Genomic DNA, 55,593 nt, shown 5'->3' on the forward strand with positions numbered 1-55,593 from the left:
GTTTAACCTCAAGGTGGATTACCTGTCGGATCAACTGGAGGATGTCTACACCGTGCTCGACGAGCTGTCGGAAGAGGTGTTCGACAGCGACAAGCTGGACGAGGTGTTCAAGCAGATCACCCTGCAGGAGGATGGCAATGGCAAGATCCGCCTGGCTCTGCTGGACACCCAGAGGGGGTTGCGCTTCATGCAGCGCTACTACCGTCGTCACCTGCATGAGGAGGAGATCAAGGACGTCAAGGAGATGCTCTCCGACATCGAATCCCTGCTGCCCCATACCCAGTTCCTGTTCGACAAGATCAACTTCCTGTTGGACGCCGCCATGGGGTTCACCAGCTTGCAGCAGAATAAAATCATCAAGATCTTTTCGGTTGCGGCGGTGGTGTTCCTGCCACCCACCCTGATCGCCTCCATCTATGGAATGAACTTCATCTCCATGCCTGAGCTGCGCTGGGAGATCGGTTACCCCCTGGCTCTGGGGCTGATGCTCTCCAGCGCCGTGGGTACCTACTGGTTCTTTAAGCGCAAGGGCTGGCTGTAGTGGCCGGCCTGAGCTACAATGCCGGCCCATTTTTCAGACGGAGCGCACCATGGCCCGAGCCTCGGCACGACACATCCTGGTCAAGACTGAACAGGAAGCCCTGAAACTGAAGCAGATGATCGCCAAGGGGGCGGATTTCGGCCAGTTGGCCAAGAAGCACTCCCTGTGTCCCTCCAAGCGCCGTCAGGGAGATCTGGGCGAGTTCGGCCCGGGACAGATGGTCAAGGCGTTCGACAACGTGGTGTTCAGGAAGCCGGTCCTGGAGGTTCACGGCCCGGTGAAGACCAAGTTTGGTTACCACCTGATCCAGACCCTCTACCGCAGCTGACTCCGCCGCATGGCACCAGGCCCGCCTCGATGGCGGGCCTGGTCGTTTCGGCCCCCTGTGATTGCCCGGAATAAAGATCAGAACTGTGAACCCGGATCTGGATTTCGGCGAACAGTTGTACACATAATGCGGTCCTCATGATGGCGAAGAGGTAGGGGAAACCGCATGAAAGTGAGTTGTGGCCAGTGTGGTCAGAGAGTACAGCTGTCCGATGTGATGTGCAGTGAGTGTCGTGCGGCTCTGCACCTGGAGGCCCTGGCGGGAGTGGATCCGCTGCTCAGCTCCAAGAGCCGTCGCCTGGCCGCCTGGCTGAGCCTGCTCCTGGGTGGCCTGGGAGTCCACAAGTTCTACCTGGGTCAGCCCCTTAAGGGCGGCCTCTACCTGGCGTTCAGTTGGACCCTGGTGCCCACCGCCCTCGGTGTCATGGAGGCGATGCGCACCTTCCGGATGAATACCCAGCAGTTCCAGTTCCGCCTGCGTCAGGCCGCCGGCTGACTCGCCGCCTCCCGGGGACAGAGTTCGATGGTGCCGCTGCCGGGCAGCCGCTCCACCAACTGCCATCCCATCAGGGTTGAGGGGGTGTGATAGCCGGATACCTGCGGCCGGGACAGCAGGTATTCGGCGACCGCCAGGGCGCCGCTGACGGTGACATCATAGCCGTTGGCGGTGTGGACGCGTCCCTCCACATACTCCCCTCTGGCGTTGCGGACCTCGCCCCACACCCAGGTGGTGTGCCGCTGCCGCTGCCCATCGTCGGGTCCTTTGAGGGTGCGTCCGATGCGCTGCTTGAGCAGCCTTTGCACCCATGACCATCCCAATATGCCCCGGAACCAGTTGATCCGCTTGAGCTGGGTGATCTTGCGTGGCGACATGGGAATATACACCTCGATGTTGGCGATGCCGGTACTGTGCCAGGCGGTGGATACATCTCCCCAAGGGATGGCCACCGCCATCTTGGGCTCCTGGCCAAAGGCGATGGTACGGGTGTAGGCGGCCAGCGGGGTCGGGGTCAGCTTACCATTGCGTCGAACCATGCTCCCCTGGGGCAACGCTTCCACCGAGGTCTTGGCGGTACCGGGAGAGAAACCGGAGCGGCTGTCGAATCCCAGGGCCAGGTGGTTGGCATCGGGCAGGGCGGCCTTGAGACGGGCGGCCAGACAGTCGGTGGGAATCACATCAAACCCCACACCGGGGATCAGCACCACCCCGGCCTCACGAGCCCGGGCATCCAGAGCCGCGGCCCGCTCGAACACCCCAATTTCGCCGGTGATGTCCAGGTAGTGGCAGCCACAGCGGAGGCAGGCCTGCATCATCGGCTCCGCGGTGGCGGAGAAGGGTCCGGCGCAGTGCAGCACCAGGCACATCCCGCTCAGGTCGTCGGAGCGGATCTGATCCAGCGAAAAGCTGCGGTACTCCAGTCCCAGCTCCTGGGCCAGCGGGCGCACCCGGTCGTCACTGCGGCCCGCCAGTATCGGTGTCAGGCCCCGTTTCACCGCCTCCCGGGCGACAAGCTCACCGGTGTAGCCATAGGCTCCGTAGATCATCCATTGAGAAGTGCTCATCTAGGCTCCCTGCGCCTGGCGCAATATCAGGTTGAAGAAGTGCTCCGGCAGCCAGCGCTTAAGCCGCCAGGCCTGGCGGGACTTGCGATGGGGCAGGATCAGGAACTCGCCTCGGCGGGCCCGCTGGACAATGTAGTCAGCCACGTTTGCGGCGCTGAGTTCGGAGCGCGCCATCAGTTTGCCCGCCACCTTGGCCATATTCACCCCCTGGGGGTTGAGGGAGTCCAGCAGCGGACTGGGGAAGAAGGCGGGGCAGGCCACGTGGACGCCGATGTTGCGGCTGTGCCACTCCAGCCTCAGGGTTTCGCTGAGGCTGACCAGGGCGGCCTTGGAGACGTTGTAGGTGGCCATGGAGGGCGCGTTGGCCAGCGCCGCCATGGAGGCGATGTTCACCAGGTGGCCGCCCGGAACCATGGCGCCACTGACGGTGCGGCACAGGCGCACGGCCGCCATCAGGTTGATTTCCAGACAGCGCTGCCACTCGCTGTCCGGAAGCGACTCGAACCGGCCGCCGGAGGCGATGCCGGCATTGTTGAACACCCAGTCGAACCCGGGATGGTGCTCCTCCATCAGCGCCTGCAGGGCGTGAAAATAGCCGGTATCGGTCAGGTCCCCGGCCAGGGTGAGGTGGTGCTCTCCCAGCCCCTCTTTCAGGGAGGCCAGGGCGGCGGCGTCCCTGTCCAGCAGCCACAGCCGGGCGCCCTGATCCTGACCCAGCCTCGCCAATTCACGTCCCAAACCGCCGGTGGCACCGGTGATCAGCCACTCCTTGTTCATCAGAGACCTCCTGGTAAAAAACGAACGTTCGTTCGTTATTGACGATAAACTAAACAGCTTGTAGGGTGAAAACAAGTCTCATCATGGAAACTTCTCATGGATCTCTACCTGTTACGTCATGGCCAGGCGATGTTCGGCAGCCCGGATTATGACCAGCTGAGCGACCTGGGACAGCGGCAGGCGCTCTGCCTGGGACGGGAGCTGGCGGGGTGGAACCTGGCCGATGCCACCCTGGTGAGCGGCAGCCTGAGACGCCAGCGCCAGACCCTGGACGGCCTGTGTCAGGGCGGCGGTTTCCGACCGACCGACCGGCAGGACCCCGGCTTCAACGAGCTGGAGATCATGGAGCTGCTCCCCCGCTACTGGCCGGCAGCCTGCGACAGGCTGGGCCTGTCGATGACGCCGCGGCAAGCCACTCAGGATATGCGCTACTTCCTGCCCCTGATGAGCGAAGCCCTGAGGATCTGGATCGCCGACTCCGGCCAGTGTCAGGGAGAGAACTTCAGCCAGTTCCGCCACCGGGTCCTGGAGGCCATCGCCGAGCACCATCAGGGCAACAAGCCCACCCTGGCGGTGACCAGTGGCGGTGTCATCAGCCTGGTGGCCGGGGAGGCGCTGGGTGCCCAAGCCTCTCATATGGCTGAGCTTATTCACCAGGTTAATAACTGTAGTATAACCCACCTGCGCTATGCCCGCGGCCAATGGCAACTGCAGGCGTTCAACGTCAATGGCCATCTGCGCCGTCAGGATATGCTGACTTGGAGGTAATATGGATTTTGCCCTCTCCCCTGGCCTGAAGGCCGCCTGTGATGAAACCTCCTGCCTGATCCGGGAGCAATTGCTCCCCCTGGAGCCGCTGCTGCTGGGCCACGACTACGCCACCCTGATGGGGGAGCTGGAGGAGGTGCGCCAGAGCGTTCGTGAACTGGGGCTGTGGGCGCCCCACCTGCCCACCGAGCTGGGAGGGATGGGGCTGTCGCTGCTGGAGTTTGCCCAGATGGCGGAGATCCTCGGCTACTCCCCCCTGGGCCACTTCGCCTTCGGCTGCCAGGCACCGGATGCGGGCAACGCCGAGCTGCTGCTGCACTGCGGCACCCTGGAGCAGCGGCAGAGGTACCTGCAACCCCTGGCCAAGGGGGAGATCCGCAGCTGCTTCGCCATGACCGAACGTCAGCTGGCCGGCTCCAACCCGCTGATGATGAACAGCGAGGCGGAGTTTGACGGCGAGCAGTGGCACCTGAATGCCCACAAGTGGTTTACCACCGCCGCCGAGGGCGCCGATTTTGCCATCGTCATGGCCAAGACCAACCCGGACGCGGCGCCCCACCAGCAGGCGTCCATGCTGCTGGTGCCCATGGACGCCCCCGGGGTCAGCCGCCTGCGCAACATCTCGGTGATGGGCGGGGAGGGGCACGGCCCCTTCAGCCATGCCGAGATGCTGTTCGATGACGTCAAGCTGCCCGCCGATGCCCTGCTGGGCCGTCCCGGCCAGGGGTTTGCCCTGGCCCAGGCCAGGCTTGGGCCCGGCAGGATCCACCACTGCATGCGCTGGCTGGGGCTGGCGCAGCGGGCGCTGGATGAAACCATCGGCTACCTCAACCAGAGAGCGATCACCGGCCAGAAGACCCTGGGTGAGCAGCCCCTGGCCCAGGGGATGTTGGCGGAAGCCGCCGCCGCCCATCGCGCCGCCCGCTGGTTTGTGCTGCACACTGCCTGGGAGGTGGACCGGGAGGATTTCGCCACGGTGCGGGCGGAGATCGCCATGATCAAGTTCCACACCGCCCGGATGCTGCAGCAGGTGGTGGACACCGCGGTTCAGCTCCACGGGGGCCTGGGGGTGACCGACGACACCATCCTCGCCTTCCTCTACCGGGAGGAGCGGGCGGCACGGATCTACGATGGCCCCGACGAAGTGCATAAACTGGCGGCGGCCAAGCAACTGCTCAGGGCACACCGATGAGTGAGATGGCCGCATCCCTGTCACAGTTCCAACTGCAACTGGGGTGGCAGCCAGATCGCCTCTGGCACAGCTTCCGGGAGCATTGCCTGCCCCACCTGGCGCAGAAGAATCCCATACGTACCGAGGCCAGGCTGGAAGCGATCATCGGGGCCACCTTTGAGCTGGCCAATCTCAAAGGTTTTCACGCCATGACCCTGCGCCAACTCAGCGACGCCAGCGGCCTCAGCCTGGGGGGACTCTACGGCTATTTTCCCAGCAAGGAGGCACTGGCCGCCTCCATTCACCGCTTTATCCGGGTGCAGTTCGAGCAGGTGCTGATGCCGATGATCAAGGACCTGGCCGATGGCCAGCAGCTGCAGGCCATCTGCCGTTATCACCTCTACCTGAGCGAGCTGATGCAGCCCTGGTTCTACTTCACCTTTATGGAAGCCCGCCACCAGAGTGAGGCGCTGCGCCGGGAGGCCCTGGCGCTGAGTGAACAGGTGGACCGAGAGCTGCAGCGAGGCCTGTCGCTGCAGGGCCAGGTGGATCAGCCGGTGATCGCCGTGGGCCTCCTCAAGCACCTGTTGCAGGGGTGGTACCTGAGGCGCAGCCATTTTCGCAAGGCGGGGATCGGGGTGGACGCCTACACCGACTACCTGCTCGACCGCATCCAGATCTTGTGTCACGGAGAGACCAGCAATGACCCAACCTCTCGAGCTTGAAGCCCTGCGCCACTACCTGGCGCGGAATCTGCCCCAGCTGGGCGAACTGGCCTCTGTCACCCCGTTTGAGGGGGGGGCGTCCAACCTCAGCTTTAAGCTGGAGTGCGCCGAGCGGACCCTGGTGCTGAGGATGCCCCCGCCTGGGACCAAGGCGGCCACCGCCCACGACATGGCCAGGGAGGCGCGGATGCTGACCGCGGTGGCCAAGGCGTTCCCCCTGGTGCCCGAGGTGCTGCACTGCTGCACCGACGAACAGGTGCTGGGCTGTCCCTTCTTCCTGATGAGTTACGAGCCCGGCCTGATCCTCAGGCGCAGCCTGCCGGACACCCTGGGCCTGGCCCGCAGCCAGGCCGATGCCCTGTGCCGCAACCTGGTGGATACCCTGGTGAAGCTGCACAGCCTGGCGGTGGACACGCCGCCGTTGTCGGAACTGGGCAGGCCGCTGGGTTATGTGGAGCGTCAGGTGTCCGGGTGGAGCCAGCGCTACCGTCAGGCGATCACCCCGGGGGCCCGCAGCGGGGAGCGGGTGATGAGGTGGTTGGCCGAGAACCAGCCGCTGGAATCCGGCCAGGCGGTGATCCACAACGACTTCAAATTCGATAACCTGGTGCTCAACCCGGCCGACCCCACCGAGATCCGCGCCGTGCTGGACTGGGAGATGGCCACCCTGGGTGACCCGCTGATGGACCTGGGGTGCGCCATGGCCTACTGGGTGGAGGCGGGGGACCCGCCCCAGATGAAGATGCTGCGGCAGATGCCCACCCACCTGCCGGGGATGTGGACCCGCCGCCAACTGGTGGCCTACTACGGTGAGAGGAGTGGGCTGGATGTCAGCGGCTTTGCCTACTACTACGTCTTTGGCCTGTTCCGCCTGGCGGTGATCGTTCAGCAGATCTGGTATCGCTACGTGGAGGGCAGTCGCAAACATCCCGCCTTCGCCCGTTTCGGCGAGATGGCGGCAATACTGATGGACCGGGCAGCGGCGGAGATCGACGAGGTGGAGCAGGTGGCCGGCCGGCCGGCGCTGCTGCAGAAGCTGGAGGGCAGTGGCCTGCTCTCCCTCGACGGACGGGTGGCCCTGATCACCGGCGCCAGCCGGGGGATCGGCGAGGCGGTCGCCCGGCTCTATGCCGCCCACGGGGCGCGGGTGATCCTCTCCAGCCGGGACGCCGACGCCCTGGAACGGGTGGCGGCGGAGATTCGCGACCGGGGCGGGGACGCCTGTGCCATCGCCTGCCATGGCGGCGATCCCGAACAGATGCAGCGGCTGTTTGAGCGCATCGACACCGACTATGGCCGGCTGGATATTCTGGTGAACAACGCCGCTGCCAACCCCTACTTCGGCCACATCCTGGATACTCCCGCCGAGGCGGTGGCCAAGACGGTGCAGGTGAACCTGGCCGGCTACTTCCTGTTCGCCCAGATGGCGGGGCAGCGGATGCGGGAGCAGGGGGGGGGGGTGATCCTCAACACCGCCTCGGTCAATGGCCGCTCCCCGGCGCCGGGCCAGGGGATCTACTCCATCACCAAGGCGGCGGTCAACAGCATGACCGCGGCGTTTGCCAAGGAGTGCGCCTGCTACAACATCCGGGTCAACGCGGTGCTGCCCGGGCTGACGAAAACCAAGTTCGCTTCGGCTCTTACCGACAACCCGGCCCTGCTCAAGCAGATCCTGGGGCTGATTCCCCAGGGCCGGGTGGCCCAACCGGTGGAGATCGCCCCCGCCTTCCTGTTCCTGGCGTCGGACGCGGCGGCGTACATCACCGGCATCGAGTTGCCGGTGGACGGCGGTTACCTGGCGTGATCGGAACGACGGTCCGGGGCGTGATCGATAGTTTAGAAGGGAGAGAGTGATGACGCGGATAATCCTGATGGCACTGCTGCTGGTCACCGGCTGCACCTCTGCACCCGAGGGGGTCGAGCCGGTTCGGTCGTTCGAACTGGAGCGCTACCTGGGGACCTGGTACGAGGTGGCCCGGCTGGATCACAGCTTCGAGCGTGGTCTTAGAGACGTGACCGCAGACTACTCGATGCGCGAGGATGGCGGCATCCATGTGATTAACCGCGGGGTTCGTGAAGACACCGGTGAGGTCAGTGAAGCCATCGGTCGGGCCTATCCCGTGGGCCAACCCAGTGTGGCCCACCTGAAGGTCTCCTTCTTTGGCCCTTTCTTCGGCGCCTATGTGGTGTTCGAGCTGGATGCGGAGTACCGATATGCCTTTGTCAGTGGCCCGAACCGAGACTACCTGTGGCTGCTGGCGCGCACCCCCCAGGTTTCCGAGGCGGTGATGACGCGGTTCCGGCAGCGGGCCACCGAACTGGGGTTTCGGCTCGACGGGCTGATCGTCAACAGCGACGGACACTGAGAGCCTGCGACCGTGGAAAAAGCCAACCCTACCGGGGTCGGTGCGGTGGGGTTGGCTTGTGCTTCTGATGTGGGCCGGAGGGCTACTTGCCCCGACTGCCCTTGCCACCGCTGTTGGGGTGACCGGACTTACTTGGCCAACTGCCGCCGGGTCCATGGCCCGGGTGGTTGGCGTACTCTTTGGGCCCGCCCTTGGGACCACTCTCTTTCGGGCGACCGCTTTTTGTCATGGTAACCTCCCATGCTGGGCAGGTGTGCACCCACCTGCGACTCCAGTTAAGTGTAGCCGAGGGGCGCCGAGCCGGTGCTACCGGGGTTCAGGTGCGCCATTTGATGGAGCAGCCCATACTGGGGTGCTGCTCCCTGGGGCCCCGGCCGGTCTCGGCGATCATCCGCATCGCATTGAGCAGCTCCGGGGTACGCTCCGCCTCCCCGCCCTGGCAGGCGTCATCCAGGCGTCCCCGGTATTGCAGCTCGCCCCGGGCATTGAAGCCGAAGAAGTCTGGGGTACACACGGCGCCGAAGGCCTTGCCAACGGACTGATCCTCGTCCACCAGGTAGAGGAAGGGAAAATCGTGCTGCCTAGCAAATGCCACCATCCTATCCGGGGCATCTTCCGGGTACTCCCGGTAGTCGTTAGACATCACCGCCACCACGCTGATCCCCTCGCCCATCAACTGATGGGCATCCTGGGCCAGCCGGCTGGCGATACGCTGTACATAGGGGCAGTGGTTGCAGAGAAAGATCACCAGCAGCCCCTTGCAGCCCAGCTGTTCGCTCAGGGTAAAGGGGATGCCGTGGGGGTCGCTCAGGGTAAAGTCCGGTGCAATCCAGCCGAAGTCGCAGATGGGGGTATCCAGTAACATGCCAGGCTCCCGGGGCGGCAGGGGCTCGCCCATTCATGGTGCAGACCATGGGTCCAGCTTAGCCTATTCGGGCCCTCTTTTGGGCGAGAAAGGCTCTGGGATCCCGGCGGTGGCGATTTAGCGACGTCCTGTGATGCTGGGAGTTCATCGGCTGGCATCAACTCGTGATCTTCTGCTGCCGTCGCGCTTCAATCTATGGCAAGAATCTGAGAGTGGACTCGATGGTGACACACCTGACCCTGCGAACCCCGCGCCTTAGAGGTCATCGACCTGAGGAACAACCTGTCCCTGGAGAGGGGCGAGGGTTGGAATGACAGGTTTGCGCTGAACCTCTCCGGTTTGCAGCAGCTGCCCGCTTACGAAAACGAGATTGAGCGGTTGAGCCTGGCCAGCAACCCGGAGCTTAGGTTTGTCAATCTGAGGCACAACCGGATTCAGGAGTTCGATGTGTCTCACAATGGTGCGCTGGAAACGCTGCTGCTGTAGGGCAGTCCCCTGAGTGAGGAAACCCTGGCGTACCTGGGGCAGGTCAACTGGATTGAGGAGCCGAAGTGTTAGTGAGCGGACCGGCTCATTGCTGAGCCGGTCGCTGCGATTGCCTTACTTGCTGCGGGTGGATTCCACCTCGTGAATCCAGTCGCAGGCGATGCCGGCCTTGGCGTGGTGCTTATGGATCGCTTCGGCATTGGGGGCTTCCAGCACGCAGTAGATCAGGTTGTCCTTCTTGCTGAACAGGATGTCGTGATGGCTGACCCCAAACTCGTCCGCCGGGGCATTTTGCAGATCCCTTAACTGCTGTTCGGTAAAGGGTTCCATGGGGTGAGTATCGATAAACTTGGGCATACGCTGCCTCCTTCCTTCGGGGATGGATGCCGCCAGATCACCCCTGGTGGGGCCGTTCCGGTGGCTGGGCGCCGGGGGCGCCGGTAACGAGACTCAACCAGTCAAAGGATAGGCCAGATGGCTGGCGGCGGCGGACTATTCTGCTCCGATCACCGCTCTTTCTGCGGTAGTCAGGCTCTTCGTTTGGCCCAGTCGACGACCCCCTGCATCGCCCGCTGAAACAGCCCCGGGAACAGCCGGGCCAGGTGATAGGTCAGCCTGGCCCGGAGACCGGGGATGATCAGGAAACGTTGCCGGCGCAGCCCCCTGAGGGTGGCCCGGGTCACGGTGTCGACCCGAAGGGTGCCCCCGAGATCCTTGATGAGCCTGGCCACCGGGCTGATGTCGCGGCGCTCCCGGGCGATCATGGGGGTGTCCACTTCGGGGGGACAGAGCACCGAGATGCCGATGCCCTGGGAATGAAGCTCCTGCCTGAGTGCGCCGGCCATCCCCAGCAGGGCGAACTTACTGGCGCTGTAGCCGGAGTAACCATAGGGGGCAATCAGCCCGGCCAGGGAACTGACGAAGCAGATCTGACCCCGGCCACGCTCCAGCATCATCGGTAGCCAGGCCCTGGCCAGGCGGCGGCTGCCCAGCAGGTTGGTGTTCATGATGGCGTCAAACTCTTCGTCACTCTGCTCCATGAAGGGGAGGCTCTGGACGATGCCGGCACTGAGGATCAGCAGCTCAGGCACCCCCTGTCGGTTATACACCTCGGCCACATGGCGGCGTATCGCCTCGGGGTCATCGACATCCACCGGGTAGGCTTCGATGCTCTGCCGGTCGCCCCCGGCCCGTCGACACAGCGCCGCGGCCTGCGCCAGCCGTTGCGGGTCTCTGGCCAGCAGGGCGACACTCCAGCCTCGGGCGGCGTAGGCCTTGGCCAGGTCCAGGCCGATGCCGCTGGAGGCGCCGGTGATCAGCACCAGATGTGGCTTTGCATCACTCATGCTTGGCCTCCTTGAGGCTGACCTGCGGGGATAAAGCGGCCAAAGCCGGGCGACAGCCCCAGCTCCGGCTGAATCTGACCCTTGTCCACGGCCAGCCTGCCGTTGATCAGCACCTGGCGGACGATGCCCGGGTTGCGGTTGACCAGGCGTTGCAGATCGAAGTTCTCCATCTCATCCCAGCAGACCGCCTCCAGATCCTGCTCCAGAGCCTGCGGATCGAGCACCACCAGGTCGGCCCTGTCCCCCTCTTTGATGCTGCCGGCGTCCACTCCCAGCCACTGAGCCTGTTCGCCGGTGAGCCGCCAGACCGCCCGCTCCAGGGACATCACTGGCGCACCATTGTCGATGGACTCCTTCACCAGCTTCAGCAGCCTGAGCGGCAGGTTGTAGAAGGCCATGTTGCGGATGTGGGCGCCGGCGTCGCTGAAGCTGATCAGGGTGTGGGGGTCGCTGACCAGCCGGTTCAGCACCCGCGGCCGGTGGTTGGCCACCGTGGTGTACCAGCGCAATTTGGTGCCGTACTCCACCACCAGGTCCAGGAACAGATCCACCACGTGTACCCCCCGCTCGTTGGCGATCTCTTCGAAGTTGCGGCCCGACAGCGAGGGGTCCGGACAGTCGATGATGATGGCGTCGCCCAGATCCCGTTGCCATACCCTGGGGCTGAGTTTCTCGCCATAAAATTTGCGAAAGTCACGGCGGTAGGCCTCGTCCTTGAGCAGGGCGTTGCGCGCCAGCTGATCCTTGAGATCCAGGGCCATCTCGCCAGCACCGAACTCCTCGAAGAACACCACGTCGATGCCGTCTGCGTAGACGGTAAAGGGGGTGGGCAGCACCTGCCAGCGAAAGTTGCCGTTCATCAGGTTGGTGAAGCGGGAGGTGAGCTTGGTGAGGTTGGTCAGGTAGCGGCTACCCTTGAGATCCATCTGGCTGATCAGGGTGGTCTTAAGGGGGGGGCGCCACCAGCCGATGCTCTCCCTGACGTAATCGACGATGCGCAGCGGGGTGGCCGCGTCCGGTGCGCCCTGGTGCACCCGGCCATAGCGGCGCACCAACTTGTTCAGCCTGGCGATCTCGCTCCAGCGGGCATAGGTGCTCGGCAGGCTGCGGGACCAGGCGCGTTCGCCATCGATCTTGTCCCACTTCAGCCTCATGGTGGACAGCCCGAGGAACCCCAGTTGCAACGCCTCCTCCAGCTGGGTCTCCATCGCCTGCATCTCCGCCTCTGTGGGCCGCACGCGGTGATCGCTGGCCCGTTCCAGCCCCATGACGCCGGCACGCAGGTCGCTGTGCCCCAGGAAACTGATCAGGTTCGGTCCCAATGGCAGGATGTCGATGTGAGCCAGCCACTGCCCGGGGGTGCGCCAGTGCTTGTGCCGGCGCAGTATGGGCAGTACCTTCTCCCGTGGCACGGTTTCCACCCGGGTAAAGAGATCGGAGGCGTCCTCGGTGTCGCTGCAGATCATGCTCAGGGAGCAGCTGCCTACCAGCACCGTGGTGACCCCATGGCGCACCGACTCCGACAGGCCGGGGCTGACCAGCAGCTCGGCGTCGTAGTGGGTGTGGGTGTCGATAAACCCCGGGGTGACCCAGAGTCCCCTGGCCTGGATCACCCGCCGCGCCGAGGTGGGTGGCAGGGGAGAGGTGCTGACCCTGGCGATGCGCCCGTCGCTGATGGCGATGTCGGCGATGAAGGAGGGGGCGCCGGTGCCATCGAAATAACGGCCCCGCTGTATGAGTAGGTCGTAGGTCACCATGGTTGCCTGTTCCTTAAGCAAACTCCCTGTACAGATGCATCCTACTCCCATTCTCACCGCCGCGCTTGCCCTTTGGTGACGGCCCGGGGAGATGGCGCGGCTGCAAGCTGGTGGTGGCAAGGTGATCCCGCTCCAGCTGAACATCATCAAGCCCGGCGAGCCCAGGCCGCTGGTGATCCCCAACCTGGAGGTCACCGCCCACAACATGTGGCCGGACATCTTCCAGCCCGGGGTGATCACCAAGATGGACATCTTCCTCTCCGCCGCCGATGCCTGCCTGGATGTGGCTTCAACTACTGGCCGTCGCTCTCCACCGGCACCCGGCTGGAGCACTTCGCCCTGTTCAGGATGGATGGCATCGCTTCCCTGGTGGGGCGGGGCTGGGCCAGGATCTATGGCGACCTGGCGGTCAATGGCGACGTCAAGCCGAACTCGGTGTGCGATTAGGGGGAGCAGATCAGGAGCAACGACAAGATCTATAATGATCCCAACGAGCTCAACGCCCTGCCCAGGGACGGCAGCGGCAACTACCAGCCCTATGAGGCGGGGTGGAGCTCGGTCAACTCCGACTGGGACATGAGCCGGGTATTCCCGGATCCCTACGCCTGCATGACCTGCCATCCTAACCCGAGTTAGGCCAGAGGCCTGCGGCTGAGATGTCGCGGGTCACTATCAGATCTGCCAGTATTGTCGGACAGTGACTCGGATATAATACCCCGCAACGGCGTCAAGGAGAGAAAACCCCAAGATGAGCAGTGTCCATACCCAGCCCTGTGACCTCGCTCCCCAGATGGTGGCGCACGCCAGGGCATACTTGGCTCGCTTCGGAATCACCGAGTTTTTCTATGGCATCACCACCAAGGTGATGATCCCCAGCCTTCACCAGTTCAAGAAACTGCGACGGCGGCTTCCCCAGGAGATGATCAAGGCCAGATGCGCCGTCTACTCCAGCGAGGCGATCCTGCGGTTTCGTCACCAGTATCTGCATCATTTTGCCAGCGGCGACGAAGCCTACTTCAACAAGCACCCCATGGGGATGAGTGTCTGGCCGGAGCCGGATCTCAGTAGCGCCAAGGGGGAGCAGTTCAAGCGGTTACTGGAGGAGCATGGCATCCGCAGCCGCGGTGTCTGGCATCTGCCGGTTCCTTTCCATCCGGACTGGATGGCGGTGTTCGTCTTCTTCTCCAACCTGCCCAGGGAGGAGCTACTGGCGAACCTGCGCTGGCACGAGGCGGAGATCGAGCATCAACTGACCCTGTACGCCAGCCACTTTAACGAGCGCTGCATCGCTCAGCTGAACCCCATCGCCAACTTCAACTGCTTGTCGGAGAGGGCCTTGCAGGTTCTCAAGCTGACCGCCGAGGGGGGCTCCAGCGAGGAGGTGGCTGAAGCGTTATCTCTCACCGAGAGCGGGGTCAACTATCACCTGGATCGACTCAAGGATCTGCTTAATGCCCGCAACCGGGCGCAACTGATCAGCATGGCCCATACCTTGGGGTTGCTGAATTGACCAGGGCCAGTTCAGGTCATGGTTTAGGGCGTAAGATGGCGCGGACAGGAGATGCCCGAGTCGATTAGGTGTGATGCCAGGTGCGTAGATATTCCTTTTCTCCCGCTCTTGTCATCACGTTTCCGTGTGTGAGCCGGTGGGCGTTCAAGTGATTTCGAACCTCCATCGGCCTCACACCACAACCACCATCCCAAAATCACTAATACTTCCATTATTGTCGAATCATTACAGTTCCAATATTCTCTCTCTGGCCCGCTCCCCGGGTGACCCATAAATTGAACAAGAGATGATGATGAAGAAACTGCTGACAAGCGTACTGTTGATCGGCTTGGTAACAGGCTGTGACAGTGACTCCGGCTCCACCCCTGAGAAACCTGTAGTTCCGGAATCCGGGAAATCCAAATACCTGACCATGGACATCAAACCAGCGGCCAAGTTTACCGGTGAGTTCTATGTCAAATTGGGGCGCTATGATGATCCTGTGACACATTGGATCCATGACAACAGCGATCTGGACAATAAGGATCGGCCTAAAGCGGATGGCCCGGATGTGGACTTCAACAACGATGGCTGGATCGATGAGCGTGATGCCCATGCCGCCGGGGTCTATAACCCTGAAGAGGTCACGATCAAGATAGACGCGGCCCAAATGCATCAGCTGCTGATGACCAACCCCGATGGCCTGGGGGCAGGCACCGCGCGGCCGGACATCTTCGTGCCCGGTCACTACTCGGTGTTCGATGCGTTGCGCTACCTTGCCTTGACACGCGATGATCTGAAACTGGACGCCATTACCAGCCCGGAAGAGAGTGGCCGCGATACCTACGAGTTTGTGCTCTCTTGGGATAGCAATGGCGATGGAGTGTTCGATGAGCAGGACAACGATGTCTATGCCAATTTCCAGGGCAAGGATTGGCACTTCAGATCCAAATACGATGGTGGGGAGTTCAGAAAAATCGACAGCACCATCAGCGGCATCGGTCCCCAGGGGGAGCTCACCTATTCCCGAATGGATCAGTTTTGGATCCAGCCTGGCATGACCATACGTTTCCAGCCATTTTCGCCGGAGATGACCGCCAGGCGCCGTTGGGCCCAGGATCGGGAGATGGCTCGGTTTGAGGAGGCGGGCGGCAAGGTGATTGTGCCAACGCTGATGTTCAACAATTTCAAAGAGAATGAGCAGCCTAAGGTGATAAGCAACCTTGAGGTGACGGCCCACAACATGCGTCCCGATATATTTCAGCCGGGAGTTATCACCAAGATGGATGTCTTTCTCTCTGCCGCCGATGCCGGGCAGGATATCCTTTTCAACTATTGGCCGACACTGTCCACCGGTGCCAAGATTGAGCACTTTGCCCTGTTCAGAGTGAATGGCGTGGCGTCAGATGTGGGTCGTGGTTGGACTACGGGGTATGGTGAAAAGGCGATAATCAAGGACTTCACCAGAAATTCAAGATGCGACTTCTCCTCCCCAGAGGGTGGAAATATGGACCTTGTCGTGGATCCCGAGCATTGCCGCATCGACTGGCGCACCAACTTTGGCGGCTGGGCCGTGCATGTGATGTCCGATGTCTGGGTGATGAATCAACCGGTCGAGTATGTCTATGCCGAAATCAAGTCCCACTACAAGGTGTGGGGTATGCCGGAGTACTCGGGCAAAGAGATCATGGAGCGTGATTTCAGCAAGGCGGAGGATGGCTCCGACATCATGACCCTGCAGGTGTTTGAGCTCCCCTCAGAGCAGGACGGTACGCCGTTGCTCAGGGAGACGCACTTCGGTTGGGGCATCGCCGATTGCACCGAGTGTCACAACGAGCAGAAGCAGCCGCAGGGCCATGGTGGCCACAACTGGCCGGTCAACAGCAGTGATGGCTTCGATGAGACTCAGCCCTACTACTGCGCCACCTGCCATGGCAGCAATGGTGCACCGGCGGGCCATGGAGAGACTGCTCGCTGCTTCTGGTGTCATGACACCAAGGAGAATCGGCCTTTGCACCATGGAGATGCCTCGACCCAGCGCCGTTATCAGGCCAGTAAAGGGGAGGTGAAGAGCAATCCCTATATTTACAACACCAATAGCCCTAAGAAGGAGCTAAACGCCCTGCCTAGAGACAGCATGGGCAACTACGAGGAGTACACCGATCTGATGAGCTCGGTGAACTCCGACTGGGATATGAGCCGGGTGTTCCCCGATCCCTACTCCTGTATGACCTGCCATCCAAGCCAAGGCTAACGCCTTGGCCAGCCTGTGGCGCGACGGCGCCACAGGCATAGTTTTGCGACCGAATGAAGATGGTTAGCGTTGCCAGCAAGCGGGCCAACAGGAGTACGAGTCTCTGATGCTTGCGAATGTATTGTCACTTATATGTTGATGCTGAAGTGTGTTGTATGAGTAATGTAATCCCCAAAGCCTGCGACATTGACCCCGACTATATCCGAAGAGCCAGTGATTACCTGGCGAGCTATGGGATCAGTGACTTTTTTACGGAATCACCACCAAGGTGATGACGCCCTCCCTGCATCAATTTAAGAAGCTGCGCCGACGGCTGCCCAAGGAGATGCTCAAGGCCAGGTACAGCATCCACTCCAGTGCCTCTATCCTGGAGTACCGACGGCGCTATCTGGAGCACTTTGCCGCGGTGGATGAGGACTATTTCAGAAAGCAGGTGGTGGGATTAAACCTGTTTCGAGGGCCGAACCTGGATACCCCAAAGGGGCAGCAGATGCAGCGCTTAATGGACGAATATGGCCTGCGCAGTTGGGGCGTCTGGCGAGTGCCGGTGAAGTATCATCCGGACTGGTACGTGGTGTTTGTGATCTTCTCCAAGCTTGAGCGGGAGTTGCTCAACGAAAGGCTGATGCCCAACCTGGATGAGATAGATCACCAGCTGTTGCTCTATACCAGCCTGTTTAACGATCACTGCATCGCCCAGATTAATCCTATTACCAACTTCAGTTGCTTGTCCGACAAGGCATTGAGGGTGTTGAAAATGACGGCGGCAGGCCGGTCCAGTGATGAGATCGGTGCCGAGTTGCAGATGTCGGAAAACGGTGTGAACTACCACCTAGACAGGTTCAAGGAGCTGTTTCATGCCAGGAATCGGGCCCAGTTGATCAGTCTGTCCCATACGCTGGGTTTGCTCAACTAGACCCGGTCGTTACCTAATTTGTAGAACCATCTGAAAACCTGTCTTTTCTTGCTTAATATTTAGAGAGTACTGTTGTCAGGGAGAGGACCCATGGGGCGGATGGCTAACTGGAGTGTTGTGGCATTGGTGTTGGCCTTGGCCGGGTGTACCTCCGTCCTGCATGGCACCTTTGTTGCCAGCAGTTACCATCGCGGTGGCGACGGTGCCGCGCCGCTGGGAGCGGTGGAGGGACGCAGCTGCCAGACCCAGGCGCTCTATCTCTTTCCCATGGGGGAGCCCCCCACCACCCAACAGGCCCTGGACGCGGCAAAACGGGTTCACCGGGGAACCCGCTTCCTGGCCGACATCAGCATCGATGACGAGACCCTGTGGCATGTGGGTTATGCCCGTCAGTGCATCGTGGTGCGGGCCACCGCCTGGGGCACCCCGCACTCCTGATTCCCTTTTCCCCTTTTTTCTGTTCCACTTAGGCCAGTTTTGCTCAGGGAGAGGGCCGCAGGGAAGAGCCTATGAAACTCGACGTCATTCAATCGCCCAGCGACGAGCTGGTGCAGTCACTGAGATCGCGCATCCGCGCGCTGAACCGGGACAACTGGCCCGACGTACGGCGACAGCCTCTGGCGGTGGCCCTGCATGATGACCGGGGTGAGCTGGTGGCCGGGGCCAGTGGCAGCAGTTTCGGACACTGGCTGCAGCTGGACTGGCTGTGGGTCGACGACCGCCTGCGGGGGGAGGGGTGGGGCAGCCGGCTGTTGCACGAGTTCGAGGGCCAGGGGCGAGAGCGGGGCTGCCGCTGGTGCCTGCTGGATACCCTGGAGTTCCAGGCTCGTCCCTTCTATGAGCGCCGCGGCTACCGGGCGGTGTGGGAGCAGCGGGACTACCCCCTCAGTGGTTGCCGCAGCTACATGGTCAAGGCGTTGCCGGCCGCTGAGGCGAAGGCTGACCCAGCACCTCAAACAGGTAGTCGATAAACACCCGGGTTTTGGCGGGCAACTGCCTGCGGGTCGCGTAATAGATCATCATGGGGGGGCGCTGGGTACTGAACGTTGTCAGGATGGGCACCAGATCGCCGCGATCCAGGAACTCCCTGGAGTAGAATTTGGCGCCCATCGCAATTCCCACCCCCTTGGCCGCCAGCTCCATCCCCAGCTCGGGGCTGGTGACCGAGATATTGGATTTCAGGTTGTCCCTGGAGAACTCCGAGCCATCTGCAGCCCGGAAGTACCAAGGCATCAGTCGCATGGTGGAGGGGGAGCGGTAACGAACGCAGTTGAAGCGCTCCAGGTCGTCCGGGTGCTCCGGGGTGCCATGGGTCGCCAGAAACTGCGGCGAGGCCAGAATCTGCAGCTCGATGGCCGCCAGGGGGCGGGCGATCACGTTGGCATCTTCACTGACCTGGTTGCCGATGGCGACGTCGATCCCCTCCTCGGCCAGGTCGACCACCCTGTCTTCGAACCTCATATCCAATTCGATCTCCGGGTAGGTGGTCAGGAATCGGTTCAGCAGGGGGATCAGGTACTGCCGACCGTATTGGTAGGGCAGGCTCACCCTGAGCTTTCCTGCCGGGGAACCACTGAGATCCCGGGTCGTGCCCAGGACCTCTGTCAGTTCGCTGACCAGGGGGCAGACCCGGTTGTAGAACGCCGCGCCCTCGTCGGTGAGCGACAGGGAATGGGTAGTTCGGTGAAACAGGCGCACCCCCAGCCCCTGCTCCAGGGTGCGGATATTCTTGCTGATGGCCGCTGGGGTTACCCCCAACTGGCGGGCGGCGGCGGAGAAGTTTCGGGTCCGTGCCGCGGCGATAAAGGCGGGGAGGTGCCTGGTCAGCTCGATCTCCATGCTGTTTATACCTCTAGTTAAAGCTGTTTCTACTCTGTTTATACTACAGGTTTTCCTGAATACCCTTAGAATTTGTTTCCATTAGTTTGGAACCATAAGTGAAGGCCACCATGAATCCAGTTGTTGAGCAGATGAATCGGCGCCGCTCCGTGCGCAATTTTAGTGGCAAGCCCGTCGATGAGGTTCATCTTGGGCGGATACTGCTGGCGGCGCAGCAGGCGCCCACCTCCATCAATGGCCAGCAGATCTCCCTGGTGGTTACCCGCAACAAAGAGACCATCGCCCGCATCGCTGAGATTGCCGGAGGCCAGCCTCAGGTCGCCGGTGCCGAGGTGTTCGTCACCGTGGTGATCGACTATCACCGCACCCGCGAAGCGTTGAAGTCGGTGGGTGCCGAGCAGGTCATCGCTCAGTCTGCCGAAGGGCTGATGGTGGGGGCCACCGACGCCGGTATCATGCTGAACGCCCTGCAGACCGCCGCAGAGTCCTTTGGCTATGGCACCACCGCCATTGGCGGCATTCGCAACGACCCCCAGGCGATGATTGAGCTGCTGGGGTTGCCGGCGGAGACCTTCCCCCTGGTGGGCACCACCATCGGCGTGGCCGATGACGCTTCCCTGGCCCAGGTCAAGCCCAGAGTGCCCCTGGCCACTTTTGCCCACATGGAGCGTTACGACGCCGAGGCGGTGCGCCGAGGGGTGGCCGAATATGATCGGCAACTGCGCTTGTGGTGGGATGAGCAGGGGCTGACGCAGATGCCCAGCTACAGTGAATCGACCGCCCAGTACTACAGCCGGGTCTACTTTCCCAAGGTCGCAGAATCCCTCGAGTCTCAGGGGTTCGAGTTCAGGGACGATTGACGATGATGGAGTCGCTGAGCAAATTTCTGATACACCTTTTTGCGCCTATCGTGGTGATTGACCACGACGAGGAGAGTGTCGAACAGTAATCGCTTTCATCAACCTTTGTAGGCAGGACGCCCCCGAATACAGCTTATTGACCGGTTTACCCCCTTACCCGCGGCGGTGCTATGGACAGCGCCGCTTTTTTATGGGCGCCCTACAAGGGCTCCAGGCAGTGTTCCGGCAAGGCTTGCCGGATTAGTACCGCCTCCTTTTGCGCCCGGGTCAGCTGTTTGACCCGATACTCCACCCTGGATGCCTGGGCGCGATCCCCGATGGGGGTGTGGAACTCCAGGGTCAGTGGTCCCTTGCCCCTCAGTGCCTTGGCGCCTCGTCCCTTACTGTGCTGCCGGAACCGGCGCTCCACGTCGGTGGTGATGCCGGTATAGAGGCGATCACAGGCGGTACGCACCAGGTAGAGGGACCACATCAGAAGTGCACCACGTGACCATGATTGTGCCACAGGTGCGGGCTGCAGAAGGCGTACTGATAGGGGGGATGCATCAGTACCAGGATGGCGGCAAAGATCAGGATGAACTCCCCGAGGTGAAGAAGATCCGGGTTTTGATAGAGGAGCACCACGCTCATCAGCAGGATAAACGCAAAGCAGAGGATCACCAGGCCGGCATTGAGCCGTGCCAACCACAGGCTGCCGATGGGCACCTGATAGGCGTAGCCGAAGCTGGGGTGGATCATCAGGACGGTCAGGCTGAGCAGGGTCCACAGGGCGAAGCTGGGGGCCGGAGTCAGGATCACCGCCATCATGGCGCCGATGGCGACGGCGAGGTCAACCCAAAACAACCATTGCCAACGAGACATTCCCTCCCCCCGGGTTCACTCTGTTCTGGCTCTTTATAGGATAAGGTTTTCATTCATTTCTGTAAATTGTCTGGTTGCTGGCTCTGTTCCAGCAGCAGGGTGTGAATGTCCGTCAGCAGCAGGTCCCGGTGAAGAAAGCCGGTGGAGTAGATATTGCGTATGCGCCCCCTGGTGTCGATCAGGTAGACCCTGAGAAGGTGAGACAGGGCACCGGTGGCCCGCCCCCGGCTGTCTCGCTCCCGCATCACCCACTGGTTGTAGGCGGCCAGGATGGGGGAGAGGGCGGCCTCGTCCTCTGTGGTCAGAAACTGCCAGTGGCCCAGGGGGGAGCGGTAGCGTTTGCCGTAGGCGGCCATGTTGTGGGGGAGGTCATTGATCGGATCGAAGCTGAGGCTCAACAGCTGTACCCTGCTGCTCAGCCCCGGGGTCTGCAAGATAGCCCGTTCAAGACGGGCCAGCACATGACTGGCCAGGGGACAGCCGTTGGGGTCGGGGCAACGGGTATAGATGAAGCTCAGCACCACGACCTTATCGTCAAACAGGGTATGCAGGTTGGTGCGTCCGCCGGTGTCCAGCAGCACCTGGCCATCGGCTGCCTCCCCCAGGGGAGGCAACCGGTAACTCCCAGGCTCGGGGGCGGGAAAGGCCAGGGCAAAGTAGCCGGGTGCCGTGGGCTGAGCCTGGCGGTGGACCCGGTGGGGATCGGAGCCCCAGGTGCACGGCAGCACCAGCAGCAGCACCCAGAGCCAGTGCTTCATTCAATCACCACTGGGCCAGCTTCTCCCCGGGGAGTGCCATAGAGTGCGTAGGCGGACAGCCTCATCTGGTGGGGGCTGCCCAGCTGCTGCTTATGGAAATCGATGGTGAACAGAGGCTCCAGGGCGGTACCGCTCCAGCGGTAGGCCTTGAAGTACTGGAGATCGCCTTCGCCCTCGGCCTTGTCCCAGTTGGCCAGCAGCGACGACGTGTAGTAGAGGCGTTCTCCGTCCCAGCTCTGGGACACCATGTTGACCTGCTCACCCACTTTGAGTCGGTAGACCTCCCTGGGTGCCTTCGGGTTAGTGATGTCGAAACGGCGGGTGGTGCCGTCATTCCAGGTGTTGACCCAAAGTACCTTGTCGTCGCTGCCGATGGAGATGTCCACCGGTAGCGGCATCGCCTCGGCCTCGCCGATCTCCGCCACCGCAGAGGCGCTCCAGTGGCCGGCGTCGTCCCGGGCGACCAGCCACAGCCTGGAGGTGAGGGCGGTGGTGGTGAAGCAGTAGTTGTGGTCGGGATCCCAGGCGCAGCGGATCTCCAGCGGGGCACCGGGGACCTCCAGCACCTGCTGGGGTTGGCGGGTGTGCAGGTTCCACACCACCATGGAGTTGCCGAATCGGGCCATCCGTTCCGGAGAGCCGACCACCTCCGCCAGTGGGGCCATGTAGTTGTCATGGCCGGTGAACGAGCTGGAGATCATGGCATTAACCCTGGGCAGGGCGCGGACATCATAGCCATAACCGTCGGCAAAGGCGGCGCCCTCCACGTCGGCCTTGGGATCGTCCGGCAGCCAGTGGGTGGCCACGTAGTCACCCTGGTTGGTGTACTCCACCAGGGCGGTTTTGCCACCGTGATCCCGGTCGTTTGAGAGGCCGGTGAGCAGCATACGGCCGGGCAGGGCATAGTGGGTGTGGGGGCCGATCACTCCGCCCGAGGCACTGACAAAATCGGTGATCACCTTGTGAAGCCGAGGTTTGGCCGGGTTGGAGTGGATGTCAAAGACGAAGATCTGCGAGCTGTCCAGCCCACCGGCCCAAAGGAAGCGTCTGTCGTCGGTGAATCCGCTGTGGTGCGCTTCGTGGCGCCCGCCGACGGAGAGGCTGTGGATCACCTGACCATAGCTGGAAGAGTCGGGGTTGACGTCAATGGTGACCAGCTTGTCCTGGCCATCGCCCACCCCGTCGACGCCAACCGTCCAAACATAGACCAGGTCCTCCTGACCGGTGATCTTGGCCATATAGGGGGACATGCAGGTTTCATCGGCGCTGATGGGCGCGGCAAGCAGGAGTGCTGCCAGGGGCATAAGCCGTTTCATGTCGGCCTCCAAATCTCCGTTGAACGGAGTAAGTGTAGTCGCTGACGCCGGGCTCGCCCTTGGTGCTGCGGGAGGGCATGGGTTAGACTGACGGCCCATGGCCGTTCCCCTTTTTTCAGCGATATGTTCCAGACCCTTCCTATCGACCCCCTAAAACCCAGATTCCTGAAACTGCTGGATCATCGCCACCTGGTGGTGGAGTCCCAGACCGGCTCGGGGAAATCGACTCGGCTGCCACTGTGGGCGGCGGAAACGGGCAGGGTGCTGGTGGTGGAGCCTCGTCGGGTGGCCTGCCTGGCGTTGTCCGATTATCTCTCCAGCCAGGGCGGCCCCGGTGTGGGGCACGCCATCCGTTTTGAGTCCACCGTCGATGACACCACCCGGGTCGCCTTCGTTACCCCCGGGGTGGCGCTGCGCTGGCTCAGTGACGATGGTCTGGCCGGGTACGATACGGTGATCATCGATGAGTTTCATGAGCGGCGATGGGACACAGACCTGTTGCTGGCCCTGCTCAAGCGGCGTAACCAGCACCGCTTGGTGCTCACCTCCGCCACCATCGACGGTGAGCGCCTGGCCCGTTACCTGGAGGGGGAGCGCCTGAGCGCCGACGGGCGCCAGTTCCAGGTGAGCATCCACCACCTGGCCAGGGAGAGTCGTCAGCTGCCGGATGAGCGGGGGCTGGAGGGCCGGGTCAAAGAGGCGGTGGTGCGTGGCCTGGAGGAGAGCCCGGGCGATGTCCTGGTGTTTCTGCCCGGCAAGCGGGAGATCATCCACTGCGCGGCTCAGCTCAAGGAGATCGACGTGCAGACGGTGCCTCTGCACGGGGGGGCCAGCAACACCGAACAGCGGGCCGCGCTGCGCAGCGGCGAGCATCGGCGGGTGATCCTGGCCACCAATGTGGCCGAGACTTCCCTGACCATTCCCGGCATCACCTGCGTAGTGGACTCGGGCCTGGAGCGTCGCACCCACCAGAGAAACGGCCGCACCGTGCTGGGGTTGCACCGCATCTCCCTGGCCAGTGCCGCCCAGCGCGCCGGCCGGGCCGGAAGGGTGCAGGCGGGGATCTGCTATCGGCTGTGGGGCCAGCATGCCCCCATGGAAGCACTGACTCCGCCGGAGCTCAAGCGGGAGGAACTGGTGGAGCCGATGCTGGCTGCCGCCTGCGCCGGCGAGCGGCTCGATGAGCTGGAGTTCGTCGACAGCCTGCCGGAGAAATCTCTGGGGATTGCCCGCGACAAGCTGCTGCAGATGCGGGCCATCGACGAACAGGGCCGCGCCACCGACCACGGACGCCGTCTCTACCCTCTGCCTATCGATACCCAGTTCGCCCATCTGATCACCGCCATGGAGGAGAAGGGGTGTCGCGAGGCGATGGTGGATCTCTCCGCCGCCCTCAGCCTGGGAGCCAGGTTGTGGCAACCGCCCGGCGGTGAGGCCGGCATCAAGGCCTTAAAGGCCTGGCAGCCGTTGGAGTGCGATGCCATGACCCTGCTGTCACTGCTCAGAGAGCCCCTTCCCGAGGAACTCAGCTGCGACAGGCAGATGCTGGCGGAAGCGAAGATGCTGGCCAATCAGATCCGCGCCGCCCTGGAGCTGCCCCAGTTGTCGGTGGCGACGCCAGTCAGCCGCACTGCCTGGCTGGCGGCGGTGATGGGGGCCCAGCCGGACCTGGTGTATGTGCGCCGCCTCAAGCGGCCCCAGGCCCTGGGTAACGGCTTTGCCGAAGTGCAGCAGGGCAGGGACAGCCGCCTGTCCGAGCAGGCCCTGGGGGCGGTGGTGTTCGACCAGTTTTCCCTGCCGGGGCGCGGGGTCAAGCAGACCCTGAACCTGGCCACCTGTATGGCACCGGTGACCTTCAAACAGATCCTGGACGCCGGCCTGGGGGAGCTGCAGACCGGAGAGTTGCAGGAGGATGGCCATACCCTGATTTCCAGGGTCGTCTATGCCGGGCGGGAGTTGGGGGAGGTCAGTCACCTGGGCAGCGGCGAGCAGGTGGTGGCCACCCTGGTCAGGGAGATCCTCGCTGGTCAGCGACTGCCCGGAGTGGGCCTGCGCCTGGAGCAGGACCTGGCGGCCTGGGCCCTGTGGTGCGCCCTGGGGGAGGGGGAGGGCGAGGTGCCCGGGCCCGACGCCTGGCTGTCCCGGCGGCTGACTGAGCTGGGAGTAGAGTCTTTCGAGGATATGGAGCTTATTGAGGCGCAGGAACTGGCTTTCGACGGGATTCCGGACTGGCAGCGCGAGGAGTTCGATGAGCGCTTTCCCCTGCAGCTGACCCTGGCCGAGCTCAAGGTGACGGTGGAGTACGACATCCGCCGGAAGAGCATCGATGTGGTGTATCAATCCGGCACCCGCAAAGGGGGGCCGAAACGCTGGGAGCTGCCCCGTTGGAGCGGCTGGAGGGTGTTCTACCGTAAGGCCAGTAAGCGGGTAACCTTGAGCTAAGTTATTGATATGTATGTGGCACTACTTTTTAGATGGTTCCTGATCTAAGTTTTTGATAAACGAGGGTAAAAATTTTCGCAGAACCATCAAAATAAGGCCAAAAAGTTGATCTGACATAAGTTTTGTTGGGAATACCACCAAAGGGGTATGCCTGTCGTTTCATCAACTCTCTATGATTTGCCTTGAGAGATAAAAAAAAGCCTCGGAGAGGATGAGATGAAACAATTGAATAAACTGGCTGTAGCCGTTGCCATCGCTGCCATCAGTGGTTCTGCATTTGCTAAAAACAGCCCCGAAGACGCCAACAACATCACTTGGAAAGAGAAGTATCCCGATCAGTACGCCTCCTGGGCGACCACTGCCGAGTCAGACGCCCTGGATGACATCCTGGCCGAAGACCCCATGGTCGTGCTGATGTTTGGCGGCTACGGTTTTGCCAAGGACTACAACAAGCCCCGTGGCCACCACTTCGCAGTTATCGACAACATCCGCAGCCTGCGTACCGGCGGACCCATGACCGCCACCGAAGGCCCCATGGCCGCTTCCTGCTGGGGCTGCAAGACCCCTGACCTGAAGCGCATGTACGACCAGGTCGGCGAAGGCAACTTCTCCGAGAAGAAGTGGGGTGCCTGGGGTCACGAGATGGCCAACTCCATCGGCTGTGCCGACTGTCACGACGCCGAAACTGGTAAGCCTACTCCCGCCCGTCCTTTCGCCCTGCGCGCTTTCGCTGCCAGCGGTCAGAAGTTCGAAGAGCAGGAGCCCAACATCCAGGCGGCCATGACCTGTGGTCAGTGCCACGTTGAGTACTACTTCAACGGCAAGGATCACAAGAACGTCAAGTTCCCCTGGGACGGCGGCATGGACGTTGACTCGATCCTGGCCTACTACGACGCCCTGGGCTTCAAGGACTGGACTCACAAGATCTCCAAGGCGCCCATGCTGAAAGCCCAGCACCCCGAGTGGGAAACCTGGCAGCAGAGCACTCACTACGAGATGGACGTGACCTGTATCGATTGTCACATGCCTAAGACCGAAAACGCGTCTGGCAAAGAGTTCACCAACCACAACGTAGCGAACGCCATCGACGCCTTCGACCAGACCTGCTCCAACTGCCACGACACCAAGGCTGAGCTGGTTGACGCCCTGGCATCTGCCAAGCAAGAGATCCACAAGGCCCAGATCGCTGCCGAAGAGGTTATCGTGAAAGCGCACTTCGACGCCGGAGCTGCCTGGGAAGCCGGGGCCACCGAAGCCGAGATGAAGGACGCCCTGAAGCTTATCCGCCACGCTCAGTGGCGTTGGGACTACGCGATTGCTTCCCACGGAATCTACGCCCACAACCCGCAACTGGGTCTGGAGCAACTGGCCAAGGCCAAAGAGACCGGTGCCGAAGCTCGCGCTGCACTGAAGAAGGTTCTGGCCAAGCACGGTGTAAGCAAGGTGACCTACCCTGATTACTCCACCAAGGCCAAGGCGCAAGCCATCGTAGGTCTGGACAAGACCAAGCTGGACGCCCAGAAGAAGACCTTCCTGGAAGAGCGCGTACAGAAAGAGTGGCCTACCAAGGTACAGTTCTAATCTCGACCCCTCACACGCACGAGATTGACTGAATCCAGGTCCGAAACGCCCCCGCAAGGGGGCGTTTTTTTGTGTCTGGCTCATGATAGGGGGAGAGGGCAACATGGCCTGGCGACAGACGCGGGTTGCCACGGCAATCTTGGGCCGGCTGTCCCCAACAAAGGCGTGATGCTGTTGGGGGGGGGGCGATGGTCACCGGGTGAGAGTGCGAACCGGGGAGGGACGATGAGGCGCTAGCGCAGGCGCCCGTGCGGACCGGAGCAGATGTCGGCGGGGGCGATCAGCGGTTTTGCCGGCCCACCAGGAACGCCAGCTCGGCGGCGTTCTTTACCCCCATCTTTTTCAGCAGGTTGGCGCGGTGGATCTCGACGGTGCGCTGGGCGATAAACAGCCTATCGCAGATCTCCTTGTTGGTTTTGCCCTCCACCACCAGCTGCATCAGCTGAGTTTCCCGCTCGGTGAGCTGGGCCAGCTTTGCCTGCCAGTCGCCGGCCTGGCTGTCCTCCTGCTGCCGCTCTCGGGAGGCCCTGAGTCCGCGCTCGATCAGCGGCAGCAGCCTCGCTCCGTCCACCGGCTTCTCCAGGAAGTCCAGGGCGCCGGACTTAAGGGCGCTGACCGCCCTGGGCACGTTGGCATGGCCGGTGAGGATGATCACCGACAGCAGGCTGCCACGGCGGTTGAGCTCCTGCTGCAGGGCCAGACCATCCATGCCCGGCATCTCGATATCCAGGATGGCGACCCCGGTCTGGTCCCGGTCGACCGCATCGAGGAAGGCGGCGGCGCTGTCGAAGCCGGTGGTCTGCAGCCCTTTGGCCTCCAGCATCCATTGCAGGGACTCCCTGACGTCGTTGTCGTCATCAACCAGAAAGATGGCGCTCATGATCTACTCCTCTGGGGAAAGTGGCAGAGGAGGGCCAGGCCGGGCTGCCGTCGCTGGGCTTCGATGCGGCCCTGGTGCTCCTCAACGATTCGTTTGCAGATGGTCATGCCCAGCCCCAGCCCCTCGGGCTTGTCGCTCTCGAAGGGGAGAAACAGCCGGGCAAGTTTGCTGTCACTGAGACCGGGCCCCTGATCCCTCACCATCAGGGACAGCCAGCCATCGTGACTGGAAAGGGCGATCTGCAGTACCCGCTGCTCCTCCGGCAGAGACAGCATCGCTTCCATGCCGTTGCGCATCAGATTGACCAGCACCTGTTGCAGCAGGGTGGGATCCGCGGTGATCCAGCCGTGGGCCACTTCCAGTTCAGGCTCTATCCGGCAGCGGTTGTGGCGGCAGTCGGGCGCCATCAGGGTCAGGGTTTCCCGTACCAGGGCGGGCAGGTCCACCGGCTGCTGGCGGCTGGGACGGGCGCAGAACTCCCTCAGCCGGCGAATGATCTCCCTGGCGCGGTCGGTCTGGTCGGCGATGCGCTCCAGCCCCAGGTTGAGGGCGTCTTTGTCCATGGGGCTGGCGTCCAGGCGGTACTGGCACCCCTGTGTCAGGTAACGGATGCTGGCCAGCGGCTGGTTCAACTCGTGGGCGATGCCGGAGGCCATCTCGCCGGTGAGCAGTACACGCTGGGCCTTGTAGAAGCCCCTCTGCTGCTGCTCCAGCTCCTCCTGGGTGCGGCGGTGATCGGCGATCTCACGGCTTAGCTCCGCCGTCCTGCGGGTCACCATGTCCCGGACCCTCAGGTGGTGGATGTAGCCCAGCAACAGCAGGGCCGCCAGCCCCGCCAGGAAGGGGTAGGCCTGGTGCCACAGTTCGCTCCAGTCGGCGTCGAAGGGCCAGAGCCTCAGCTCCCGCAACAGGGCGTAGACATGGCTGTCGTCCACTGGCACGGTCCACCCCTGATAGTGGCCGGCACGGGCGGCCTGGCTGGTCGGCTCCAGGTCCAACAGCAACCGGGTGATCTGGCTGGCCAGGTGGTTGCTGGTGTGGCCCATTTTCGACAGCGAGGAGTAGGGGTAGAGGCGGGTGCTGGTGACGCAGGACCCGGGCCTCTCCTGGCGCAGGGTCACCACCAACTCCCCCTCGGGGAGCTGACCTCGGCTCTCCATCGACTCCAGCAGGCAGGTGGGAACGATGGCCGCATCGGCGCTGCCATCGAGCACCTGGTGCAGCAACTTGGATTGGGGAAAGCCGACAAATTTCAGGTAGGGAAAATCACTCAGCGGCGACAGGCCCTGCTGGTCCAGTTCGCGCCAGAAGGCGATAAAACCGCCAAACGCCTGCTGGCTGACCGATACCACCCGTTTCGACCTCAGGGCCTCCAGGCTCGACACCGTTTGACCGCGGCGGGTGACCACGGCCGACCCCACCGCGTGCGCCGGATCCCTCCCCCCCAGGGGTTTGAGGCTCAGCAACTGGCTGGAGCCGTGACGCTGTTTAAGCTGCAGCGACTTGACCGCATTGCCGATGAAGAAGTCAAACGACTGGTGCTGAACCAGCCGGTCCACCTGGTGGGGACGAAGGGCTAGCAGCACCAGCTGGTGCTGATCCAGGTGGGCATTGAGGTAGTCCACCGTGGGCTGCCACCTCTGGCGCACCCTGTCCGGGGCGTCGAACGCCAGCACCGCCAGGCGCACCTGGTCCCTGGCCAACGACACCGGGGCAGTCAGTACAAGGGTAAAACACAGCAGGGTCAGCAATCGGTAAGTCACGGCAACTCGCAGTAATTTTGGGACAGGCAAATTGTAGTTGGGCCCGCCGGGGGGGAGTGTGAGTTGGCTCACTGAACCGGCCGACATACGGAAAACCACTATATCGACGCTGGAGGCGCTTTGTTGAACTGTTTGCAGGCGAAGGAGACCGGCCTGGGGCGCCGATTCTCAGGCAGTGGCCGCACCGGGTAGGGACGCCGGGAAGCCGTATTTTCAGTCAATTTTGCAATTAAACCAATAACGACCCAAATCCCGGGCCCAGGGGCCCGCTGAGGAACAATGATGAAACTAACACCCGTTGCACTAGGTTTGTTGGCCGGTCTGGCCAGCGTTGGCGTTCAGGCAGATGAGCTGCAGTTCTACGGCCGCATCGACTACTCGGTGACTCACAGTGACTCCGGTTCGGCCACCCACGACGGTGGCTCCGGCACCATCCTCGAGAACAACTTTACCCGGGTGGGGATCCGCGGCGAGGTGCCCATCAACACCGAGCTGGCGTTCTTCTACCGTGTCGAACTGGGTCTGAACGGCGAAGACCAGACCGGCAAGACCGTCTCCTCCCGCCCCACCTATGCCGGCCTGAAGCACAGCACCCTGGGTTCCCTGGCCTTCGGTCGCATCGACCCGGTATTCAAGATGTCCAAGGGCTTCGCGGATGCCTTCGACAACTACAGCATGAAGCATGACCGGCTGTTTGCCGGTGACAAGCGTCATGGCGACTCCCTGGAGTACCGCTCCGCCAACTTTGGCGGCTTGCAGTTTGGCCTGAGCTACCTGCTGGAGGATGACTATTTCAGCGAAGGGGATCCCCGCAAGGAGAACGGCAACTACCAGCTGGCACTGACCTACGGCGATAAGAAGTTCAAGCAGGGCAACCTGTATCTGGCGGTGGCCTACAGCGATGGCGTCGAGGATGTCGAGGCCACCCGTTTCGTGGCCCACTACAAGCTGGATGACTGGACCTTCGCCACCATGATGCAGCAGTCTGAACTGGCGAACCCCAGTGCCGCCGGATACCAGGACCGTGATGGCTTCGGCTACATCATCAGCACCACCTACCGGATGGGCGGCTGGAAACTGAAAGCCCAGTACGGTGAAGATGACTCCGGCACCGGCAAGATCGCCGGGCGCGTCTATGGCCAGCTGGGCGATCAGGCTGGCGTGGTGCCCACCGTCAGTCAGTGGGCCCTGGGAGCCGAGTACTTCCTCTCCAAGCAGTTGAGACTGCACACCGAACTGGGCCAGTTTAACGTGGATGAGTACGGCGACTTCGACGATACCATCACCAGCGTCGGCCTGCGTTACGACTTCTGATTTTGAGAAAGTTCACCCCTGAAGGCCCCCGCCGACACTAGTGGCGGGGGCCTTTTTTTGTCGAACGGCAGAGCATGTGCCGGCCGTAAAACGCAGGTTCTCCCTGCGCCCAATCCCGGGTGCCCCCCTGGGGCGGTGGTTCAGGGCTGATGCGGCGTTGCAGACTCGGGCAGCGGTACCTCATGCACCGAGGCGATACCGTCGGGCAGGGCGCTTTGAGAGATGTCGATGATCTGGGAACGGTTCATGGTGATCTTATAGCGGGCGAAACTCGGCGGCCGGCGGTTCTCCCGCATCATCAGCACCAGGTTGATCTGATAACGTCGCTCTACGGAGTCGCTGCTGATCTTGCCGTCGGACTCCTTGTAGATCTTCGCTTTTCCTCGATCAAGGTAACGGGCAAAGGGCACCAGGCTGAAGTTGATCTGCTCCTGAATGGTCGTGTAACCGGTCAGGAACGCCTTTTGCGAGATCCTGGAGCTGATCCCGTAATGCAATATCTCGGTATCGACCCTGTTTTGGCTGTGTCGACGACTCAAAATGTCATCGACCACCTCCGGCAGATCCCGGTTGTTGATGAAGTCGGCCCAGATCAGCTGGCGGCCGATAACGCTCTGGCTGGTGGTGTCCCTGAGGATCCGGCTCCATCGCGGGCGGCCCTTCTGAATCCTTCGCCACAACGCGTTGCGAAGATCGTCTTTGAAGATCTCGCGAAAGGCGTAGATCACCGCCAGCGTCAGCACCAAGGCCAGGGATAACCCGCTCAGCACCCCCTGAGCTTTGATGATCAGGCTGGAGACGATCAACATGATCACCCCGGTGGCCACTCCCGTGGTGAGTTTTTGCAACCCCACCCCCAGGATTTTCAACTCCTCCTTGAGCACGACCCCCTGTTGGATCAGGCGGCGCAGCAGCAGCATCTTGTTGGAGATCCGGTTCGGGTCGCTCTTGGTCTGTTCCGAGTTATATTGCCTGTCGTCACGATAGGCGCTCTCGGCGCGACACAGGCTGACAACCTGGTCAATGATGGCGCCATATTCGCTGCTTCTCGGCGCATGAGACAACAGCTTGAGCAGCCGCTGTTCGCAGAACCAGGACAGGTAGTTGTCGGCGTTTTCGAAATAGTGCTTCCAGTTCGGTTCGCTCGGTTCGTTGCGGCGAAACTTCTTCAGCAGCTGGGTGACGATGTCACACAGCTCGCTCAGCGCCGGGTAGAACTGGTCGGCCTCTTTGAGCTGCGCCAACTCTGTGCTGTCCGTCTCGATGGCGATGGCAAACTGGTAGGCGAACAGGTTCAGGTAGAGTCGAAACTCCTCGACGGTGCGCTTGTTCAGGCTGACAAAGCGCCCCTGCACCAACGGCAGGTGCAGTCCCGTCGAGTAATAGGAGCGTCGTCCGACTACCGCGCTGTGGCAATACACCCCGGCATCCAGGCTTTGCGGGTTGACGCCCATATCCTTGGGCAGCATAAAGTACAGATCGATGCGGCGATGATCGCCATTGGTCATCTGGTGGACGACCTTGAGGGACAGTGACTCTTCCTGCTTAACAACGATGTTTGACACGTAACCTCAATACTTCTGAATAACAGCCGACCCAGGTCATTTTAGTGTAGCACTCTGTCTTAATTAAGTTTTATCTCTGGCTACGGCGACAAAGGCGCCATGCCGGCGTTCGTTCAGCCGGTTTTGGGGATTTGGGGTGATGGCAACACTGGATGGGCGCCTTTGCCGCGAGGTGTGGAGCGACCGGGTGAGCCGCCGTCGGTTCGGGGCGCTCAAGCTGGCCTGCGGCAAAGGAAACTAAGGGGAGGGCGAGGCTCTCTCGGAGGGCATGATGGCTCGCCATAGGAGGGAAACAAAGATGGCCGCGCCAGTGCGTGGCCATCAACCATTAATAGCCTGATTCAGCCCCATGCCCAGACGATTGGCGTTGCCTGGCCCGGCGATGATCTCGCTCTTTGCGCGACTGTGGCCTGTCATCATCATCGTCCCACTTGTTGCGGCGGTGCCTTTTGCCCAAGGGCTCAAGCCATTCATTGGGTAGCTGTTTCATGAGTCTCTCAAATGTAAGTTATTGCCCTCACATTGTGATCCTTCAATGGGGAAATCTAAATGAAATTCTTTTTATCATCAGGATAAATAGTTTTTGATCAACCGGCCCTGCTGTATCGGCATCGCTCGGGGTGCGATGCCTCATCGGTGGCCGATTGCGGCGGGTTTCTGCCTGATGGTTTGTGCCCCGGTGCCGGGTGGTGGGCGAGAGCAAAAGCTACTCCCCAGGCGGCGCTGCCCGGGGAGTAGCGCATCAATTCGACGTTCAGGGAGCGAAGTAGTGCTCAAACCCGGAGCTGTGGATCTCGTTGCGGTTTTCATCGAGTACCCATACCGCCTCCAGGTAATCCAGCTTCTCCGCCAGGGCCCGCGCCTGATCCAGGGGCATCAGGAACAGGGTGGTGGAGAGCACATCGGCGTAGATGTGATTGGCGGTGAGCACCACCGAGGTGGCCACACCGCCCCGCTTGGGATAGAGGGTGGTGGGATCGATGATGTGGTGGTACTCCTTGCCATCCACTTCAAAGTATTTCAAATAGTTGCCACTGGTCACCACGGTCAGGTTCTCACCTTTGATCAGGTCGCCGTAGCGGTTCTCTGCCCGCTCACAACCGCTCAGCTGGAACTGGTGTTTGCGGCAGACCGGGTCTTCGATGGCGGTGACAAAGGGGCGTCCCTCGGGGTGGAGGCCATAGTGGCGAATATTGCCGCCGGCGTTGATCACCACCGAGCGCATTCCGCGCTCCCTGAGGTGATTCAGAACCCTCTCCACCATCCAGCCCTTGGCAATGCCCCCCAGATCCAGGCTCATCCCTTCGGCCATGGTGATGCTGTGGCTGGCGGCATCCAGCCTGATGGCGTCGATGCGGGTGCGCTGTGCCGCGGCCCTGAGCTCGGCGTCACTGGGCAGGCTGCACTCCCTCTGTTCCGGCTGGTCGCTGTTGCAGCGGAACCGGTGTTGGCGCCACAGCTGTACTACCGGGCCAATGGCGATGTTGAAGTATCCGCGGGAGAGGCGGTGCCACTCGATGCCGCTCTCGATCATTTCAAACAGCTCGGGCTCGACCCTGTGGGTCTGGGTGGGGGCCAGGTTGATGGACTTGATGTTGACCAGCCCCGGGTAGGTGTCGTAGTCCGAGGCCAGCCGATGGTAACGTTCGATGATCCGAAGCGACTCACACAGGGACGTTGCGGCATCTTCGCCGCCGTTATCCAGGACCTCAATGGTGATGGAGGTGCCGAAGTAGTCCAGGGTATAGAGCACACTGCGGTTGGGCTCCGACTGAATCAGTCCATGTTGCTGGCAGAACTGCCGGTCGGCGCTCGGGGCATCGGCCCAGGCAAAGGGGGTCAGCAGCAGGTGAGCCAGGATAAGCACCTGGGTGAGGCGGTCGATAGGTGAATACATGGTGAGCCTCTAAGTGGGGTGGGGGGATGCCGGGGCCCGATGGCAGGCCCCGGCCGGGGTTCAGTTGTGGGCGCGGACCACCTGGTCGGCTCGCATCTCCTGGTAGAGCAGTTCGGCCTGCTTCAGGTAGAGGTCCCAGGAGGCGGAACGCTTGGTAAAGCCGGTCTGGGCATAGCTGCCGGTATCGCCGGTGGCGGGCAGATCGTCGATGTCGAAGATGGAGCCGCCAGCTTTGACGTGCTCATTCAGGGCGTCGAACATCACGTTGAAGCCGATACGGGCGGGCTCTACGTAGTGCACGGAATCGTACTTGGACTGGCGATAGTGCTTCTTCAGTGACGCGTCGCGGATCTCCCCCTTGGAGTCGGCGAAGATCTCGTCGTAATAGACGTCGACAATCTCCTTGGTGCTGGTGTCCACCACGAACCTCAGCAGTGAGGTGATGCCGGTCCAGCGCCCCTGGTCATCGGTGAGGCGTTCGGCGTTCTGGTACAGCTTCAACTGGGTGCCTTCACCCTGGATCCGGTCATGGATCTTGGCGGTCAGGGGCACCAGGGATTGCTGGATGGAGTTGGAAGCGCCGGCGACGATGTCCAGGCCCAGGTACTTGAGGCGGTTGGGCTGGTTCAGCTTGTTGGCCAGCTTAGGATCGTAATCCGGGTTGGGCTCGAAGGTCAGCTTGTCCTTCTCCACCATCATTTTCTCCATGGTCAGGGCAGACTGCACCCAGGCGGTGCCCTTCTTCTTACCCATGGAGAAGTTGTATTCGGACATCCGCTTGGGGACGTCCTGATAGAGACGGGTGTAGTAGTTGGGGCGGCCGCTTTCGTTGAACTCCGCCAGGATCACGTCGCTGGGGTTATCGCTGTCCAGCACGATGATCATGCTGCCCATATGACCCTGACGGAAGCGGGCCTCCTCGTAGTAGTAGTCGCCCTTGAGCAGACCCAGTCTGGGTTGAATGGACCACTTCAGTTTGAACTCATCCCCCTTCTCCTCGGAGGCGCCCACCGGCTGGTACTCTGGGGTGGAGCCGTCGGTGCGGGGCAGGCTGTTGATCGCCTGGAGGATGCCGTTAGAGGAGAAGGTGGAGCCGGACACGGCATCGATCCCTTCGTGGCCATTGTTGGTGACAATCTTGGGGAACAGCCGCTCGGCGTTGAGGTAGAGCGACTCGGTCTCCTTGTGGGACTGGGTGGTGATCTGCTGGATCTTGCCCTGTTCAACCTGCACCTGCAGGGTGATGGTGCTCTTCTTACCCTTACCGGAGACTTCGTGGGTGCCGTCCAGGTACTTGCCCTGGGGGGCCTGGCTGGCGCATCCGGTCATGGCCAGGGCAACCAGGGTTGCGGCGGGAAGGGCGTAGCGGCGTGTCTTGTTATGTGCTGCCATCGATGGCTCCTAACTCGTTGGTATCGCGTTGATGCGGGTCGGAGTTGACCTTTGACTGGCAGACTAATTAATCGCCCCGAGGGGCAATATAGTGGTTTTCCGTAGCGTCGGGAGAAGGGTGACCGGCTTCACATTGGGGGAGGGGAATACCGTCAACCGTCCTCCCCTGGGGCTGGGCGGCAATCAGCGGGGACAGAGGTGAGGCAGCGGCTGCCACTGGGGGGCGCGCACCATCGGGTTTTGCCCTAGGAAGCGGCTCAGCAGATGGTAGAGCTCAGGGTAAGCCAGGTGAAGGGCGATAGGGTCGGTAAAAAACGCCTCGATGCAGACCGCGAAGAACTCCGCCTCGTTTTCGGCGCCGTAGGGGTCGACCCAGAGGGTGTTCCAGGCCAGGGCGGCCTCGGGCGAGCCTGCGGGCGCGGATTGCGCCCGGCTGACCAACCTGCGCTGGCTGGCGAAGGCTTTGGGGAACGCCTCCAGCCACCCAGGTCTCAGGGGGGCGGGCAGGGCCGGCAGACCATCGGCGATGCCACCGTTGGCCATGTCCAGCTTGTGAGCCAGTTCGTGGATCACCAGGTTGTAGCCGTTCCAGTGGCCGCTGTAGCCCAGCTCCGACAGCGACAGCAGCACCGGGCCCTGCTCCCATGCTTCGCCGCTGAGTGTCTCCATGCCCTGGTGCTCGATGCCCTGGTCGTCCACATAGTGCCGGTCGCTGACAAACTCCTCCGGGTAGATCAGCAGTTCGTGGAACACCCCGTAGGCCTCCAGCCCCAGGTTGAGCACGGGCAGGGCGGCCATCAGGGCGATGTCGATGCAGTGGTCATCGGTCAGGGCTGCGTCCATCACCGGGGTGAAGCGTTTGTCGTGGAGGAAGCACCAGCCCAGCGCCATCAGCCGGCTCTGCTGGTCACGGCCCAGCCCATCCAATATGGGCAGGGCATCCAGGTTTTGCTGCCAGCGGGCCCGGCGCTCGGGATCGAATCGGGCCAGCTGCCGCTGGCGTCTCCAGTTGGAGAAAATGGTAAACATGGCCATAGCTTAGCCCGGCGGGCCTGAAATGGGAACGGCGAGTTGGGGCGCCGTCGCCACGCCATCGCTTTGGTCCTGGGGGTTCTGCTCGATGGCGTCCAGCACCAGGTGCTGGTGCTCGGCGGGCAGGGCGTGGTTGTAGGGCTCGGACACGTCCCAGCGCTTGAGGTAGTAGGGCAGCAGCGCCTGCCTGACCCTCTCGCTGCGGCAGAGTGATGCCGGGTCCATGCCAAAGTCGCGGGCGATGATCTCTCGCTGCCGCTTGGCCAGCCTGGGGTTGGGGATCAGCCGGACCTCGACCAGGCGGTTCCACGCCTGGTCCTCCTCCCTGGTTTTGGCTGCCTTGCGCGGCTCCAGGCTCAGATCACCGCGAAACCGGCTGATCACGAAGTCCCGAAACCCTTGGTTTTTCTCGCACCAGGCGCGGACATGCCAGCGAAAGCCGTTATACACCAGGGTGTGGGGCGCCAGCAGCCGGCCCGGGTCATCGGCGGGCGGTTCCGCCGCCAGCGAGTCGTAGTGGCCCTCGACGGTCAGTCCCTGGCGGGCCGCCTGGATCAGGGTGCGCACCACCTGGGCACTGACGAACCGGGACGGGGGTTCCATGAAGTGGGTGGCGTCGGGCTGCAGGCTGGTGAGGGACAGCATGTCCCCCAGGTCGTCGTGCCGGGCCAGCAGCTGCAGATACTCATCCACGTGCCCCTTGCAGAACCTGGGGGTAAAGCCGGCGGCCGGCCGGTACCCCTTCAGGCTGCGGTCATACTCTAGGCTGCTGCCTGCCGATTCCCGGATATAGGTGTTGATGTCCTTGGAGGCCTGCTGCCGGCCGATGTCGAAGGCCTCACACAGGTGATTGGTGGTCAATCGTCCCTCCCACAGGGCAATGATCTCAATGAGGCGGTATCTCAGTTTCTGGTCGACACGCATCGGGGTTCCATCTGCTTGAAAAGGCGACATGTTAATGTAGCCAGTAATGACATGTAGTTTCAAGCTACATTATAATCGACCCTGGCACTGGAGGCCGTCTTGGCCACTGGCGCATATTCGTTCAGTTGGTTGTGTTTCTAACTTAAATCACTGTTTTAGAACCAGGTTGCAATCACTATAATCCACTGACTTCCGCAATACCTACTTTGGTGAAAACGAGAACCCTATGGAACTGTCTCTCAATGATCTGGGCCTGGCCCTGTTTGCCCTCACGGCCGTCAACAGCGCCCTGATCTTGTATCTTATGGTTCGCCAGTCGGCGCAACAGACCTTGCAACAACACCTTGCCAAGGAGACCGAGACCCGGGTGGGCGACGTCGCCACCGAACTGGCTTCCCTGATCACCAAGTGTGCCACTCATCTTCAGGAGAGGACCCTGACCGCTCTTGAGGAGATCCGCACCGGCCTCGCCCGTCACGCCAGTGCCGCCGAGGAGAACCACAACAAGCTGGCCCAGACGTTAATCACCGTCGCGGGGGAGAACCGGGGCCATAACGAGTCGCTCCAAGGCCAGCTGCTGCAGGCGGTTAAGGAGTCCAGGACTCATACCCACGCCGAGTTTGACCAGCTTCAGGAGGCGATGGCGTCGCAGCGTGCCCGGCTTGAGGCCGACCTGGCAGAAGTCGGGCGGACTCAGCGAAAGGAGGCCGAAGCGCTTGGGAGCCAGGCGCAGCAGTTGGCCGGCCAGCAGCGCCTGGTTGCCCACCAGGCCCAACTGGCGCTGGTGGAGCAACTGACCGGGCTGGTTCAGAGCCTTAAGATCACCAACGCCGTGGATCTGACCCATGCCCTTGTGGAGGGCCGGGAGCTTAAGGTGGAAACCGAGGAGTTCGTCAAGCAACTCGGTGAATGTAAGGTGACCGCCATGGAGGACAAGCTCAGTGGCCAGGTGACCGAGATCCTGTACCAGGAGGGACGCAAGGTGAGCAGCCGTACCTTCGAAAATGGTCAGCTGAAGTATCAGATCAGCTTCGATGAGCAGGGTCGGGCGACCAAGGGGGAAGAGTTCAACCAGAAGGGAGAGCTGGCCTTCGAGTACCACTACGACCTGGCCGGCGAGGTCGCCAGCCGCCATGACCATTCCGGCGCACAGCACTAACCGCCACATCAACAGAATAAGGTGAGACCCACATGTTTTTGAATCTTCTCCCCAAGAAAGAGCGTCAGTATTTTCTCAACCTGGCCCGTTACGCCATGGGGCTCAACGGAGAATGCAAATCCGAGGAGCTGGAGATCTACCACTCCTTCGTGCACGAGTGCGACCTGCACGGCTACCAGGCCAAGACCGGCAACAAGCCGGTGGCCGAGTCGATCGATGCCCTGGCCGCTGGGGAGATCGGCCAGAGAAAGGCGGTGATGATTGAGCTGTGCGGCATCTTGCTGGCGGACAGCGCCATCTGCGCCAATGAGCGCGCCTTTATCGACCGGCTGACCGAGGCGTTTGGGCTGGAGGCGTTCGAGGTGCGCCGCATCGAGCGGTGGGTGGCGGCGATGAACGATCTGGTGGCCGAAGGCTACCGGATGGTGGAGGCGTAACCATGTTGGGACGGGTGTGGAGTCCGGTGAGCCGTTGCGTCTCCCGGGTCGTCGACCGGGTGAAGACCGCCGGTGCCAAGGCGTGGAATGCGGTGACCGGCAAGGATAAGTTTCTCGAGGCCAAGCGATTGCACGAGGAGCTGATGGAGCGCTACCAGCGCCAGCAACAGCTGTACCGCGAGCAGGTGGAGGCCCGCAGCCAGGCCATCGAGGGCCGGCTCAAGGCGATCAATGGCTTCAAACAGCAGATCTTCGACAGTCAGTTTCCCCGGTTTATCGCTCTGGGTAATCGACTCCACAACGTCAGGGTGGCCGGCAGCCACTTTGAAGAGTTCTTTGACAACAAGCTGATGGAGGTCGCCTGCGCCAGCGGCGTTCGCAGCCGGGCGGAGCTGTTCGAAATCGACTTCGACAACCTGGGTTTCCGCGAGGTGGCGCTGTCGGTGTTGACCCTGGGGTTCTACTCGCGCAGGAGGGCCAAGGAGTCTCTGCAGCAGGTGAAGGATGAGGCGGTGCGCATCGAGGAGGAGTTTGCCAAGATGGAGGCCCAACTGGCCAAGATCGCCGTAGTGGAGCAGTCCATCGGCCAGGTGGAGCTCTATTTCGACCAGTTGATCGCCAACTATGGCCGCCTGCTGGATCGTTTCGAGTATGGCATCAACTCCCAGCGCATCTTGCAACTGGGGATGGACCCGCAGCTGTTTGCCGGCAAGCTGGACTTCCGGTTGCTGCCCGTGGCCCATATCCAGGAGTTCCAGGCGCTGTTCAACCTGTCGGTGGTGCTCAAGCGTATGGCCCAGATGAGCTACCTGAGCCGGGATGGGGCGATCATCGAGGGTCAGGCCACCGAGGCCGCCGCCCTGTTTGACCGTGTTGCCGCCAAAGAGGCCGCCTGATGGGAAGCCCGACGATGGAACAGAATTCCGCCGACAACCTTGCCCAGCCGGCACTGACCAGTGAGGCGCTGTTGGCCCAGCTCAGTGGCACCTCGCCGTTGCAGGCGAGCAGCGTGCTGATCAACCTGGAACTCTATGAGCAGCGTGAGTCACTGCAGGTGCTGGAGTCCGTTTATCAGGAGTTTGACTCCAAATCCTCCCTGATGGATGAGTTGCTCAAGCCGGTCGCCCTGAGTGTGCTCGATGGGATCATCAGCCACAAGGATCTGAAGCTGAACCGGACCGGCCTGTCGGCGAGCCGGGTGTGGAACGAGGTTCAGCAGTTTGATTACGGCGAAGGGACGACCCTCAGCAACGATGCCACACAAAGCCGCCATCAGCTGGATGCCCTGCGTACCCCCAGGGACTATGATGACAAGGTTCGTGCCACCATGACCAAGGAGAGCAACCGCGAGCGCCACAAGCAAAGCCACTTCGGCACCGCCGCCCAGGGGTACAGCGACCTCGAGGTGAATCAGGATGGCAGCCGGGTCAGGGTATACCGCAAGCAGGACCGGGCCATGGAGGTGGGCAGTTACTGGCGGGCAGTGGACACCGATCACGTGGTCCCGGTCAAGCAGATCAACGATCGGTACGCCAACAACGCCTTCCTGAACGACGCCGACATGGTGGCCATCACCGATGGCGAGTTCAACCTGGTGGAGATCTCCAACCGCTTCAACCGTTCCAAGGGGGACAGCAGCTTCTCCGACATGGTGGCGGAGAAGCGACAGCTGGAGGCCAAACAGGCCGGCGGGGCGCGACTCAGCGCCAAGGAGCGCAGCCGACTCGCCAAGCTGACGCTGAACAGCGATGACACCTACGACGCCGCAGTGGAGAAGCAGCACCAGGCCGAGAGGGCGATCCACGCCAAGGCGCAGCAACAGGCCCTGAAAAACCTCAAGGAGAACGGTCTCGAGGTGGGGACCAAGGCCGGCATTCAGGCGGGGGAGCAGAGTGCCTACCAGGCCATGGGCCACGGCATCATTGCCCTGATTAAGCCGCTGCTGCACGAACTGATGGACGCGGTTCGCCACGGGTTTGCCGAAGGGGTCGGTGCCGAGAGTGCCACCGAAGGGCTGAAACTTCGTGTCTCCCGGGTGATGAGATACTTTGTGCGGGAGGTGCTGCCCACCCTCAAGCAGGGGATCAAGGACCTGATCAACAACTTCGTCAAGATTCTCATCGAGGGGGTGCTGGGGCTGGTGACCGGCATGTTCAAGACGGTGCTCAAGGTGATCTCCGAAGGCTTCTCCGCCCTGGTGGGCGCCGGCAAGATTCTGATGCAGCCCGATTCCGCCATGAGCAGAGCCCAGAAGGCCGATGCCATCGTCAAGCTGTTTGCCGCGACCGCCGCCAGCTTCGTGGTGTTCTACTTCGAGAGCAGCATCCTGGCGGCGCTGCCCAAGGGCTTTATCAAGGACATTGCCCTGAGCACCCTGAGCGGCGTGGCCTCGGTGGTGGTGGTTTACCTGCTGAATCAGGCCGACCTGTTCTCCACCAAGGCGGAGCTGCGCTCCCGCAGGGTGGCGGAGATCTTCGAGCACAGGGTGAAGCAGATCAAGCTGAACACCGATGCCTTCGAGACCGCGGCGGTGACCAAGCTGGCTCAGGATAAGCTGGCCTTCATGGCCATCAGCGAGAGGATGCAGGGGCTTATTGAGGCCGATGAGGACGTCAACCCGGCGGTGGAGCAGCTGGCCCGAAGCTTTAACATCGAGCTGTCGGTCAAGGAGACCGACGAGTTCCTCAACTTGCTGGAGAGCAGCGACGCGTTACTGGTTTAGCAACCACAGTGGGGACGGTCACCAGACCGCCCCCCGCTGCTGGCCTTCCGTGGCCGGGGATTTCAGTTGACCGCGGCCAACAGCCCCAGTACTGCCGCCGGGGCGATGGCGGCAAAGGCGACGGCGGCCCAGTCGACCAGGGACTGGTTATCTTTCTTAGACATAGTGACTCCGGAACAGTAGTAACAAGCCCCAAGATGGGCGTTTAAGGGCATGGAACACGCAATGGCGCGCTCATTCCTGTTCCACAAGCCGTTGTGTCTGCGTCAAATCGCACCGCTATATTAATCGAACATTTCTGCGGTGAGCATTCGGTTATTCAATGGTTTGGACTCGGCGGTTATCCGATGTCCGGGCATGAAAAAGCCCCGCCTGAGCGGGGCTTTCTCTATTTGTCGCCTAGTTGGCAAACAAGCGCCTGTTCTCCGCCATCACCTGCAGCAGGGTCGGCGCGTCCAGCTTGGCGTTGCGGATGCGGCGGTTGTCCCGGTCGTAGACCCGGTAGTCGCCGTGGTTGTCGATCACCGTGGTGGTGCCCTTGGACATGATCGCCACGTAGCGGCGGTTGCCGGTCACCAGGAACTCCAGGGTCGAGGGGGCGTACAGGGTATCGCCCACACTGTACTCCGCCGGGCTGTTGGTGCAACCCAGCAGGTTGGTCAGCAGCGTGGGGGCGACCGCATAGTGGCTGGTGGGATAGCCGATGCGCTTGCCCGCGTCTCCCGGCCAGCGAATCATCAGCGGCACACCGGTGGTGGCGTCGGAGAAGTTGCGGCTCAGCCGGTTGTCCAGGCTGGTGAACTCCTGGCCGTTGTTGCCGGTGATCACCACCAGGGTGTCCGGACTGACGGCGTCCAGCAGTCGCTCCAGCTGACCGTCGAGGAAGGTCAGCGAGCTGCGGTACTGGTTGAACAGCACCGCCTGGGCCTCGTTGAGCGCCATCTGAGGTTTCACCGTAGGCAGTCCGACGAAGCCGACGGGTGTGCTGTAGACCGACGGTGCGTGGTACTGCACCAGCAGCGCCAGCTTGTCCCGGGGCGAGCTCAGCAGGTGAAGCGCCTGGTCGGTGGTCTGGGTGTCGCGCTGCGCCGCCGACTCGAAGGGGCGTTCCTGAATCAGCTCGAAGTCTCTGAACACCAGCTGAGTGGCAGGCTCGAGCTGTGAACCGGCCACGCCCAGGGCGGTGAGCGCATAGCCCTTGGCCGTCAGTTGCTGGGTCAGTACCGGCGCCTTCTGGTCGGCCAGCAGCGACCCTTCATAGGCGGGCAGCAGTCCGTACAGCAGGCTTCGCAGGCCCTGACCCGCTTCGTTGGAACCGCTGTAGTGGGCCATGAAGTGGTGGGTCGTCTTCGACCACTGACTCAGGAACGGCATGGTTTCTGGGGTCACCATGTCCCGCCGCAGGGCGTCGATGGTGACCATAAGCAGCGGCTGGGACGGGGTGTCGATGCACTGCATCGCCCTGGTGGGATAGGTCAGCTGCTTGGTCGGCAGGGCCGAGGTTTCCCGCTCCAACAGGGTCTCCTCGTCGACGATGCCGCGACTGGCCATAAAGCTGCGGGCGGTGGCCGGGTAGTGCAGCGGCAGCATCTCATCCTGCTGGACGATGGGCTGGTAGACGTTGGCGTCGGCCCAGATGTGCAGCAGGTGGCTGCCGAGGAACAGGCCTATCATTACCGAGGCGATCTTACCGCCCCACTGGCGCCGGCTCAGGCGCTCTATCCGTTTCCACAAGCCGTTGGCCAGCAGCAACTGCAGGGCCAGCATGGCCGCGGGGGCTACCAGCAGCCAGGGGTTGCTGATCAGCTTGGGCAGATCGGCGAAGGAGATGTCGAACACGAAGGGGTTGAGGTGCAGCCGGTAATGGTCGAACACCAGGGTATCGTACACCAGCAACATATGGCCCAGAGTTGCCATGATCGCCGCATAGCCCCTCAATATCTTGGAGTAGGGCAGGATAAGGCTGATGGGAAACAGCAGCAGCAGGTAGATCAGGAAGCTGACGAAGGAGAAGTGCCCCAGCAGGGTAACCGCGGTGTAGAGTTGGGACAGCAGGGTATCCGGCCAGCCCAGCAGTTTGACGTAACGTACCGCGATGATGGCGGCCAGCAGCCCATTAATGAAGGCAAACCAGTGGCCCCAGGTCACCAGACGGGAGACTTTGTCTCTTTGCAGATCGGTAGCGTGCATGGATGTGGAAGTATTCCTCTGTAGGAGCTCATATCCTAAGCGGAAACAAGGCACTATACCAGTGAACTGGTGTAATTCCGTCCCGGTGATGGGACTGGCATCGTCTTGGCGGGGGGAGAGTGACCCCTGCCGGGGTCACGCCGCGGGCATCAGGCGTCGTGCCGGTCGTCGACCGAGGCCAGCAGCGCCTGACCGAACTGCTCGGCCAGCCGTTTGCGGGCAGCGGGCGCCACATCACGGTTGATGATGTCGGTGGCACAGTTGCCCAGCACCATCAGTGCCAGATCCGTCGGAGTCTGGTTTTTCTCGAGCACTAAAAGCAGCTCGTTCAGCAACTTTTCCACCTGGTCATTGCTGTATTTGGACAGAATCGCCATGGCTTTTCCTGTTTTGTTGATTCGAAGGCGCAGTATAATAGCCGATCTGTGCGTGAACCACTAACACCGGGAACAAGATGATTAAGATCGATCAGGCGATTCTGCACGCGGTGCAGAGAGATGGCGAAGGAGAGCTGCGTTGTAAGCTGCGCCCCCAGCCCCTGGAGTACTCCGATGCCCTGGATGAGCTGCTGGGCGAGTTGCACCGCCTCTATACCGCCAAGGCCGGCAAGGGTTACGGCTACTTTGGTGTGCCCGAAGGGGAGGACGAAGCCAACCCGGCATTCTCGGAGGCACTGACCCAGTGGCACACCGGCAACCTGGGGTTTGTCGAGTTTAGCGGCCGGGCGGGGAAGCTGCTGGAGCAGGAACTGGCCAAGTATGACTTTGCCCAGGGAGGCTACCTGCTGATGGCAGCCTACAACCACATCGCCTGTGACTACCTGTTTGTGGCGCTGATGTCGCCCAAACCCAGTGTGTCTGTGTCCCAGGAGATGGAGGTGCATGGCAGTGAGCACCTGGACCTGTCCAACCTGCAGCTGGCTGCCCGCATCGATCTCAGCGAGTGGCGTGCCGATCCAACATCGAAAAAATACATCTCCTTCATCAAGGGGCGGGCAGGGCGTAAGGTGGCCGATTTCTTCCTCGACTTCATGGGCTGCGTCGAGGGGGTAAACGCCAAGAGGCAGAACAAGGAGCTGGTGCAGGCGCTGGAAGATTACGTGGCGACCACCGATCTGGACGCCGAAGAGCGCCAGCAGTGCCGTGATGCGGTGTTTGATTACTGCAAGACCCAGATCAGCGCCGGCGGTGAGGTGCAGCTGAAGGACATTGCCGACGAGTTCGCCGACCGCGGCGCCGAGGAGTTCTACCAGTTTACCTCTGCCGGTGAGTATGAACTGGAGGAGACCTTCCCCGGTGATCAGAGCACCCTGCGTCAGCTGAAGAAGTTCTCTGGTACCGGCGGTGGGGTCTCGCTCTCCTTCGATGCCCACCACCTGGGGGAGCGGGTGGTGTGGGATGCGGTGAACGACACCATCACCATTAAGGGGGTTCCGCCAAATTTGCTGGATCAGTTGCAAAGACGCTTGAAAGCGTGAGCTCGATCGCATAAAAAGAGGCCTCGTCGTTAAGGCGGGGCCCTTTTTGTTTCTGAAATGTGAAAGTCAGGTTCTATAACTGGTTGCCTCCAAAGCGAATTTATATTCAATTTATCCTTAAATTGGCTTTTTGTGCTCATATTTATGCATAAAGCAAGGATTTATATTTTACAACGTCGCCCCCTTCGGCTAATCTGCGCAACCAATCGCACAGGCGAATCAAGATTCCAGGTGAGCCGCTGGTGGATGCCAGCCGTGACCCGACAGAAAAATTACAAGGCAACACTCATGCACAAGCACGCAACCGACGACAGCCAGGTGAAAACAGGCAGAAACCTGATGCTGTTCCTGCTGCCCTCTATACTGGGGGTTCTGCTCTTTATGACCCCGGTGATCCACGATGAGGGGCTGACCATCCCCATCGCCATCCTCGCCAACGCCCTGAAGGCGGCCATCGGTGATGCCCTGCCGGCCGTCGTGGCGACGGTGGTGATCCTGATGGGCATCGCCACCACCCTGGTGAAGCTGTTCAAACCCAAGTTTGTCACCGGCAACGGCTTCCTCAATAGCCTGCTGAACGTCAGCCCGCTGTGGTTCATCACCCGCCTGGCCGGCGCCATCTTCGTCGCCATGGTGGTGACCAAGACCGGTCCCGAGGCGATCATCAGCGGGGATACCGGCACCTTCGTGTTTGGTGATCTGCTGCCCACCCTGTTCGCGGTGTTCATCTTTGCCGGGCTGTTGCTGCCGCTGCTGACCCACTTCGGCCTGCTGGAGCTCATCGGCACCCTGCTAACCAAGGTGATGCGTCCGGTATTCAACCTGCCCGGACGCTCCGCCATCGACTGCTTGGCCTCCTGGCTGGGTGACGGTTCCGTGGGCATCCTGATGTCCAGCAAGCAGTATGAAGACAAGTTTTACACTCAGCGGGAGGCGGCGGTGATCGGCACCACCTTCTCCGCGGTGTCCATCAGCTTCTCCCTGGTGGTGATTGCCCAGGTGAAGCTGGAGCACCTGTTTGTGCCCTTCTATGCCACCATCTGCCTGGCGGGCATCGTCGTCGCCATTATCGTGCCGCGTCTGCCGCCGCTGAGTCGCAAGAAGGACCTGCTGATCGACGGCAGCACCCGTGCGTCTGACGCCGAGGTGATTCCCCAGGGCCACAGCGTGCTCTCCTACGGCTACCTCAACGCCTTGAAGACCGCCGACCGCATTGAAAACCCGCTGGACGTGGTGAAAGAGGGGCTCAAGAACGCCGTCGACATGGTGTTTGGCATCCTGCCGGTGGTGATGGCCGTCGGCACCCTGGGTCTGGTGGTGGCCGAGTACACCCCGCTGTTTGCCTGGATGGGCACCCCGTTCGTGCCCCTGCTGGAGATGCTGCAGATCCCCTTCGCCCAGGAGGCGTCGGAGACCATGGTGGTGGGTTTCGCGGATATGTTTATCCCCTCCATCATCGCCGCCGGCATCGACAACGAAATGACCCGTTTCGTTATCGCCGCCATGTCGGTCACTCAGTTGATCTACATGTCGGAGGTCGGTGCCCTGCTGCTGGGCAGCCGCATCCCAATCAACGTGCTGGAGCTGTTTGCCATCTTCCTGCTGCGCACCCTGGTCTCCCTGCCGGTCATCGCCGGCATGGCCCACCTGGTATTCTAAAGCCAGAAGCCAGAAACAGGAAAAGCCGGTGGATTCCACCGGTTTTTTTTATTTTCAGCCCCTAAACCACCTACTTCAGTAGGTGGTTATCATTCAAATAGGCTTGGCCTGAATACCCACCCATGCTAAGTGCCACCTTGATTTTTCGCGAAGTCAAAGAAGGCAAATAGCATGAGTCGATACGAGAAAGCATCTCACGTGTTCTGGAGGTGTCAATACCACATCGTTTGGACACCAAAGTACCGTCACCGAATACTGAAGAACAAAGTAGGGCGTGATGTATACCGCTCCATCCATGTGTATTGCGAACAGTTGGGTTGCCAGGTAGTGGAGTTGAGCATTCAGCTCGACCACGTACATCTGGTGGTGAAGGTGCCTCCCAATTTATCGATATCGAGGCTGATGGGAGCTTTGAAGGGGAAGATTGCCCTGAAGCTCTTTAGCAAGTACCCGTACTTGAGGAAGAAGAAGTTATGGGGAAATCACTTCTGGCAAAGAGGTTACTTCGTTGACACGGTAGGTATCAATGAAGAGATCATCAGACGATACGTTAGGCATCAGGAAAAAGAGGAACGTTCGTAGGAACAAGCCCAGTTAGCACTGGATTAGCAAGAAAACGCCCCCTTCTAGGGGGCATTCACAAAGCCACCTTCTTTAGAAGGTGGATCTTTACTTTTTCACCTAGGGGTCGCTTTGATATGGTGTGCACAGGACACGTGGCCTGAATGATAAGGCCAGGTAAAAAAACCTGTCGCTGCACCACTGCTGCATCTGCCGGCCAACAGGCAGAGCGGAGTGGATTAAACCATGTTCTATTACAATAGTTAGTGACACTTACTTTGGAGGGAAAGGGATGTCTAATCGATCCTCATTGATTCTCGGCATCTCTCTTGCTGTCGCCATGGCCCTGGCATCGGCCATTCTGAGTCAAGGGATACTGCAATTCAAGCTGCTGGATCGTACCGTGGTGGTCAAGGGGCTGGCCGAACAGGAGGTGGCGGCCAACATCGCCATCTGGCCGGTAAAGTTTTCCGCGGCGGATAACGATCTGACGGAGGTGTACGACTCGCTGGAGCGCCAGGGCGAGCAGGTGCGCGCCTTCCTGCTGCTGCAGGGGTTCGGCGATGGGGAACTGACGCTGAGCACCCCCAACGTGACCGACAAGCTGGCCCAAAGTTACGGGCCCGAGAGCTCACCACTGAGATACAGCGGCAGCATGACCCTCACCATCTACACCGACAAGGTGGACGCGGTTCTCGCGGCGCGCCAGCAGCTGTTCACCCTGGCCAAACAGGGGGTCAACCTGGTGTCGGAGGACTACAACGCCCGCACCGAATTCCTGTTTACCGGGTTGAATGATCTCAAACCGGCGATGATTGAGCAGGCCACCCGCAACGCCCGGGAGGTCGCACAGCGCTTCGCCGAGGATTCCCAGAGTACGCTGGGCAAGATTCGTCGTGCTCAGCAGGGGATCTTCTCAATTCGTGACCGAGATTCAACCACGCCACACCGTAAAAAAGTTAGAGTGGTGTCGACGGTTGAATACTATCTGGTTGATTGAGGAGGGGGGCGTGATGAGAGTATTGATTCTGGCCCTGTCACTGGTTCTGAGCGGCTGCGCCACTGCGCCCCACGTTCCCCAGGTGCTCGACGTCTATGACGTGGTGGAGAGCGTGGAGGCCGACGAGTTTGAACTGTGCTTCAAGGTGCCTGTCGGCAAGCACCTGGCGGGACCCGTGGTGTCGACGGTGAGCTACACCGACGAACATGGCGACCAGCAGCAGGTGGTGCTGTCCATGGAGTTTGCCTCCAAGAGCTACCTGCCGGCCCTCAAGGGGATCCTGATGTTTCGCCACCCCGAGTATGAGTACCACTACAGGTTGACACCCCACTCCAAAGAGGTGTGGAAGCGGCTGCAGCAGGAGTTGAGGCGTACCGCCGCTAAGGCGGAGCTCAGGCCCTACCCGGATCAAGGGCTGTGGCATCACGACGTCCGACACAAGCCGATTGCGGACACCAAGAGGATGGAAGCGGGCCTGAAACTGTAGAGGGGGAAGGCCAGTCAACAACAGAGAAGCCGGGCGATGCCCGGCTTCCTTTTTTAGCGGTTGAACACGAGTCTCTGACCCACAGGATCGGAGATCACCTCCCGGCCGTCATAGGCCAGGACCCCGCCCACCCAGGTGGCGGCGATGGTGGAGCGGAAGGTGTAGCCTTCGAAGGGGCTCCAGTGACACTTGTAGAGCAGGTTGTCCTTGTTGACCGGGTAGGGCTTTTCCAGATCGATCAGCACCAGATCGGCGTGGTAACCCTCGCGCAGGTAGCCGCGCTCCTTCAGGTTGAAGCGTTCGGCCACCGCATGGCTGGTCTTCTGCACCACGGACTCCAGGGTTAACACCCCGTCATGCACATGCTCCAGCAGCGAGAGCAGGGCGTGCTGCACCAGGGGAACGCCGGAGGGGGCCTTGAAGTAGGTGTTCTGCTTCTCCTCCCAGGTGTGGGGGGCGTGGTCGGTGGCGATGACGTCGATCACGTCCCGCTTCACCGCATCCAGCAGCGCCTGGCGATCCCGTTCGGTCTTCACCGAGGGGTTGCATTTGATCTGGGTGCCGAGGGTGTCGTAGTCGGCATCGCTGAAGAACAGGTGGTGGACGCAGGCTTCGGCAGTGATGTTGGCCTCGGCCAGGCTGTCCAGGCTCTTGTGGGCTTCGAACAGCGCCAGTTCGTCGGCGGTGGAGATGTGCAGCACATGCAAGCGGGTGCCGTGCGCCTTGGCCAGCTCGATGGCCATCTTGGTGGACTTGAGGCAGGCTTCCCTGGAGCGGATCTCGCCGTGGAGTTTCACCGGTACCGCCTCGCCGTACTTGGCCCGGGCCGCAGCCTCGTTGGCGTCGATCATCGGGGTGTCTTCGCAGTGGGTCACCACCGGAATTTTGGCATTGGCGAAGATCGCCTCCAGGGTTTCCCGGTTGTCCACCAGCATGTTGCCGGTGGAGGCGCCCATAAAGATCTTGATGCCGCAGGCTGCCTGGGGATCCAGGGTGCGGATCTCCTCCAGGTTGTCGTTGGTGGCCCCCAGGTAGAAGGCGTAGTTGGCGACGGAGACCTCCGCGGCGCGCCGGTACTTGGCTTCCAGAGCCTCCGCATTGGTGGTCTGAGGATTCACATTGGGCATCTCCATGAAGCTGGTGATGCCGCCGGCGACGGCGGCGCGGCTCTCGGAGAGGATGTTGCCCTTGTGGGTGAGGCCCGGCTCACGGAAGTGAACCTGGTCATCGATCATTCCGGGGATCAGCAGTTTGCCCTCGGCGTGGATGATCTCGGCGCCATCGGGAGCGTCGATCTGCGGGGCGATCTTCTGGATGCGACCGTCGGCGATCAGCAGATCGCCCTGTTGACGGATCCCCTCGTTCAGCAGGGTGGCGCGTTTTATCAGTGTGATGGTCATGGGCCGCTCTTATGCTCTTGTTTGGGTACAGACGCCGCCTATAATAGCGGATTGGGTCTCGTTTCGCCTATAAGGATGTGACATGTTCCGCAGTTTGAGCCTTGTTTTATTTTCCCTTTTTACCCTTTTTTCTCATGCGTCGGCGCTGGAGCTCAGAGACCCGTTGACCCAGGGCGCCCTGGTGCGGGCCAAGGTGCAGCCCGGCAGCCAGGTGACCCTCAATGGCACACCGGTGCGCCTGGATGAGGCGGGTAACCTGGTGTTCGGCTTCGGCCGCGATGCGCCGCTGAACCAGTTGGTTGCCGTGATCGCGCCCAGTGGTGAGGTGACCGAGTTTCCGCTGACCCTGACCAAGCGCAGCTATCTGATCCAGCGCATCGAGGGGATCGCCAGGCGCATCATGGAGCCCAAGCCTGAGGATGTCGCCAGGGCCAGGCAGGACAGCGTCCAGGTCAAGCAGGCCAGGGCGACCGATTCGGATCGCACCGATTGGCAACAGAACTTCATCTGGCCGCTGACCGGCCCGATCACCGGTGTCTACGGCAGCCAGCGGGTCTACAACGGTGTCCCCAAGCGGCCCCACTTCGGGGTGGATGTGGCGGCGCCCACCGGCACTCGGGTGGTGGCACCGGCGGATGGGGTGATCACCCTGGCGGTGCCGGACATGTTCTACTCCGGCGGCACCCTGATCATCGATCATGGCTACGGGGTCTCCTCCTCCTTCCTGCACCTGTCCCGCCTGCTGGTCCAACCCGGTGACGAGGTGCGCCAGGGCCAGGAGGTGGCGGAGGTGGGTGCCACCGGACGGGTTACCGGCCCTCATCTGGACTGGCGTCTCAACTGGTTCGGTCAGCGCCTCGACCCCCAGTTACTGGTTCCAAAAATGGTTGAAAAACCGTGACTATTTGATGGATGTTACAACTTGGCGGTTGTGACATCCCGTGGCTCCTGCTAGCATCCAAGAGTCGGAGTGACCAGTGAATTTAGCTGTGATAACTGCCTAATGGGAATGATTAATTTCGTTGAATCTGGTGAGTTGGCTCCGCAATCTTGAACTGGCTATCCTGATTACACAAGGAGAGTGTGATGACCAACGAAGCACAGAAACTACTGATTAAGCTGGGCCTGGATGCCGAGCTGGCCGAGCGCTTTTCCGTGTCTCCCGAGCTGGTGTGCGATGAACTGCGGCTGGACGCTGAAACCCGAAAGCAGATTCTGCAACTGAGTGAGGACGGCGATGACGACAAGGTCATCCCCTTCTCCACCACCTGGGTGATCATGGTGCAGCTGAACGACATGGCCAGCAAGACCCACGCTTGATCGTCGTTTTGATGGTGAGGGAAAGGGCTCCCTCACCATCTCTCCTCAGCAGGTGACCCATGCCTTTGCAGCCTTTTACCCTCCTTTTGATACTGCTCCTTGCCTTCTCGGCCGGGGCCAGCGAGCCGGCCAACCCGCTGGGTGCCGCCGAGGTGGATGACAGCCTCCTTGAGCTCGAACAGCTGGCGAGAGCCCAGCCCAGCCTGGCGTTGACCCGGGCCGAGAAGCTGCTGGACCGATTCAACTACCTCAAGCCGCCACAGCTGTGTAAGGCGTTGCAGCTGGCGGCCCTCAGCCATCTGGGGCTGGGGGAGAATCATAACGCCAAGCGCCGGGCCAAGCGGGCCGCGACCTGCGCCGAAGAGCTGGGGCTCTACGGCGAGCTGGTTTACGACCTCAAGCTGGAGGCGATCGCCTCCCATCAACTGATGGAGGAGGTGGACGCCTTCGGAGTCTACCTCAAGGCGCTGAAGTACCTCGATAGGGTCGAGGACCCGCAGCGAAAATCCGACGTTCTGATGTCGGTGGCCAATGTCTACATCAGCATCGGCGATCCGGACCAGGCGCTGTTCTACGCCGAGCGTGCCAGGGCGATCCTCAAGGATCAGCCCACCGGCAAGTGCGGCCAGGCGTTGCTGCTGCTGAGCATTCGCCAGATGCGGGGTTATCGGGCCGAAATTGAGTTCGCCCAGGAGGAGCTGAAGCAGAGCTGCCTGAGCATCGATAACGCCTACATGAAGATCGCCGCCCTGATTCAGTTGGGCCAGTCCCACGTCGACATCGGCAATGATCAGCGGGCGCTGGAGGCGCTCGATCGCGCCTGGACGCTGCAGCAGGAGGGCAATATCGAGCTGAACCAGGGCGCCCTGTTCCACAAGAAGGCTCAGGTGCTGGTGAACATGAAGCGATTCGATGAGGCCCAGCAGGTGATCGAGGAGTTCTTCAACCGCTTCAGCGGCAGCTATACCGCCGCCATGGTGGAGAGTTTCGAATCGGTTCAGGCGGATGTCGACATGGCCACCGGTCGTTATCAGAGCGCCGCCGAGCACTACCGCAAGGCGTTGATGGCGCAGAAAGAGGCGGCGGAGAAGAGCAATGACATCACCCTGGCGGTACAGAAGATCCAGATGGATTCCCTGCAGCAGCAGGCCCAGGTGAAAGAGGCCCAGGCCCTGCAGAAAGCCCATGAGGCCGAGCTGGAGAGGGAGCGGGCGCGCAGCAAAAGCTATATTGCCGTCAGCGCCGCCGTGGCCTTTGGCATTGTCGGCATGGCCCTGGTCAACCGCCGCATGGGTCGCAGTCGCAAACTCTACAAGGATCTGGCCCACTACGACGGCCTGACCGGCCTCTACAGCCGTTGGTTCTGGTTGCAGAGTGCCGAGCGCCGGTGCCAGCTCCTGGATCCCGCGACGCCGGCCTCGGTGCTGCTGCTGAGAATCGATGAGCTCAGGGCACTGAACCTCGAGCATGGCTACAGCGTCGGCGACGCCGTGATGCAGCGGGTGGCCGCCGAGCTGACAGAGATCAAGCCTGACTCCGCCCTGGTGGGACGAACCGGAGGGAATCAGATGGCACTGCTGCTGTCAGAGATGTCCCGTCCTGCCGCCACCGAGTTGGCGGAACGCATCAGGAATCGAATCGAGATGTTGCCTCCGGCAGAGATGGATCTCAGCCGGGGGATCACCGTCACCCTTGGGGTGTGCGGGTACAGCCGCCAGAGAGACCTGAGCGAGCTGGTACTCAAAGCCGACAAGGCGCTGGATGAGGGCCGTCAGGGAGGCGGCAACCAGGTATTTGCTTTTGAAGGAAATTAACCGATGAAACAGGGACGTCTGGATATCGTCGGGCTGGGGATCAACATCCCCCGTCACACCTCAATGTTTACCGAAAGTCTGATCCGCAATGCCGACCGGGTGTTTCACCATGTGACCCACCCGGTGGCGCAGCAGTATATGGACCAGCTCAACCCCAACAACCATTCGCTGCATCGTCACTACACCGAGCAGGAGAGGCGGGAACAGGCCTATCATGCCATGGCCGACGAGGTGGTCAGCGCCGTGGCGGCTGGCGAGCGGGTGGTGATGGCGCTCTATGGCCACCCCCGGGTGTTTGCCATCGTGCCCAAGTTTTGCATTGAGCAGCTGCGGGGTAGCAAGCTGCCGGTGACCATGCATCCGGGCATCGGTGCCGACGCCTGCCTGTACGCCGATCTGAATCTGGATCCCGCCGAGCCCGGCCTCTGCCACGTGGAAGCCAGCCAGTTCCTGTTCTTCAAGTTTGAACCCATGCTCCAGTGCCACCTGGTTCTGTGGCAGGTCTCCATTGCCGGTGACACCAGCTTTACCAGCATCCAGCGCAGTCAACAGGCGGAGCGTCAGCTGCTGGTCGACAAGCTGATGCGCTGGTACCCGGCGGACCACCCGGTGTGCCTGTATGAGGCGGCCATCATCGCCCTGCACAAGGGGCGCAAGGAGTGGATTGAGCTGAAGGACCTGGCCTCGGCCCACCTCAACCCCTGGACCACCGCGGTATTACGGCCGTTGAAGACGCTGGAGCTGGACAGGGAGATGTATGACAGCCAACAGGCGCTGAAGAGATAGAGAAAAACCCGGGGAACCCGGGCTTTTTCAGGCCGGTTGTCCCGGCGCGCTAGCCTTCGCGCTCGCCGAGCTTTTCCAGTATCAGCACCAGCAGGAAACCCGCCGCTGCGCAGGACAGGGCCAGCAGCAACTGGTTGGAGTCGCCGGTGGCCTGCTCAAACTGGCCCGGCAGCAGATTCTCCTGCAGCAGCGGCACCTGTTCCCCCTTGGAGTTGGTGCGCCAGCTCAGGGTCTGCTTCCAGGGCCAGATCTTGCCCAGGGTGCCGATCAGCAGCCCGGTCAGGAAGGCCAGGGTCTGAGTATGGAATCGGCGCAGCAGGAAGGAGAGCAGGTGAGAGAAACTCAGCAGGCCCAGCACGGTGCCGCTGAGGAAGATGGCGATGGTCACCAGGTCCCGCTGGCTGACCGCCGCCAGCACCGGGCCGTACAGTCCCAGCAGCAGCAGGATAAAGCTGCCGGAGATCCCGGGTAGGATCATGGCGCAGATGGCGATCATCCCGCCAATGAGAATGTTCATCGGGGTGGGGTCCAGGGCCAGCGGGTTGGCCACCGACAGGATCCAGGCCAGGCCGATGCCGATCGCCAGGGAGAGCAGCTGCGGCGGATCCCACCGGTCAATCTGTTTGCTGATGTGCAGGATAGAGACCAGAATCAATCCGAAGAAGAAACTCCAGATGGCAATAGGCTGAGTCGCCAGCAGGTGAGAGATCAGCTTGGCCAGGGTGGCGATGGCCAGGCCGATCCCCGCCATCAGGGTGATAAGGAAGGGGGCGTTGATGTGGTTCCAGGCGGCCTTGAACCCCTCG

The 55,593-nt window shown here is 61.6% G+C and carries 54 protein-coding genes and 1 pseudogene (2 of these 55 only partly in view); 32 read left to right on the forward strand and 23 right to left on the reverse strand.

From position 1 onward, the window contains the following. The 3 genes from corA to FCL40_RS11930 form a co-directional block, all read left to right on the forward strand. Window positions 1-541, forward strand: the 3' portion of a protein-coding gene (corA, locus tag FCL40_RS11920) for a magnesium/cobalt transporter CorA (protein WP_136853523.1). 407 nt of this gene lie to the left of the window's left edge; 541 of the gene's 948 nt are visible here — the last part of the coding sequence; the start codon falls outside the window, past its left edge; it ends in the stop codon at window positions 539-541. 49 nt (window positions 542-590) lie between these two features. After that, complete coding sequence (locus FCL40_RS11925; protein ID WP_136853524.1) at window positions 591-869, forward strand: peptidylprolyl isomerase; 279 nt, start codon at window positions 591-593, stop codon at window positions 867-869. Window positions 870-1,034: 165 nt separating this feature from the next. Then, a complete protein-coding gene (locus FCL40_RS11930; protein WP_136853525.1) occupies window positions 1,035-1,364 on the forward strand; it encodes a TM2 domain-containing protein in 330 nt (109 codons plus the stop codon). Here FCL40_RS11930 and FCL40_RS11935 read toward each other — a convergent pair. Then, window positions 1,349-2,431, reverse strand: a complete 1,083-nt coding sequence (locus FCL40_RS11935) for a saccharopine dehydrogenase family protein (RefSeq protein ID WP_136853526.1) — start codon at window positions 2,429-2,431, stop codon at window positions 1,349-1,351. The genes FCL40_RS11930 and FCL40_RS11935 overlap by 16 nt on opposite strands. Continuing rightward, window positions 2,432-3,208 (reverse strand): SDR family NAD(P)-dependent oxidoreductase, encoded by a 777-nt coding sequence (locus FCL40_RS11940; protein WP_136853527.1) that lies wholly within the window; start codon window positions 3,206-3,208, stop codon window positions 2,432-2,434. Window positions 3,209-3,304: 96 nt separating this feature from the next. Between FCL40_RS11940 and FCL40_RS11945 the strand changes: the two genes are divergently transcribed. The 6 genes and pseudogenes from FCL40_RS11945 to FCL40_RS11965 all read left to right on the forward strand — a co-directional run bounded on the left by FCL40_RS11945 (window position 3,305) and on the right by FCL40_RS11965 (window position 8,238). Next, window positions 3,305-3,976: a histidine phosphatase family protein gene (locus FCL40_RS11945; RefSeq protein WP_136853528.1), complete on the forward strand. Its 672-nt coding sequence runs from the start codon at window positions 3,305-3,307 to the stop codon at window positions 3,974-3,976. A 1-nt stretch (window position 3,977) separates the two neighbouring features. Continuing rightward, window positions 3,978-5,168, forward strand: coding sequence for an acyl-CoA dehydrogenase family protein (locus tag FCL40_RS11950; protein ID WP_136853529.1), 1,191 nt, complete (start codon window positions 3,978-3,980; stop codon window positions 5,166-5,168). Continuing rightward, window positions 5,165-5,872 (forward strand): TetR/AcrR family transcriptional regulator, encoded by a 708-nt coding sequence (locus FCL40_RS11955; protein WP_136853530.1) that lies wholly within the window; start codon window positions 5,165-5,167, stop codon window positions 5,870-5,872. Before FCL40_RS11950 ends, FCL40_RS11955 begins: the two co-directional genes overlap by 4 nt. Then, window positions 5,850-6,623: pseudogene (locus FCL40_RS18770) on the forward strand (phosphotransferase family protein); the annotation flags it as partial. The gene FCL40_RS11955 and the pseudogene FCL40_RS18770, both read left to right, overlap by 23 nt. A 285-nt stretch (window positions 6,624-6,908) precedes the next feature. Beyond that, a complete protein-coding gene (locus FCL40_RS18775) occupies window positions 6,909-7,676 on the forward strand; it encodes a glucose 1-dehydrogenase (protein WP_407644150.1) in 768 nt (255 codons plus the stop codon). A gap of 49 nt (window positions 7,677-7,725) precedes the next feature. Then, window positions 7,726-8,238 carry a lipocalin family protein gene (locus FCL40_RS11965; RefSeq protein WP_136853532.1) on the forward strand — a complete coding sequence of 171 codons (513 nt, stop codon included), beginning with the start codon at window positions 7,726-7,728 and terminating at the stop codon, window positions 8,236-8,238. 82 nt (window positions 8,239-8,320) lie between these two features. On the opposite strand, the gene FCL40_RS18595 is transcribed toward FCL40_RS11965, so the two are convergent. Further along, window positions 8,321-8,467 (reverse strand): hypothetical protein, encoded by a 147-nt coding sequence (locus FCL40_RS18595; RefSeq protein WP_169307103.1) that lies wholly within the window; start codon window positions 8,465-8,467, stop codon window positions 8,321-8,323. An 87-nt stretch (window positions 8,468-8,554) separates the two neighbouring features. Further along, window positions 8,555-9,103, reverse strand: a complete 549-nt coding sequence (locus tag FCL40_RS11970) for a thioredoxin family protein (protein WP_136853533.1) — start codon at window positions 9,101-9,103, stop codon at window positions 8,555-8,557. 339 nt (window positions 9,104-9,442) lie between these two features. Between FCL40_RS11970 and FCL40_RS18600 the strand changes: the two genes are divergently transcribed. Further along, the gene (locus tag FCL40_RS18600; RefSeq protein ID WP_169307104.1) at window positions 9,443-9,589 is read left to right on the forward strand and encodes a hypothetical protein; all 147 of its coding nucleotides are present in this window, start codon (window positions 9,443-9,445) and stop codon (window positions 9,587-9,589) included. A gap of 114 nt (window positions 9,590-9,703) precedes the next feature. Here FCL40_RS18600 and FCL40_RS11975 read toward each other — a convergent pair whose 3' ends face one another. The 3 genes from FCL40_RS11975 to FCL40_RS11985 all read right to left on the reverse strand — a co-directional run bounded on the left by FCL40_RS11975 (window position 9,704) and on the right by FCL40_RS11985 (window position 12,944). After that, complete coding sequence (locus FCL40_RS11975; protein ID WP_136853534.1) at window positions 9,704-9,946, reverse strand: nickel-binding protein; 243 nt, start codon at window positions 9,944-9,946, stop codon at window positions 9,704-9,706. A 170-nt stretch (window positions 9,947-10,116) separates the two neighbouring features. Next, a complete protein-coding gene (locus tag FCL40_RS11980) occupies window positions 10,117-10,935 on the reverse strand; it encodes an SDR family NAD(P)-dependent oxidoreductase (protein ID WP_136853535.1) in 819 nt (272 codons plus the stop codon). After that, window positions 10,932-12,944, reverse strand: a complete 2,013-nt coding sequence (locus FCL40_RS11985) for an N-acyl-D-amino-acid deacylase family protein (RefSeq protein WP_229360324.1) — start codon at window positions 12,942-12,944, stop codon at window positions 10,932-10,934. The genes FCL40_RS11980 and FCL40_RS11985 overlap by 4 nt, the downstream gene beginning before the upstream one ends. Window positions 12,945-13,440: 496 nt before the next feature. On the opposite strand from FCL40_RS11985, the gene FCL40_RS11995 reads away from it, so the two are divergent. The 5 genes from FCL40_RS11995 to FCL40_RS12015 all read left to right on the forward strand — a co-directional run bounded on the left by FCL40_RS11995 (window position 13,441) and on the right by FCL40_RS12015 (window position 18,322). Beyond that, window positions 13,441-14,202 (forward strand): helix-turn-helix transcriptional regulator, encoded by a 762-nt coding sequence (locus FCL40_RS11995; RefSeq protein WP_136853537.1) that lies wholly within the window; start codon window positions 13,441-13,443, stop codon window positions 14,200-14,202. Between the two features lie 292 nt (window positions 14,203-14,494). Then, window positions 14,495-16,435, forward strand: a complete 1,941-nt coding sequence (locus tag FCL40_RS12000) for a hypothetical protein (protein WP_229360325.1) — start codon at window positions 14,495-14,497, stop codon at window positions 16,433-16,435. Between the two features lie 271 nt (window positions 16,436-16,706). After that, window positions 16,707-17,351, forward strand: a complete 645-nt coding sequence (locus FCL40_RS12005) for a helix-turn-helix transcriptional regulator (protein ID WP_229360331.1) — start codon at window positions 16,707-16,709, stop codon at window positions 17,349-17,351. Window positions 17,352-17,441: 90 nt separating this feature from the next. Next, window positions 17,442-17,789, forward strand: a complete 348-nt coding sequence (locus FCL40_RS12010; RefSeq protein WP_136853539.1) for a hypothetical protein — start codon at window positions 17,442-17,444, stop codon at window positions 17,787-17,789. 71 nt (window positions 17,790-17,860) lie between these two features. After that, window positions 17,861-18,322 carry a GNAT family N-acetyltransferase gene (locus FCL40_RS12015; RefSeq protein ID WP_136853540.1) on the forward strand — a complete coding sequence of 154 codons (462 nt, stop codon included), beginning with the start codon at window positions 17,861-17,863 and terminating at the stop codon, window positions 18,320-18,322. Here FCL40_RS12015 and FCL40_RS12020 read toward each other — a convergent pair. Further along, a complete protein-coding gene (locus tag FCL40_RS12020; protein ID WP_136853541.1) occupies window positions 18,261-19,190 on the reverse strand; it encodes a LysR family transcriptional regulator in 930 nt (309 codons plus the stop codon). The genes FCL40_RS12015 and FCL40_RS12020 overlap by 62 nt on opposite strands. Before the next feature lie 110 nt (window positions 19,191-19,300). On the opposite strand from FCL40_RS12020, the gene FCL40_RS12025 reads away from it, so the two are divergent. Further along, complete coding sequence (locus tag FCL40_RS12025; RefSeq protein ID WP_136853542.1) at window positions 19,301-20,050, forward strand: nitroreductase family protein; 750 nt, start codon at window positions 19,301-19,303, stop codon at window positions 20,048-20,050. A 199-nt stretch (window positions 20,051-20,249) separates the two neighbouring features. Here the strand turns inward: FCL40_RS12025 and FCL40_RS12030 are convergent, their stop codons facing one another. From FCL40_RS12030 to mtoX, 4 genes are read right to left on the reverse strand one after another with little or no spacing between them, the layout of a single operon-like run. Continuing rightward, window positions 20,250-20,522, reverse strand: a complete 273-nt coding sequence (locus tag FCL40_RS12030; RefSeq protein ID WP_136853543.1) for a GIY-YIG nuclease family protein — start codon at window positions 20,520-20,522, stop codon at window positions 20,250-20,252. Then, entirely contained in the window at window positions 20,522-20,911 is a 390-nt protein-coding gene (locus FCL40_RS12035) for a hypothetical protein (RefSeq protein ID WP_136853544.1), read from the reverse strand. The genes FCL40_RS12030 and FCL40_RS12035 overlap by 1 nt, the downstream gene beginning before the upstream one ends. A 53-nt stretch (window positions 20,912-20,964) precedes the next feature. Beyond that, window positions 20,965-21,669 carry an SCO family protein gene (locus FCL40_RS12040; protein WP_136853545.1) on the reverse strand — a complete coding sequence of 235 codons (705 nt, stop codon included), beginning with the start codon at window positions 21,667-21,669 and terminating at the stop codon, window positions 20,965-20,967. Further along, window positions 21,666-22,985 (reverse strand): methanethiol oxidase, encoded by a 1,320-nt coding sequence (gene mtoX / locus FCL40_RS12045; RefSeq protein ID WP_136853546.1) that lies wholly within the window; start codon window positions 22,983-22,985, stop codon window positions 21,666-21,668. Before mtoX ends, FCL40_RS12040 begins: the two co-directional genes overlap by 4 nt. A 123-nt stretch (window positions 22,986-23,108) precedes the next feature. Between mtoX and FCL40_RS12050 the strand changes: the two genes are divergently transcribed. Together FCL40_RS12050 and FCL40_RS12055 are read left to right on the forward strand one after the other, a co-directional pair. Then, window positions 23,109-25,427 (forward strand): helicase-related protein, encoded by a 2,319-nt coding sequence (locus tag FCL40_RS12050; protein ID WP_136853547.1) that lies wholly within the window; start codon window positions 23,109-23,111, stop codon window positions 25,425-25,427. A gap of 216 nt (window positions 25,428-25,643) precedes the next feature. Next, a complete protein-coding gene (locus FCL40_RS12055) occupies window positions 25,644-27,008 on the forward strand; it encodes an ammonia-forming cytochrome c nitrite reductase subunit c552 (RefSeq protein ID WP_136853548.1) in 1,365 nt (454 codons plus the stop codon). Between the two features lie 280 nt (window positions 27,009-27,288). Here the strand turns inward: FCL40_RS12055 and FCL40_RS12060 are convergent, their stop codons facing one another. Beyond that, the gene (locus FCL40_RS12060) at window positions 27,289-27,888 is read right to left on the reverse strand and encodes a response regulator transcription factor (protein ID WP_169307105.1); all 600 of its coding nucleotides are present in this window, start codon (window positions 27,886-27,888) and stop codon (window positions 27,289-27,291) included. Then, window positions 27,885-29,651, reverse strand: a complete 1,767-nt coding sequence (locus FCL40_RS12065) for a sensor histidine kinase (protein ID WP_169307106.1) — start codon at window positions 29,649-29,651, stop codon at window positions 27,885-27,887. The genes FCL40_RS12060 and FCL40_RS12065 overlap by 4 nt, the downstream gene beginning before the upstream one ends. A 282-nt stretch (window positions 29,652-29,933) precedes the next feature. Between FCL40_RS12065 and FCL40_RS12070 the strand changes: the two genes are divergently transcribed. Beyond that, on the forward strand, window positions 29,934-30,965 hold the full coding sequence (locus FCL40_RS12070) for a porin (RefSeq protein WP_324614077.1): 1,032 nt from the start codon (window positions 29,934-29,936) through the stop codon (window positions 30,963-30,965). 140 nt (window positions 30,966-31,105) lie between these two features. On the opposite strand, the gene FCL40_RS12075 is transcribed toward FCL40_RS12070, so the two are convergent. From FCL40_RS12075 to FCL40_RS12095, 5 genes are all read right to left on the reverse strand, one after another. Then, complete coding sequence (locus tag FCL40_RS12075; RefSeq protein WP_136853552.1) at window positions 31,106-32,530, reverse strand: hypothetical protein; 1,425 nt, start codon at window positions 32,528-32,530, stop codon at window positions 31,106-31,108. 754 nt (window positions 32,531-33,284) lie between these two features. After that, complete coding sequence (locus FCL40_RS12080; RefSeq protein WP_136853553.1) at window positions 33,285-34,427, reverse strand: FAD:protein FMN transferase; 1,143 nt, start codon at window positions 34,425-34,427, stop codon at window positions 33,285-33,287. Between the two features lie 60 nt (window positions 34,428-34,487). Then, window positions 34,488-35,819: an FMN-binding protein gene (locus tag FCL40_RS12085; RefSeq protein ID WP_136853554.1), complete on the reverse strand. Its 1,332-nt coding sequence runs from the start codon at window positions 35,817-35,819 to the stop codon at window positions 34,488-34,490. Window positions 35,820-36,002: 183 nt separating this feature from the next. Next, on the reverse strand, window positions 36,003-36,848 hold the full coding sequence (locus FCL40_RS12090; protein ID WP_169307107.1) for a M90 family metallopeptidase: 846 nt from the start codon (window positions 36,846-36,848) through the stop codon (window positions 36,003-36,005). A 9-nt stretch (window positions 36,849-36,857) separates the two neighbouring features. Continuing rightward, entirely contained in the window at window positions 36,858-37,775 is a 918-nt protein-coding gene (locus FCL40_RS12095) for a WYL domain-containing protein (RefSeq protein ID WP_169307108.1), read from the reverse strand. A 226-nt stretch (window positions 37,776-38,001) separates the two neighbouring features. On the opposite strand from FCL40_RS12095, the gene FCL40_RS12100 reads away from it, so the two are divergent. The 4 genes from FCL40_RS12100 to FCL40_RS12115 are packed head-to-tail and all read left to right on the forward strand — an operon-like array spanning window position 38,002 to window position 42,093. Continuing rightward, entirely contained in the window at window positions 38,002-38,934 is a 933-nt protein-coding gene (locus FCL40_RS12100) for a hypothetical protein (RefSeq protein WP_136853557.1), read from the forward strand. A 32-nt stretch (window positions 38,935-38,966) separates the two neighbouring features. Then, the gene (locus FCL40_RS12105) at window positions 38,967-39,371 is read left to right on the forward strand and encodes a TerB family tellurite resistance protein (protein WP_136853558.1); all 405 of its coding nucleotides are present in this window, start codon (window positions 38,967-38,969) and stop codon (window positions 39,369-39,371) included. A 2-nt stretch (window positions 39,372-39,373) separates the two neighbouring features. After that, window positions 39,374-40,267, forward strand: a complete 894-nt coding sequence (locus tag FCL40_RS12110; protein WP_136853559.1) for a DNA repair protein — start codon at window positions 39,374-39,376, stop codon at window positions 40,265-40,267. Between the two features lie 14 nt (window positions 40,268-40,281). Further along, window positions 40,282-42,093 (forward strand): hypothetical protein, encoded by a 1,812-nt coding sequence (locus FCL40_RS12115; RefSeq protein ID WP_136853560.1) that lies wholly within the window; start codon window positions 40,282-40,284, stop codon window positions 42,091-42,093. A gap of 399 nt (window positions 42,094-42,492) precedes the next feature. Here the strand turns inward: FCL40_RS12115 and FCL40_RS12120 are convergent, their stop codons facing one another. Beyond that, on the reverse strand, window positions 42,493-44,283 hold the full coding sequence (locus tag FCL40_RS12120) for a DUF3413 domain-containing protein (RefSeq protein WP_136853561.1): 1,791 nt from the start codon (window positions 44,281-44,283) through the stop codon (window positions 42,493-42,495). Between the two features lie 149 nt (window positions 44,284-44,432). Further along, the gene (locus FCL40_RS12125; RefSeq protein WP_136853562.1) at window positions 44,433-44,660 is read right to left on the reverse strand and encodes a DUF1414 domain-containing protein; all 228 of its coding nucleotides are present in this window, start codon (window positions 44,658-44,660) and stop codon (window positions 44,433-44,435) included. Between the two features lie 77 nt (window positions 44,661-44,737). Here FCL40_RS12125 and yejK point away from each other — a divergent pair, with 77 nt between their 5' ends. The 5 genes from yejK to FCL40_RS12150 all read left to right on the forward strand — a co-directional run bounded on the left by yejK (window position 44,738) and on the right by FCL40_RS12150 (window position 49,467). Further along, window positions 44,738-45,760, forward strand: a complete 1,023-nt coding sequence (gene yejK / locus FCL40_RS12130; RefSeq protein ID WP_136853563.1) for a nucleoid-associated protein YejK — start codon at window positions 44,738-44,740, stop codon at window positions 45,758-45,760. A gap of 288 nt (window positions 45,761-46,048) precedes the next feature. Continuing rightward, on the forward strand, window positions 46,049-47,419 hold the full coding sequence (locus tag FCL40_RS12135) for a YjiH family protein (RefSeq protein ID WP_136853564.1): 1,371 nt from the start codon (window positions 46,049-46,051) through the stop codon (window positions 47,417-47,419). Between the two features lie 171 nt (window positions 47,420-47,590). After that, complete coding sequence (tnpA, locus tag FCL40_RS12140) at window positions 47,591-48,001, forward strand: IS200/IS605 family transposase (RefSeq protein ID WP_136853565.1); 411 nt, start codon at window positions 47,591-47,593, stop codon at window positions 47,999-48,001. 271 nt (window positions 48,002-48,272) lie between these two features. Continuing rightward, window positions 48,273-48,980 carry an SIMPL domain-containing protein gene (locus FCL40_RS12145; protein ID WP_136853566.1) on the forward strand — a complete coding sequence of 236 codons (708 nt, stop codon included), beginning with the start codon at window positions 48,273-48,275 and terminating at the stop codon, window positions 48,978-48,980. A 13-nt stretch (window positions 48,981-48,993) separates the two neighbouring features. Continuing rightward, window positions 48,994-49,467, forward strand: a complete 474-nt coding sequence (locus tag FCL40_RS12150; RefSeq protein WP_136853567.1) for a hypothetical protein — start codon at window positions 48,994-48,996, stop codon at window positions 49,465-49,467. A 53-nt stretch (window positions 49,468-49,520) separates the two neighbouring features. Here FCL40_RS12150 and FCL40_RS12155 read toward each other — a convergent pair whose 3' ends face one another. Further along, window positions 49,521-50,867, reverse strand: a complete 1,347-nt coding sequence (locus FCL40_RS12155; RefSeq protein ID WP_136853568.1) for a dihydroorotase — start codon at window positions 50,865-50,867, stop codon at window positions 49,521-49,523. A gap of 163 nt (window positions 50,868-51,030) precedes the next feature. On the opposite strand from FCL40_RS12155, the gene FCL40_RS12160 reads away from it, so the two are divergent. The 4 genes from FCL40_RS12160 to FCL40_RS12175 all read left to right on the forward strand — a co-directional run bounded on the left by FCL40_RS12160 (window position 51,031) and on the right by FCL40_RS12175 (window position 54,787). Beyond that, a complete protein-coding gene (locus FCL40_RS12160) occupies window positions 51,031-51,768 on the forward strand; it encodes a M23 family metallopeptidase (RefSeq protein WP_324614078.1) in 738 nt (245 codons plus the stop codon). 185 nt (window positions 51,769-51,953) lie between these two features. Continuing rightward, window positions 51,954-52,187 carry a hypothetical protein gene (locus tag FCL40_RS12165; protein WP_136853570.1) on the forward strand — a complete coding sequence of 78 codons (234 nt, stop codon included), beginning with the start codon at window positions 51,954-51,956 and terminating at the stop codon, window positions 52,185-52,187. Window positions 52,188-52,246: 59 nt separating this feature from the next. Beyond that, complete coding sequence (locus FCL40_RS12170; protein WP_136853571.1) at window positions 52,247-54,001, forward strand: GGDEF domain-containing protein; 1,755 nt, start codon at window positions 52,247-52,249, stop codon at window positions 53,999-54,001. A 3-nt stretch (window positions 54,002-54,004) separates the two neighbouring features. Continuing rightward, on the forward strand, window positions 54,005-54,787 hold the full coding sequence (locus FCL40_RS12175; RefSeq protein WP_136853572.1) for an SAM-dependent methyltransferase: 783 nt from the start codon (window positions 54,005-54,007) through the stop codon (window positions 54,785-54,787). A gap of 49 nt (window positions 54,788-54,836) precedes the next feature. Here FCL40_RS12175 and FCL40_RS12180 read toward each other — a convergent pair whose 3' ends face one another. Next, window positions 54,837-55,593: the 3' portion of a DUF368 domain-containing protein gene (locus FCL40_RS12180; RefSeq protein ID WP_136853573.1), read on the reverse strand. Its footprint extends 164 nt past the window's final position; 757 of the gene's 921 nt are visible here — the last part of the coding sequence; its start codon lies off the right edge, out of view; it ends in the stop codon at window positions 54,837-54,839.

Source organism: Ferrimonas sediminicola, assembly GCF_005116715.1.
Taxonomy (GTDB): domain Bacteria; phylum Pseudomonadota; class Gammaproteobacteria; order Enterobacterales; family Shewanellaceae; genus Ferrimonas; species Ferrimonas sediminicola.

What these genes read in the sequence shown, in the direction of transcription:
- FCL40_RS11925 (WP_136853524.1), top strand. Translation starts at nt 591, where the DNA reads ATGGCCCGAGCCTCGGCACGACACATCCTGGTCAAGACTGAACAGGAA.
- FCL40_RS11930 (WP_136853525.1), top strand. Translation starts at nt 1,035, where the DNA reads ATGAAAGTGAGTTGTGGCCAGTGTGGTCAGAGAGTACAGCTGTCCGAT.
- FCL40_RS11935 (WP_136853526.1), bottom strand. Translation starts at nt 2,431, where the DNA reads ATGAGCACTTCTCAATGGATGATCTACGGAGCCTATGGCTACACCGGT.
- FCL40_RS11940 (WP_136853527.1), bottom strand. Translation starts at nt 3,208, where the DNA reads ATGAACAAGGAGTGGCTGATCACCGGTGCCACCGGCGGTTTGGGACGT.
- FCL40_RS11945 (WP_136853528.1), top strand. Translation starts at nt 3,305, where the DNA reads ATGGATCTCTACCTGTTACGTCATGGCCAGGCGATGTTCGGCAGCCCG.
- FCL40_RS11950 (WP_136853529.1), top strand. Translation starts at nt 3,978, where the DNA reads ATGGATTTTGCCCTCTCCCCTGGCCTGAAGGCCGCCTGTGATGAAACC.
- FCL40_RS11955 (WP_136853530.1), top strand. Translation starts at nt 5,165, where the DNA reads ATGAGTGAGATGGCCGCATCCCTGTCACAGTTCCAACTGCAACTGGGG.
- FCL40_RS11965 (WP_136853532.1), top strand. Translation starts at nt 7,726, where the DNA reads ATGACGCGGATAATCCTGATGGCACTGCTGCTGGTCACCGGCTGCACC.
- FCL40_RS18595 (WP_169307103.1), bottom strand. Translation starts at nt 8,467, where the DNA reads ATGACAAAAAGCGGTCGCCCGAAAGAGAGTGGTCCCAAGGGCGGGCCC.
- FCL40_RS11970 (WP_136853533.1), bottom strand. Translation starts at nt 9,103, where the DNA reads ATGTTACTGGATACCCCCATCTGCGACTTCGGCTGGATTGCACCGGAC.
- FCL40_RS11975 (WP_136853534.1), bottom strand. Translation starts at nt 9,946, where the DNA reads ATGCCCAAGTTTATCGATACTCACCCCATGGAACCCTTTACCGAACAG.
- FCL40_RS11980 (WP_136853535.1), bottom strand. Translation starts at nt 10,935, where the DNA reads ATGAGTGATGCAAAGCCACATCTGGTGCTGATCACCGGCGCCTCCAGC.
- FCL40_RS11985 (WP_229360324.1), bottom strand. Translation starts at nt 12,944, where the DNA reads ATGTCCATCTTGGTGATCACCCCGGGCTGGAAGATGTCCGGCCACATG.
- FCL40_RS11995 (WP_136853537.1), top strand. Translation starts at nt 13,441, where the DNA reads ATGAGCAGTGTCCATACCCAGCCCTGTGACCTCGCTCCCCAGATGGTG.
- FCL40_RS12000 (WP_229360325.1), top strand. Translation starts at nt 14,495, where the DNA reads ATGAAGAAACTGCTGACAAGCGTACTGTTGATCGGCTTGGTAACAGGC.
- FCL40_RS12005 (WP_229360331.1), top strand. Translation starts at nt 16,707, where the DNA reads ATGACGCCCTCCCTGCATCAATTTAAGAAGCTGCGCCGACGGCTGCCC.
- FCL40_RS12010 (WP_136853539.1), top strand. Translation starts at nt 17,442, where the DNA reads ATGGGGCGGATGGCTAACTGGAGTGTTGTGGCATTGGTGTTGGCCTTG.
- FCL40_RS12015 (WP_136853540.1), top strand. Translation starts at nt 17,861, where the DNA reads ATGAAACTCGACGTCATTCAATCGCCCAGCGACGAGCTGGTGCAGTCA.
- FCL40_RS12020 (WP_136853541.1), bottom strand. Translation starts at nt 19,190, where the DNA reads ATGGAGATCGAGCTGACCAGGCACCTCCCCGCCTTTATCGCCGCGGCA.
- FCL40_RS12025 (WP_136853542.1), top strand. Translation starts at nt 19,301, where the DNA reads ATGAATCCAGTTGTTGAGCAGATGAATCGGCGCCGCTCCGTGCGCAAT.
- FCL40_RS12030 (WP_136853543.1), bottom strand. Translation starts at nt 20,522, where the DNA reads ATGTGGTCCCTCTACCTGGTGCGTACCGCCTGTGATCGCCTCTATACC.
- FCL40_RS12035 (WP_136853544.1), bottom strand. Translation starts at nt 20,911, where the DNA reads ATGTCTCGTTGGCAATGGTTGTTTTGGGTTGACCTCGCCGTCGCCATC.
- FCL40_RS12040 (WP_136853545.1), bottom strand. Translation starts at nt 21,669, where the DNA reads ATGAAGCACTGGCTCTGGGTGCTGCTGCTGGTGCTGCCGTGCACCTGG.
- mtoX (WP_136853546.1), bottom strand. Translation starts at nt 22,985, where the DNA reads ATGAAACGGCTTATGCCCCTGGCAGCACTCCTGCTTGCCGCGCCCATC.
- FCL40_RS12050 (WP_136853547.1), top strand. Translation starts at nt 23,109, where the DNA reads ATGTTCCAGACCCTTCCTATCGACCCCCTAAAACCCAGATTCCTGAAA.
- FCL40_RS12055 (WP_136853548.1), top strand. Translation starts at nt 25,644, where the DNA reads ATGAAACAATTGAATAAACTGGCTGTAGCCGTTGCCATCGCTGCCATC.
- FCL40_RS12060 (WP_169307105.1), bottom strand. Translation starts at nt 27,888, where the DNA reads ATGAGCGCCATCTTTCTGGTTGATGACGACAACGACGTCAGGGAGTCC.
- FCL40_RS12070 (WP_324614077.1), top strand. Translation starts at nt 29,934, where the DNA reads ATGAAACTAACACCCGTTGCACTAGGTTTGTTGGCCGGTCTGGCCAGC.
- FCL40_RS12080 (WP_136853553.1), bottom strand. Translation starts at nt 34,427, where the DNA reads ATGTATTCACCTATCGACCGCCTCACCCAGGTGCTTATCCTGGCTCAC.
- FCL40_RS12085 (WP_136853554.1), bottom strand. Translation starts at nt 35,819, where the DNA reads ATGGCAGCACATAACAAGACACGCCGCTACGCCCTTCCCGCCGCAACC.
- FCL40_RS12090 (WP_169307107.1), bottom strand. Translation starts at nt 36,848, where the DNA reads ATGTTTACCATTTTCTCCAACTGGAGACGCCAGCGGCAGCTGGCCCGA.
- FCL40_RS12095 (WP_169307108.1), bottom strand. Translation starts at nt 37,775, where the DNA reads ATGCGTGTCGACCAGAAACTGAGATACCGCCTCATTGAGATCATTGCC.
- FCL40_RS12100 (WP_136853557.1), top strand. Translation starts at nt 38,002, where the DNA reads ATGGAACTGTCTCTCAATGATCTGGGCCTGGCCCTGTTTGCCCTCACG.
- FCL40_RS12105 (WP_136853558.1), top strand. Translation starts at nt 38,967, where the DNA reads ATGTTTTTGAATCTTCTCCCCAAGAAAGAGCGTCAGTATTTTCTCAAC.
- FCL40_RS12110 (WP_136853559.1), top strand. Translation starts at nt 39,374, where the DNA reads ATGTTGGGACGGGTGTGGAGTCCGGTGAGCCGTTGCGTCTCCCGGGTC.
- FCL40_RS12115 (WP_136853560.1), top strand. Translation starts at nt 40,282, where the DNA reads ATGGAACAGAATTCCGCCGACAACCTTGCCCAGCCGGCACTGACCAGT.
- FCL40_RS12120 (WP_136853561.1), bottom strand. Translation starts at nt 44,283, where the DNA reads ATGCACGCTACCGATCTGCAAAGAGACAAAGTCTCCCGTCTGGTGACC.
- FCL40_RS12125 (WP_136853562.1), bottom strand. Translation starts at nt 44,660, where the DNA reads ATGGCGATTCTGTCCAAATACAGCAATGACCAGGTGGAAAAGTTGCTG.
- yejK (WP_136853563.1), top strand. Translation starts at nt 44,738, where the DNA reads ATGATTAAGATCGATCAGGCGATTCTGCACGCGGTGCAGAGAGATGGC.
- FCL40_RS12135 (WP_136853564.1), top strand. Translation starts at nt 46,049, where the DNA reads ATGCACAAGCACGCAACCGACGACAGCCAGGTGAAAACAGGCAGAAAC.
- tnpA (WP_136853565.1), top strand. Translation starts at nt 47,591, where the DNA reads ATGAGTCGATACGAGAAAGCATCTCACGTGTTCTGGAGGTGTCAATAC.
- FCL40_RS12145 (WP_136853566.1), top strand. Translation starts at nt 48,273, where the DNA reads ATGTCTAATCGATCCTCATTGATTCTCGGCATCTCTCTTGCTGTCGCC.
- FCL40_RS12150 (WP_136853567.1), top strand. Translation starts at nt 48,994, where the DNA reads ATGAGAGTATTGATTCTGGCCCTGTCACTGGTTCTGAGCGGCTGCGCC.
- FCL40_RS12155 (WP_136853568.1), bottom strand. Translation starts at nt 50,867, where the DNA reads ATGACCATCACACTGATAAAACGCGCCACCCTGCTGAACGAGGGGATC.
- FCL40_RS12165 (WP_136853570.1), top strand. Translation starts at nt 51,954, where the DNA reads ATGACCAACGAAGCACAGAAACTACTGATTAAGCTGGGCCTGGATGCC.
- FCL40_RS12170 (WP_136853571.1), top strand. Translation starts at nt 52,247, where the DNA reads ATGCCTTTGCAGCCTTTTACCCTCCTTTTGATACTGCTCCTTGCCTTC.
- FCL40_RS12175 (WP_136853572.1), top strand. Translation starts at nt 54,005, where the DNA reads ATGAAACAGGGACGTCTGGATATCGTCGGGCTGGGGATCAACATCCCC.